The 57671-nt window shown below is 45.5% G+C and carries 42 protein-coding genes, 8 rRNA genes, 2 pseudogenes and 1 riboswitch (1 of these 53 cut by a window edge); of the genes and pseudogenes, 7 read left to right on the top strand and 45 right to left on the bottom strand.

Annotation, left to right across the window (positions count from 1 at the left end):
• Positions 1-45: 45 nt before the first annotated feature.
• The 3 genes from spoVAD to MHI53_RS02340 are packed head-to-tail and all read left to right on the top strand — an operon-like array spanning position 46 to position 2211.
• Complete coding sequence (gene spoVAD / locus MHI53_RS02350; protein ID WP_061140542.1) at positions 46-1065, top strand: stage V sporulation protein AD; 1020 nt, start codon at positions 46-48, stop codon at positions 1063-1065.
• Positions 1066-1113: 48 nt separating this feature from the next.
• The gene (locus MHI53_RS02345) at positions 1114-1320 is read left to right on the top strand and encodes a DUF1657 domain-containing protein (protein WP_061140541.1); all 207 of its coding nucleotides are present in this window, start codon (positions 1114-1116) and stop codon (positions 1318-1320) included.
• A gap of 30 nt (positions 1321-1350) precedes the next feature.
• The gene (locus tag MHI53_RS02340; RefSeq protein WP_340372663.1) at positions 1351-2211 is read left to right on the top strand and encodes a DUF421 domain-containing protein; all 861 of its coding nucleotides are present in this window, start codon (positions 1351-1353) and stop codon (positions 2209-2211) included.
• Positions 2212-2221: 10 nt separating this feature from the next.
• On the opposite strand, the gene MHI53_RS02335 is transcribed toward MHI53_RS02340, so the two are convergent.
• Complete coding sequence (locus MHI53_RS02335; protein ID WP_340373635.1) at positions 2222-2770, bottom strand: YitT family protein; 549 nt, start codon at positions 2768-2770, stop codon at positions 2222-2224.
• Between the two features lie 163 nt (positions 2771-2933).
• Positions 2934-4307, bottom strand: coding sequence for a 23S rRNA (uracil(1939)-C(5))-methyltransferase RlmD (gene rlmD / locus MHI53_RS02330; protein WP_340372662.1), 1374 nt, complete (start codon positions 4305-4307; stop codon positions 2934-2936).
• Positions 4308-4497: 190 nt separating this feature from the next.
• Between rlmD and MHI53_RS02325 the strand changes: the two genes are divergently transcribed.
• Positions 4498-4716 carry a hypothetical protein gene (locus MHI53_RS02325; protein WP_057913908.1) on the top strand — a complete coding sequence of 73 codons (219 nt, stop codon included), beginning with the start codon at positions 4498-4500 and terminating at the stop codon, positions 4714-4716.
• 150 nt (positions 4717-4866) lie between these two features.
• Here MHI53_RS02325 and MHI53_RS02320 read toward each other — a convergent pair.
• Positions 4867-5109: pseudogene (locus MHI53_RS02320) on the bottom strand (transposase); the annotation flags it as partial.
• A 2-nt stretch (positions 5110-5111) separates the two neighbouring features.
• Between MHI53_RS02320 and MHI53_RS02315 the strand changes: the two are divergent.
• Positions 5112-5509: pseudogene (locus MHI53_RS02315) on the top strand (IS5/IS1182 family transposase); the annotation flags it as partial.
• Positions 5510-5765: 256 nt separating this feature from the next.
• On the opposite strand, the gene MHI53_RS02310 reads toward MHI53_RS02315, so the two are convergent.
• The 16 genes from MHI53_RS02310 to MHI53_RS02235 form a co-directional block, all read right to left on the bottom strand.
• Entirely contained in the window at positions 5766-6341 is a 576-nt protein-coding gene (locus MHI53_RS02310; protein ID WP_061140537.1) for a GNAT family N-acetyltransferase, read from the bottom strand.
• Positions 6342-6405: 64 nt separating this feature from the next.
• Positions 6406-7320, bottom strand: coding sequence for a diacylglycerol kinase (locus MHI53_RS02305; RefSeq protein WP_061140536.1), 915 nt, complete (start codon positions 7318-7320; stop codon positions 6406-6408).
• A 186-nt stretch (positions 7321-7506) separates the two neighbouring features.
• Positions 7507-8436, bottom strand: coding sequence for a hypothetical protein (locus MHI53_RS02300; RefSeq protein WP_340372661.1), 930 nt, complete (start codon positions 8434-8436; stop codon positions 7507-7509).
• Positions 8433-9503, bottom strand: a complete 1071-nt coding sequence (locus MHI53_RS02295) for a TM2 domain-containing protein (RefSeq protein WP_340372660.1) — start codon at positions 9501-9503, stop codon at positions 8433-8435. The genes MHI53_RS02300 and MHI53_RS02295 overlap by 4 nt, the downstream gene beginning before the upstream one ends.
• On the bottom strand, positions 9496-9960 hold the full coding sequence (locus MHI53_RS02290) for a hypothetical protein (protein ID WP_061140533.1): 465 nt from the start codon (positions 9958-9960) through the stop codon (positions 9496-9498). The genes MHI53_RS02295 and MHI53_RS02290 overlap by 8 nt, the downstream gene beginning before the upstream one ends.
• Positions 9957-10499 carry a sigma-70 family RNA polymerase sigma factor gene (locus MHI53_RS02285; RefSeq protein ID WP_061140532.1) on the bottom strand — a complete coding sequence of 181 codons (543 nt, stop codon included), beginning with the start codon at positions 10497-10499 and terminating at the stop codon, positions 9957-9959. The genes MHI53_RS02290 and MHI53_RS02285 overlap by 4 nt, the downstream gene beginning before the upstream one ends.
• Before the next feature lie 173 nt (positions 10500-10672).
• Positions 10673-12100 carry an Asp-tRNA(Asn)/Glu-tRNA(Gln) amidotransferase subunit GatB gene (gene gatB, locus MHI53_RS02280; protein ID WP_061140531.1) on the bottom strand — a complete coding sequence of 476 codons (1428 nt, stop codon included), beginning with the start codon at positions 12098-12100 and terminating at the stop codon, positions 10673-10675.
• Positions 12101-12112: 12 nt separating this feature from the next.
• Positions 12113-13573, bottom strand: coding sequence for an Asp-tRNA(Asn)/Glu-tRNA(Gln) amidotransferase subunit GatA (gatA, locus tag MHI53_RS02275; RefSeq protein WP_061140530.1), 1461 nt, complete (start codon positions 13571-13573; stop codon positions 12113-12115).
• A gap of 12 nt (positions 13574-13585) precedes the next feature.
• On the bottom strand, positions 13586-13876 hold the full coding sequence (gene gatC, locus MHI53_RS02270; protein ID WP_034306082.1) for an Asp-tRNA(Asn)/Glu-tRNA(Gln) amidotransferase subunit GatC: 291 nt from the start codon (positions 13874-13876) through the stop codon (positions 13586-13588).
• 322 nt (positions 13877-14198) lie between these two features.
• A complete protein-coding gene (locus MHI53_RS02265) occupies positions 14199-15368 on the bottom strand; it encodes a CamS family sex pheromone protein (protein ID WP_061140529.1) in 1170 nt (389 codons plus the stop codon).
• Between the two features lie 11 nt (positions 15369-15379).
• The gene (ligA, locus tag MHI53_RS02260; RefSeq protein WP_340372659.1) at positions 15380-17386 is read right to left on the bottom strand and encodes an NAD-dependent DNA ligase LigA; all 2007 of its coding nucleotides are present in this window, start codon (positions 17384-17386) and stop codon (positions 15380-15382) included.
• Between the two features lie 104 nt (positions 17387-17490).
• Positions 17491-19737 (bottom strand): DNA helicase PcrA, encoded by a 2247-nt coding sequence (gene pcrA / locus MHI53_RS02255; protein WP_340372658.1) that lies wholly within the window; start codon positions 19735-19737, stop codon positions 17491-17493.
• A gap of 61 nt (positions 19738-19798) precedes the next feature.
• Positions 19799-20482, bottom strand: coding sequence for a heptaprenylglyceryl phosphate synthase (locus MHI53_RS02250; RefSeq protein WP_061140526.1), 684 nt, complete (start codon positions 20480-20482; stop codon positions 19799-19801).
• 230 nt (positions 20483-20712) lie between these two features.
• Positions 20713-21027, bottom strand: a complete 315-nt coding sequence (locus MHI53_RS02245; protein WP_057913894.1) for a YerC/YecD family TrpR-related protein — start codon at positions 21025-21027, stop codon at positions 20713-20715.
• Between the two features lie 26 nt (positions 21028-21053).
• Positions 21054-22091 (bottom strand): DUF3048 domain-containing protein, encoded by a 1038-nt coding sequence (locus MHI53_RS02240; RefSeq protein WP_061140525.1) that lies wholly within the window; start codon positions 22089-22091, stop codon positions 21054-21056.
• A 43-nt stretch (positions 22092-22134) separates the two neighbouring features.
• Positions 22135-23880, bottom strand: coding sequence for an adenine deaminase C-terminal domain-containing protein (locus tag MHI53_RS02235; protein WP_061140524.1), 1746 nt, complete (start codon positions 23878-23880; stop codon positions 22135-22137).
• Between the two features lie 148 nt (positions 23881-24028).
• Here MHI53_RS02235 and MHI53_RS02230 point away from each other — a divergent pair, with 148 nt between their 5' ends.
• Complete coding sequence (locus MHI53_RS02230) at positions 24029-24295, top strand: YgaP-like transmembrane domain (protein ID WP_061140523.1); 267 nt, start codon at positions 24029-24031, stop codon at positions 24293-24295.
• Between the two features lie 55 nt (positions 24296-24350).
• Here the strand turns inward: MHI53_RS02230 and purD are convergent, their stop codons facing one another.
• The 16 genes from purD to MHI53_RS02150 all read right to left on the bottom strand — a co-directional run bounded on the left by purD (position 24351) and on the right by MHI53_RS02150 (position 42818).
• A complete protein-coding gene (purD, locus tag MHI53_RS02225; protein WP_340372657.1) occupies positions 24351-25622 on the bottom strand; it encodes a phosphoribosylamine--glycine ligase in 1272 nt (423 codons plus the stop codon).
• 20 nt (positions 25623-25642) lie between these two features.
• The gene (gene purH, locus MHI53_RS02220; RefSeq protein ID WP_061140521.1) at positions 25643-27178 is read right to left on the bottom strand and encodes a bifunctional phosphoribosylaminoimidazolecarboxamide formyltransferase/IMP cyclohydrolase; all 1536 of its coding nucleotides are present in this window, start codon (positions 27176-27178) and stop codon (positions 25643-25645) included.
• Between the two features lie 18 nt (positions 27179-27196).
• Positions 27197-27772, bottom strand: a complete 576-nt coding sequence (purN, locus tag MHI53_RS02215) for a phosphoribosylglycinamide formyltransferase (RefSeq protein ID WP_061140520.1) — start codon at positions 27770-27772, stop codon at positions 27197-27199.
• Complete coding sequence (purM, locus tag MHI53_RS02210; protein WP_061140519.1) at positions 27772-28797, bottom strand: phosphoribosylformylglycinamidine cyclo-ligase; 1026 nt, start codon at positions 28795-28797, stop codon at positions 27772-27774. The genes purN and purM overlap by 1 nt, the downstream gene beginning before the upstream one ends.
• Positions 28798-28840: 43 nt before the next feature.
• Positions 28841-30256 carry an amidophosphoribosyltransferase gene (purF, locus tag MHI53_RS02205; RefSeq protein ID WP_061140619.1) on the bottom strand — a complete coding sequence of 472 codons (1416 nt, stop codon included), beginning with the start codon at positions 30254-30256 and terminating at the stop codon, positions 28841-28843.
• Complete coding sequence (gene purL, locus MHI53_RS02200) at positions 30241-32463, bottom strand: phosphoribosylformylglycinamidine synthase subunit PurL (protein WP_340372656.1); 2223 nt, start codon at positions 32461-32463, stop codon at positions 30241-30243. Before purL ends, purF begins: the two co-directional genes overlap by 16 nt.
• Positions 32447-33133 carry a phosphoribosylformylglycinamidine synthase subunit PurQ gene (gene purQ, locus MHI53_RS02195; RefSeq protein WP_061140517.1) on the bottom strand — a complete coding sequence of 229 codons (687 nt, stop codon included), beginning with the start codon at positions 33131-33133 and terminating at the stop codon, positions 32447-32449. Before purQ ends, purL begins: the two co-directional genes overlap by 17 nt.
• Positions 33130-33384 (bottom strand): phosphoribosylformylglycinamidine synthase subunit PurS, encoded by a 255-nt coding sequence (gene purS, locus MHI53_RS02190; RefSeq protein WP_061140516.1) that lies wholly within the window; start codon positions 33382-33384, stop codon positions 33130-33132. The genes purQ and purS overlap by 4 nt, the downstream gene beginning before the upstream one ends.
• Positions 33377-34096, bottom strand: a complete 720-nt coding sequence (gene purC / locus MHI53_RS02185; RefSeq protein WP_061140515.1) for a phosphoribosylaminoimidazolesuccinocarboxamide synthase — start codon at positions 34094-34096, stop codon at positions 33377-33379. Before purC ends, purS begins: the two co-directional genes overlap by 8 nt.
• Positions 34097-34198: 102 nt before the next feature.
• A complete protein-coding gene (gene purB, locus MHI53_RS02180; protein ID WP_061140514.1) occupies positions 34199-35491 on the bottom strand; it encodes an adenylosuccinate lyase in 1293 nt (430 codons plus the stop codon).
• The gene (gene purK / locus MHI53_RS02175) at positions 35488-36648 is read right to left on the bottom strand and encodes a 5-(carboxyamino)imidazole ribonucleotide synthase (RefSeq protein ID WP_340372655.1); all 1161 of its coding nucleotides are present in this window, start codon (positions 36646-36648) and stop codon (positions 35488-35490) included. Before purK ends, purB begins: the two co-directional genes overlap by 4 nt.
• A complete protein-coding gene (gene purE, locus MHI53_RS02170; RefSeq protein WP_340372654.1) occupies positions 36632-37120 on the bottom strand; it encodes a 5-(carboxyamino)imidazole ribonucleotide mutase in 489 nt (162 codons plus the stop codon). Before purE ends, purK begins: the two co-directional genes overlap by 17 nt.
• Positions 37121-37299: 179 nt before the next feature.
• Positions 37300-37401, bottom strand: a riboswitch (purine riboswitch).
• Positions 37402-37475: 74 nt separating this feature from the next.
• A complete protein-coding gene (locus tag MHI53_RS02165; protein WP_061140511.1) occupies positions 37476-37676 on the bottom strand; it encodes an NETI motif-containing protein in 201 nt (66 codons plus the stop codon).
• Between the two features lie 309 nt (positions 37677-37985).
• Positions 37986-38101, bottom strand: a 5S ribosomal RNA gene (rrf, locus tag MHI53_RS02160).
• A 62-nt stretch (positions 38102-38163) separates the two neighbouring features.
• Positions 38164-41096, bottom strand: a 23S ribosomal RNA gene (locus MHI53_RS02155).
• A gap of 171 nt (positions 41097-41267) precedes the next feature.
• Positions 41268-42818, bottom strand: a 16S ribosomal RNA gene (locus MHI53_RS02150).
• Together the 16S, 23S and 5S rRNA genes form the textbook arrangement of a ribosomal RNA operon.
• Before the next feature lie 588 nt (positions 42819-43406).
• Here MHI53_RS02150 and MHI53_RS02145 point away from each other — a divergent pair.
• The gene (locus MHI53_RS02145; RefSeq protein ID WP_061143751.1) at positions 43407-43964 is read left to right on the top strand and encodes a shikimate kinase; all 558 of its coding nucleotides are present in this window, start codon (positions 43407-43409) and stop codon (positions 43962-43964) included.
• Positions 43965-44062: 98 nt separating this feature from the next.
• On the opposite strand, the gene MHI53_RS02140 is transcribed toward MHI53_RS02145, so the two are convergent.
• From MHI53_RS02140 to MHI53_RS02095, 10 genes are all read right to left on the bottom strand, one after another.
• Positions 44063-45076 (bottom strand): LacI family DNA-binding transcriptional regulator, encoded by a 1014-nt coding sequence (locus MHI53_RS02140; RefSeq protein ID WP_340372653.1) that lies wholly within the window; start codon positions 45074-45076, stop codon positions 44063-44065.
• Positions 45077-45210: 134 nt separating this feature from the next.
• Entirely contained in the window at positions 45211-46413 is a 1203-nt protein-coding gene (locus MHI53_RS02135; protein ID WP_340372652.1) for an MFS transporter, read from the bottom strand.
• A gap of 227 nt (positions 46414-46640) precedes the next feature.
• Positions 46641-47525: a shikimate dehydrogenase gene (aroE, locus tag MHI53_RS02130; protein WP_340372651.1), complete on the bottom strand. Its 885-nt coding sequence runs from the start codon at positions 47523-47525 to the stop codon at positions 46641-46643.
• A 65-nt stretch (positions 47526-47590) separates the two neighbouring features.
• Positions 47591-48352 (bottom strand): type I 3-dehydroquinate dehydratase, encoded by a 762-nt coding sequence (aroD, locus tag MHI53_RS02125; RefSeq protein ID WP_340372650.1) that lies wholly within the window; start codon positions 48350-48352, stop codon positions 47591-47593.
• A 56-nt stretch (positions 48353-48408) separates the two neighbouring features.
• Positions 48409-49614, bottom strand: a complete 1206-nt coding sequence (locus MHI53_RS02120; RefSeq protein ID WP_061143756.1) for an MFS transporter — start codon at positions 49612-49614, stop codon at positions 48409-48411.
• A 747-nt stretch (positions 49615-50361) separates the two neighbouring features.
• Positions 50362-50477: ribosomal RNA gene (rrf, locus tag MHI53_RS02115) — 5S ribosomal RNA — on the bottom strand.
• A 62-nt stretch (positions 50478-50539) separates the two neighbouring features.
• A 23S ribosomal RNA gene (locus tag MHI53_RS02110) occupies positions 50540-53472 on the bottom strand.
• A 171-nt stretch (positions 53473-53643) separates the two neighbouring features.
• A 16S ribosomal RNA gene (locus tag MHI53_RS02105) occupies positions 53644-55194 on the bottom strand.
• A gap of 534 nt (positions 55195-55728) precedes the next feature.
• Positions 55729-55844, bottom strand: a 5S ribosomal RNA gene (gene rrf / locus MHI53_RS02100).
• A gap of 62 nt (positions 55845-55906) precedes the next feature.
• Positions 55907-57671: ribosomal RNA gene (locus tag MHI53_RS02095) — 23S ribosomal RNA — on the bottom strand; it runs 1168 nt beyond the window's last position.

The following is a 57671-nucleotide window of genomic DNA, read 5'->3' as shown; positions in this document are numbered from 1 at the left end:
TCCATTTGTACATACGAGTAAAAAAACAAAAAGAGGTGGTTTTCCATGCATACAGGGCATCGCACTTGGGTGTTTGACCAGAAGCCCGTCATTGTCTCAACCGGTACCGTCGGCGGCCCTTTCGAGGCGAACGGATTGCTTGCCGATGATTTCGATCTCCTTCATTCCGATTTGTGGATTAATCAAGATACCTATGAAAAAGCTCATAAGGTGTTATTGGAAGACGCGTGTACGAAGGCAATCGAAAAGGCTGGCCTCCAGAAGGAACAAATTCAATTTTTCCTTGGAGGCGACCTTATCAACCAAATGACACCCACCAGCTTTGCTTGCCGGACTCTGGGCACTCCTTACCTCGGCTTGTTTGGAGCCTGCTCCACGTCCATGGAGGGTCTAGCTCTCGGCGCGTACCTCGTCAATACGAACGGGGCAGATTACTTATTGACAGGGGCATCGAGCCATAACGCTGCCGTGGAGAAACAATTCCGCTACCCTACTGAATATGGCGGGCAAAAACCACCAACCGCACAATGGACCGTTACTGGTGCAGGAGTGGCTTTATTAAGCAAGGCTGGAACAGGACCGAGGGTCACTTCAGCTACGATCGGACGTGTGATCGACATGGGGTTGACCGACCCTTTCAATATGGGTGGGGCCATGGCACCTGCTGCGGTCGATACCATTGAAGCCCATTTAAGAGAACGGAATTTGGATCCATCCTATTATGATTTAATTGTGACCGGCGATTTAGGCCAGATTGGGCATGATGTTTCATTGGAGTTATTGAATAACCATGGAATCAAAATGAAGAAAGAGCAATATATGGATTGCGGTACAATGATATATCGGGACGGACAGCCTGTCCTCTCAGGGGCAAGCGGACCGGGTTGTTCGGCGGCCGTCGTTTATGGGCATTTATTGAACCGGATGAAAAAAGGCGAAATCAATAAGATGCTCGTCGTGGCCACGGGTGCGTTGTTATCTCCCCTTTCCTTTCAACAAAATGAAACGATTCCAGCAATTGCCCATGCTGTATCAATTGAATTTGACGGTGAGCCGCAACCATGACTTTTTAGGAAATGATGCTTGATTTTCGAATTTAGAGGAGGATGCACCATGACGATAGCATCAGAAGTGAAGCAATGTGTCTCCAGCCTAAAAGGAATCGAAGCCGGGTTATCCAGCTTGGCACTTCGGACCCAAGATGAAGAATCGAAGCGAGCTTTGCATGAAACGATGCTGGTGGTGAATGAGGTCATGAGGGAGGTACAGGAACGCGTCGGAAAACTGGAGCTGGAAGAACCGCAATATAAAGGCTTTTAGAACATGGATTATTGCAGGAGGTGTTAGGTAATGCCGAATTGGTTAGAAATCGTAATGCGGTCACTATTCTTTTTAATCGTTCTTTTCTTGATCACGAAAGTGTTAGGGAAAAAACAATTATCCCAGCTTTCCTTTTTTGAATATGTTACAGGCATAACCATTGGTAATGTCGGGGCGGAATTGGCTACCAAAGTGGAGGGAAACATTATACACGGGGTACTGTCCATCCTCGTTTTTGCCTTGGCTCCCTTCCTTGCAGGGTCGATATCATTAAAAAGCAAAACCTTCCGTGATCTTGTAGAAGGAAAAGCGTCCGTTTTCATCAAGGATGGCAAGGTCATGGAAGATAATCTGAAGAAAGAAAAATATACAATCGATGAGTTGTTAGCCTTGCTTCGGAAAAAGGATGTCTTCGATGTTTCCGAAGTCGAGTTTGCCTTACTGGAAGCGAACGGGGATTTTTCGGTCATGTTAAAGAAGCAGAATCAGCCTTTGACACCTAAAGATCTTAACATTCCAGTCGCAGCAGTCAAGGAGCCGCAAACAGTCGTCATGGACGGCCTTATACTTGATGAACCACTTTCAACGATAGGACTGAATCGTAATTGGCTTCATACTGAAATAGATAAGCTGGGGGTGACCCTTGATAATGTTTTTCTTGCCCAAGCGAATTCCAATGGGGAATTAACGGTCGACCTTTTTGATGATAAACTCAAGATTCCTTCTCCACAAGAAAAACCTTTACTGCTGGCAACCTTGAAAAAATGCCAGGCCGATTTGGAATTGTTTGCCCTCGGGACGGAGTCAAAGGAAGCTAAAGAAATGTATAGCAAGAACAGCGTAAAGCTGCAAAAAGCAATTGACGATGTAGCATATATCTTAAAAAACTGATGGCCGCAAGTTAATGTCTCACTTTCAAAAGCGAGGTGGTCAGACCGATAATGACGATCGTCACGCATGAAAACAAGAATATTTCCACACCCAGAGTGAAGACAGCCGCTGAAATGATGAGGGTATCTATAAGGATAATCGCTAAAGCAATATCCAATGAGGAGGATTTGGATATGATTTTGGCTAGCATATCCGTTCCGCCGCTGCTTGTCTCATATCGAAGCATGAGCCCGATGCCCATTCCTATGATAACTCCGCCTATTAAGGAGCTGGTCAGTATCGATAAGGAAAAAACCTTTTTCAGCGGGTTTAGCCAATCCATGAACAGGGAGGTCAAAAGCAGACCGTGGACACTGCTATAGAAAAAGGGCCGTTCATAGCACCATGCATAAAAAAATATAGGCACACTAAGGACTAGCATCGAAAGTCCCGTTTGAAAACCAAAAAAATAATGTAGGATGAGGGCAATTCCAATAACGCCGCCGTCTATCAGGTGATGAGGGACTAAAAAACCATTGATTCCGAAACCCAACAAAAAGCTACCAACAATGACAGCCACCACTTTTTGAAAATTGATAAAATCACCTTGCCTCCCATTTCATATTTCTTAATATATGTCCAAGTTAGGGAGTCGAGAATATACAAGTGAAAAAAACCCTCCTTATCAACAGCAGAACTTAAGGAAAAAGAGCCCTGTCACGAGGACTGGACTCTTTGTTAGGTTATGATTTAAGCTCTAATAACACAACGTTTTCCACATGTGTCGTCATCGGGAACATATCCACTGGCTGGATATCGACTGCTTTATATCCACCAGCTTCCAAGATATGAAGATCACGAGCTAAAGTGCCTGGGTTGCATGATACATAGACCACTTTGTTCGGTTTCATCTCGATGATTGTGTTAAGAAGAGATTCCTCACAGCCTTTGCGAGGTGGATCGACGACGATGACATCGGCCGTGTTTCCTTTTTGGTACCATTCAGCAATAACATTGCCAGCATCACCAACGATGAATTCGGCATTCGTGATTTCATTCAACTCAGCATTGCGGCGAGCATCTTCGATCGCTTCTTCCACCACTTCAACACCGATGACTTTTTTCGCTTGTTTAGCCAGGAATAACGAGATCGTGCCAATGCCGCAATATGCATCAATCACCGTCTCTTCTCCCGTTAGCCCCGCGTAATCAAGTGCTTTATCATAAAGAACCTTGGTTTGATCGGGGTTGATTTGATAAAAGGATTTAGCGGAAATGGCAAATTTCACATCGCCGATCATATCATGAATCACTTCGTCGCCCCATAATAAGGTCATGTGATCGCCTAGGATGACGTTCGTTTTCTTGGAATTCACATTTTGTACGATTGATTTCACTTTAGGCAGGCGGTCCACGATTTCCTTGACGATGGTTTCTATGAAAGGAATGCTTTTCGTTCTTGTAACGAGAACGATCATCAATTCGCCTGTTTGCTTGCCGTAACGGGCCATGATGTGCCGCAATACACCTTTGTGTGACTCCTCATCGTAAGCAGGAATGCCAAGCTTACTGAAAATCTCCTTCACAACTTGAACAACCTCACTGATCACTTCATGTTGGATGATGCTTTCTTTTGTTTCGACAATCTCATGTGTCCGTGGTTTAAAGAATCCCGCGATTAACTCTCCATCCTTATCGCCGACAGGCACTTGCGCCTTATTTCGATAATGAGTCGGGTTCTCCATGCCGATGATCGGATGGACAACCGCGCCTTCCAATTTCCCGATCCGCGCCATCACTTCACGGACTTGCTTTTCCTTGAATTCCAGCTGTCCTTCGTAGCTCATATGCTGCAGCTGACATCCGCCATATTTATGGAAGTCTTCCGCTTTAACCTCGACACGATATGGACTGTTTTCTATAATCTCCATCAATCGGCCGAAGCCATATCCTTTATTGGCCTTCATCACTTTAATTTTCGCTTTTTCACCAGGAAGGGCATTCTGAACAAAGATTGGGTAGCCATCGACTTTAGCGACTCCTGCTCCTTCATGTGTTAAGTCCTCGAATAAAACCTCTATTATATCGTTTTTAGCAACAGGTGCTGTTTTTTTCATATCATCTTCTCTTTTCTTTTTTATGCTAGCCTGTATTTTACCACAATCGGAGCCTTGCCACAAAACGACTCACCAAATTACCCTTTTTTTCATAAAAATATAGGGGAAGGAATTATGGGTTTTTCATAGTTCCATGCATAAAAGTACGATAAAAAAAGAAAAATAAGGAAAATTAGTTGAGGTGAGAAAAATGGGTTTGTTTAACTCTATATCAGCCTGGAATGCAACACGGTTAGAAAAACATCGAGCAAGTATGGAGGAAAAAGGCCTTTGTCCGGATTGTTACGGGCGTGGATACAGCTCCTTCGTGCCAACTGAATATCATTTTTCCGATATCCACGATTGCCCTGGTTGTAACGGCAGCGGAACCTATGCCGATTGGGCAGCCATGAACGGACAGCAAATGTAATCGCTGGCATATAAGAAGACCCCCCTGTCAAGAAGGGGGGCCAGTTTGTAGACAAAAGGGGGGCGGAATTATATATTCCGCCCCCCTTTTGAAATTCTTTTCGAATGTTCTCCTGATTTTTAGAGATCGTAGCTCTACGACCACCCTTTATTAGGCCAGTCTTGGACCTTGCCATGTCCAATTGGCCATCTTTTCTACATTCATGGCAGCGAAAGTAAGCATCGCCTGCAACGACAATTTTTTAAGTCCCCTTAAAGTAGTCCAAGGCATACCATTTCTTTTGCATCTGCGAATACACGCTCTATCGTTTCTTACGTATCGCATAGACAGGGTTTACATCTTGATGATGACGCAGATGATCTGACCTTCCACATGTGTTTGCCAGATATTCCGGCAAAGAAATACAAGAAAGTACAACAGATTCTGAGAGTGGCTACTAGGTAAAAGATGAACGAACAAAACAGTTTGCCTATTCATTCCACGCGCTGCAGACCGCAACGGGTTTGCCAAAAGCCATTGCCGCAGATGCCGCTTATAAAACACCAGCAATCACTAGCTATTTAATAAAGAAAACATACGGGCTTTACCCTATACACACCCTCGAACAAATAAGGGTACTTTCGCAAACATGACTAGGTATACGATGAACATTTTAATTGTTAGCTTTTAACGTACTCGACAACCAACGAATAAAGAGGGCTATCGTGAGTACAAATCTCCCCAATACACCTGTGCAACCTGCTCATCTTTATCACGATGTACAGACAACAAAAATCATCAAAAAGTGGTGAGATTTCTTATCAAATTTATCCAGTGGAAAAGGCTTCTACCTATGAATTTAAACAAAGTTGATTGGAACGTAAGGTACGAGACTCCTGCGGGGAAAGCACGTCTAGTGGAGACACCGTAGGCGCAAAGCGCCAAGGAGGCTCCCCGACCGCCTCTGGATAAGCGAGTGCCTGGAGTGGAAATTCACGGCTACATAGTACAACTCATAAAAATAGACAAACTTGATTATCATCGAGTTTGTCTACAGTGGGAACCTCCTGTCAAGCAGGGGGTTCTTCTATTCGTTTAACCAAATAGCCAAATTCATAACCGCTGATGGTAACCGTCTTAAGTTCTTTATAGCCTAATTTGTTATAAAGGCGGCTTGCCCCTTCATTTACATGTTCAACAACTAAAGAAACCCTTGGATATCCTTTTTGTTTGGCATATTCCTCAACATATCGAATCAATGCGCTCCCAATCCCTTTTCCTTGGAAATTTGGGTCGACGCATATTGTATCCAAATAAAAATCATCCGTATCCGCTTCTTTGTCAATCGTGATGCTGGGATCTTTCCGCTTCCGCCTTAAGTGTCCGACGATCGGCGCATCCAATTCCTGCGCGTCCTTCCCATGATAGGCAATGATCAATCCCGATATTTCCCCCTCATGAACACTTACGAAGGTGTTTTCATAACTGATCCGATTTCCGCTTTTTTTGAAAAAATCGGCAAGAACGGAAAGAATCCTTTCTTCTTCCATTTCTCCGGTCAATGCTTCTGCAATTTCCTTAATCGCTAACCGGATCAATGAAGCTGCCTTGTCCGCATCTTCCGGTTTCGCTTGCCTAATATACATATTCACGCATTCTCCTTGCAACGTTTTACTGAAAAAGGCCACTGGATTTCCGTGACCTTTTTTCCTATTTATTTGTCGGATCGTCCGGCAATATTCCTTGTGGGATGAATACATCAAAATGGCGGTACTGATTTACGAATTCAGCCGGGGCCATCCCGCCAAATTCGCCATCCAAGTTAAGCATCATATCCTTTTTAGCCTGTACTTTTATCCGATTCGCTTTTTCATAAATGACGTTCTTATCATGAATATGCTCTCCGCGCATTGCCAATGTGGCGACACGGACAATATCCGCGAGATTGGCTTTTTTCAAGATGAGCAGTGTAAACATGCCATCATTCAGGGATGCATCAGGAGCCAATTTTTCAAAGCCGCCGACGGAATTCGTGTTGGCGACCAAGAAAAGCATGATCTCTCCTTCAAACAGCTTTCCATCATATTCAATGGAAACCTCCGTCGGTTTAATCGATGGAAGCATTTCGATACCTTTTATATAATATGCCAGCTGCCCCAGCATCGTTTTCAGCTTGATCGGCACGTCATAAGTCAATTCAGTCAATCGGCCTCCGCCAGCAATATTGATGAAATATTTATCATTCATTTTCCCGATATCGATCGGCATCGTATGCCCGCGGGCAATGATTTCGGCTGCCCCTTCAATTGACTTCGGTAAATGCAGCGCCCGGGCGAAGTCATTCGTCGTTCCCGTCGGAATGATCCCTAGTTTCGGGCGTTTTTCTGCCGTGGCCAGTCCATTAACAACCTCATAAATCGTACCGTCGCCCCCTGCCGCAATGACAATATCATAGCCTCGTTCAATGGCGATCTTAGCTGCATTCGTCGCATCACCCGCACCAGTCGTGGCATGTGCAGAAGCTTCATAACCAGCTTCCTCAAGCTTCGCTAGCACACCTGGCAGACTCTTCTTAATGGCTTCCCGGCCAGAAGTCGGATTGTAAATCAACCTTGCTCTTTTCATTTCCCATCATCCTTATACATATTGATTCCATAATTTACATCTTAATCCTTCGTTACATGAAAAGCAATATTCGAAAAAAAAAAGAGGACCGAACTTTCGGTCCATACCTTTATATGCATTTTTCCAGAATTGTTATCAGGGAAATTATAATGCTTTTTATCATTTTATTCTAGTAAATGATTTCGATCACGGATTATGAACCGTAACATGGATCGTATCTGTGACCGTTAAACTATGATTCCCTTTTCCATACTTGAATATTCCGTTCTTTTTTGCAGGGTCATTTTCACTTATTTGTTCCGGTTTTCCTTCATTCACCTTCCAGCCGTCTTTGGGGCCTTCCAGTTCGTCGGCCCCTCTTGCCTCTATCTTGATATCGCTATTGTCTTGAAGGAACACACTAAGGTTCCCGCTGCCCTTCACATTCCAGTCATTCAGGAGCTGACGAGGTTTCAAGACAAGGTCGGCACTTTGGCCTTCTATCTCCAAGGCCAGCTCGGCAGGGATGACGAGAGTTGCCTCAAGATCCATGCTGCCAGTGTCCAAAAGCCGGTTTTGGATCGGTAAATCCTTGAAGCTGATATAAAGCGTATCCCCATTTCTTTGAACCAGTAAATAATCTTCCACCCGTTTCAGCAGTGGCCCTGAAGTCTCCATTCCCAGCTCATCATATGTTCCGAAAATGGAAACCGACTCCTCTGTACCGCTTTCGACCGTCAAGGGGTATGAACCGGAATCCAAGACGACTCTTTGTATTCCTTTTCCGGCTTTTTCATTGAAGCCAGGTAAATTGACGGTCTTTTCTTCGCTTTTCACCGCTGCCCTGACCTGATCCATCAGGCCGCTAGACGTTAGCAAAATGCATACTATTCCCAGCATCCCAAGCAAGCCCACGAACAGAATGCTAAGAATATCATACTTAACGAAGGAACTTTCTTTTCTGGAGAAAAAGACAAAGAAAAGAATCTCAGCTCCCAAGATGATGAACACTAGCGGCCACCATGATAGGAAAATCGTCGTCAAATCCAGATGCAGGAATTGGGATACCAGTAAAACCACACCTAAACCTGCAAGGGCAGCACCCATTGAAATCGTTCCGACTCTCCATGTCCTCATTTTGTCTCCTCCTCCACCCTAGCTTTTTTACTGCCCGCCATCAATTTGATTCCGCCGCCTATAAGAAGGATACACACCAATCCTTTTTGGAAGTAATCTCTGAACCAATATTCCAGGTTACTTCCAATCCATTCATCCAAATGGGGGGCAATCGCAGGTACGATGATATTACTGGTCAAGAAATAGATTCCAAGTCCCATCAAACCGAACCCTATCCATTTTTGTTGGTTGTCGATTCCTGAAATGATCGGCGTATCTTCAACAGGTCCTTCTTCCATTTTCGAGGCTTTTTGCAATCCATCGAAAAAGCTATAAAACCAGATGATCGGAATAAGGAAAAAGAAGAAGCCCAACCGGAGCAAATCCAATATGTAAATGGCAAACAAAAAACCTGCCATCAATTGAATTCCGCGTTTTTGCAGGCCCAAATATAAGTGGCCGGCCCCAGGGAAGATGGAGAATAAAGTTGCAATTGATTTACTCTTCTTGCCTGTTTCCCGCCTTTGCTCGAAATCCTCCAGCACGGTCCGATCGATGAGTTCCTCGCCTCGCTGCTTTTTATTCAGCTGTTGAACGGAATCAAAAAAGCTGTAAATCCAGATGACCGGCAATAGCGCCATGAATATTAACAGACCCTCCATCTGTGTCAGCATGCTCAGGAATACCACCATAATCCCCAATCCCAAAAAACCGATGAGAAAAATGAGGCCCCGATTCATGAGGCCAAGCTGAAAATGCCCGACGCCCGGAACGAATGAAAGAATGATCACATAAAATCTTTCCGCTTCCGGCTGGGCAGCCACTTTCTCCATATCTGCTTCACCATGCGGATTTCTTAAAGAGGTGACCACCAAGTCAAATATACTAATGAAGTAAAACACCATGCCAATTACGGAAAAGGCCAGGAATGCATCCGTATGACTGATCAATGCAAGCATGAGCCCTCCAAACCCAAATCCGAACGCAGCAAGAAAATAAAATAATCCTTTATATGTCCTGCCCAGATAAAAATGCCCGAATCCTGGAAGGAACGATAATAAAAAAGCGATGACAGGACTTTTATTCATTAATAAACCCCTCCTTATTTTTCTTTTCGATCGAGTCCATCCAATTGAATGTTTTATCGATAATCCCATCTGTCAGGGATTTTGTTTCCTTCACACTGGTCGTCTCCACGGAATCCACGTATTCAGTCAATGATTGAAATACTCCGCCGGCCATTAATAAAACCGTGAATCCGGCCGCTATCAGATAATGTCTGGCAATCGTCCGAAGTGATTGCTCTTTCCGGATTTGCGTGGCCTCTTCCTCACCTCCGCCTTTTTCCCGTTTGATCGACTTCATGACAGAATCTGCAATGTCACCGACGATGAGCAGGCTGGCCTCTTCCATTTCCATCGCTTCCATATAAACGGACAAACATTCGTCACAGGAGTATAGATGATTTTCATATTCTATTTTTATATCCTCGGGCATTTCATCTGCCAAATAAGCAACCCATCCAGCCTTGGAAACATGATTCATGAAAAATCCTCCTCTTTCCAATGTTTTCTCATCCAATTTCTTGCACGATATAACTTAACCTCGACAGACTTCACTTGGATCTGCTGTTCCTCTGCAATTTGCTTGAATGTCTTCTCCTTTATGTAGTAATCATATACCACGTCACGATAGCCCTCCGGGAGGTCATTCAGCTTGCGCAATACCTGCTTTCGTCTTTCATTTTGAAAAAAAACAGCCTCGACATCATCAGATGCGCCCAAATCCGCTTCCGATGATCTTTCCTCATGCGGCTCTTCCTTTTGGCGTTGCCTTTTTCGCTTAAGATCGATTGCATGATTGACGGCTATACGGGTGATCCAAGTTTTGAAGCCCTGATTCTTATATTGAGGAAGAGAAGTATAGATTTTGATAAAGACTTCCTGGGTTACATCTTCTGCATCTTTTTGATTGCGCAAAACGGAATAGACGGTTCGATATATCGTCTGTTTGTACGTTTCAATCAATATCCGGAATGCATGATCATTCCCAGCCCTGACCTTCTCCACTAGCTCATCCGTCACTTCTCTTCCTCCTTTCTGTTAAACATTCATGTAATAGACGACACAAAAAGGAGTTACCCCTACAGATAACTCCAAATTTTTTTTCGCTTGCCGGCTGCCTTTTATTATTCTCGTTAAACCCTATTCCAAATCAAGTAAAAACCGTACCACTTTAACAGTGGTACGGCCAAAAATTAACGTTTATTGATTTGCTCGACCAAGATTTTATTAACAAGCTGTGGATTGGCTTGTCCTTTCGTCGCCTTCATAATCTGCCCGACAAGGAAGCCGATCGCTTTTTGCTTTCCGGCTTTAAAGTCTTCGATTGATTGCGGATTATTATTGAGCGCTTCTTCAACCGCAGTCAACAATGCTCCTTCATCGGAGATTTGGACGAGTCCCTTCTCCTTGACGATCGTTTCTGCATCCCCGCCATTTTCAATCAATTCCTTGAAAACTTTTTTAGCGATTTTTGAAGAAATCGTCCCGTCTTCAATCAGCTTGATCATGCCTGCCAATGATTCGGCCGTCAGTTGGACCTCATGCAGTTCTTTTCCTTCGGCATTCAAGAATGCGGAAACCTCGCCCATGATCCAGTTGGATGCCAGTTTTGCATCTGCACCGGCCGCTGCTGTCGCTTCAAAGAAATCGGCTGTTTCTTTCGTTACCGTTAAGACGGCAGCATCGTATTCCGGTAAGCCGAATTCCTCGACATACCGTTTTTTCCGGGCATCCGGAAGCTCTGGAATTTCAGCTGCAATGCGCGCTTTCCATTCATCATCGATATGGATCGTCAATAAGTCTGGCTCCGGGAAGTAGCGGTAATCATCGGAACCTTCTTTGATCCTCATCAGGACCGTTCTGCCTGTCGCTTCGTCGAACCTGCGTGTTTCCTGCTCGATTATGCCGCCTTCATTCAAGATTTCCGCTTGGCGGATTTCTTCATGCTCCAAGCCTTTGCGAACGAAGTTGAAGGAATTCAGGTTTTTCAATTCGGTCTTCGTACCGAATTCCTTTTGCCCGACAGGTTTCAAGGAAATATTGGCATCGCAGCGAAGTGAGCCTTCTTCCATTTTGCAATCGGAAACGCCTGTATATTGAATGATCGATTTCAATTTTTCCAGATAGGCATATGCCTCTTCAGGAGAAGTGATATCCGGTTCGGAAACGATTTCAACGAGTGGAGTTCCCTGACGGTTATAATCACATAGTGAGTAGTTTCCTTTATGGGTCAGCTTTCCTGCATCCTCTTCCATATGGATGCGGGTGATGCCGATTTTCTTTTTCTTGCCGCCTACTTCTATCTCAATCCAGCCATGTTCACCGATTGGTTGATCGAACTGCGAAATTTGGTACGCTTTAGGATTGTCCGGGTAAAAATAGTTTTTCCGGTCGAATTTCGTAATTTCCGCCACTTCACAATTCAGTGCGATGGCTGCCTTCATTGCAAAATCAACAGCCTTTTTATTGACGACAGGCAATACGCCTGGGTAGCCTAGGTCAATTACGGTCGTGTTACTATTCGGAGCGGCACCGAAATGATTCGGGCTCGCCGAGAATATTTTTGAATCCGTTTTTAATTCTACGTGCACTTCTAAACCAATTACCGTTTCAAAGTCCATTTCTTTCACCCCTTACAGCTTAGGAAATTGTTTATGAAAATCTGTTGCTTGCTCGAATGCGTGAGCTGCGCGATAAATCGTGCTTTCATCAAAATGCTTTCCAATCATTTGAAGTCCAAGCGGAAGCCCATTCGCCCCGAATCCGCACGGCACGGATATCCCTGGTACACCAGCAAGGTTCACTGGGATCGTTAAAATATCATTCGCGTACATCGTTAATGGGTCGTCCATTTTTTCACCGATTTTAAATGCTGGCGTTGGTGTAGTCGGGCCAACGATAAGATCATATTTTTCAAAGACATCCTCAAAGTCCCGCTTGATTAAAGTACGTACTTTTTGAGCCTTTTTATAATACGCATCATAATAGCCTGAGCTTAAGGAGAACGTCCCTAGCATGATACGGCGTTTCACTTCGTCACCGAATCCTTCGGCACGGGTTTGTTTATACATTTCAATAAGCGTTTCCGCATTATCCGTACGGTGTCCGAACCGAACTCCATCGAAGCGGGAAAGGTTCGCCGAGGCTTCGGATGAAGAAAGCAGATAGTAAGCAGCTAAGGCATATTTGGAATGAGGCAAGGATACTTCTTCCCATTCAGCTCCAAGGCCTTCCAATACTTTCAACGCTTCAAGAACGGAGTTACGCGCTTCTTCACCAACGCCTTCGCCCAAGTATTCTTTAGGAACGGCAATTTTCAAACCTCGTACATCGCCTGTTAATGAATTCACAAAATTCGGCACGTCCAAATTGGCTGAGGTGGAATCCATTGGATCTACACCTGAAATCGCCTCAAGCAAATAGGCATTATCTTCCACTGTTCTTGTAACCGGTCCGATTTGGTCCAATGAGGATGCGAATGCCACTAGTCCGTAACGGGAAACCCGTCCATAAGTAGGCTTCAGGCCGACTACGCCGCAGTATGCCGCTGGTTGGCGAATCGATCCACCTGTATCTGAGCCTAAAGAGAATAAGACTTCACCTGAAGCGACTGACGCAGCAGAGCCACCTGAAGAGCCGCCTGGTACATAGTCCGTGTTCCAAGGATTGCGTGTGGCCTGATAGGCAGAATTCTCATTTGAAGACCCCATCGCAAATTCATCCATGTTCAATTTACCGATGGTCACCGTTTCAGCCTTTTGTAACTTTTGAACGACGGTTGCGTCATAAATCGGATCAAAGTTCTCCAAGATTTTGCTCGCACAAGTCGTCCGTAAATTTTTTGTGACAATATTATCTTTAACTCCGATTGGCATGCCAAATAAAGCGCCTTCGTTCCCGCCTTTTACGAGTTGGTCATCCAATTGTTTTGCCTGAGTGCGGGCGTTTTCCTCATCAAGAGTCAAAAATGCCTTCACCTTGCCCTCTACCTCGCCAATTCGCTTATACGATTCGTTAACAAGATCAGTAACACTGATCTCTTTCTTATGTAAGCGTTCATGCAGTTCAGAAACCTTTTGTTCGAACAACGACATCATTGTCCCTCCTTATTCAATTATGGATGGTACACGGATATATCCTTCTTTGCTATCCGGTGCATTTTTCACTACTTCTTCCACAGGCAATCCAGGCTTTGCAACATCTTCCCGCATTACATTCTTCATATCCAAAACGTGAGAAGTCGGGTTCACTTGATCTGTATCAAGCTCATTCAACTGCTCCGCAAATGAAATCATTTGGTCAAGCTGATGCTGAAACTGCTTTGCTTCTTCTTCCGTAATGGCCAAACGTGCCAAATGGGCAACGTGTTTAACTTGTTCCATTGAAATACGTGACATTCTCTTCACCTCCGAAAAAATATCCAAATCGACTGAATTTCGCCGCTTTTCTCCATAAAATCATCGTTTAAATCATATCAAACTATTACACAGTAAAGCAACAGGAGATACCATGTCGAAATTCAAATATTTGATAAGCAAAATCAGATATTTTCCGGGAAATATGAGAAAGTTGGCGGAATTTCCGGGGAAATGGCACAACATCCGTGTAATTCGACAAGCCTCCCCCTTTTTAGAGGAAATCACTTTCTGATATGGAAGCTTTTATAATCGTTTATTTTACTTTCAAAAAAAAGACGAAGCTGTTAAGCTTCATCTTTTATCATTCATATATATGCACGGTTGGTTCGGCTTGATTTGCTTCACGGACAATGAGAGCTTCAGGTCCATTTACCGAGGTAATCGATACCTGTACGGAAATATATTTAGGGAAGCGTTCCATTACGAGACCGGCTACATATTGGGTAAAGCCAATCGCCTCCGAGTTCCCATAAAATTGAATGGGAATATCAATGTTCAAGCTTTGTAATTGGTCATCCATATAAAACGCCCTGCCGATGACTCCGTTAAAGTTAGGGAAATATTCTTCAACATCTTCTTTGAAGTTCGTGAAGGTATTGACGTCATCGCGGTATTTTTTTTCAGCACCTGCAGAAGGGAATAGGAAATACTCCTCGTTCAGGTCATTCCATTTTCCGATGCTATTGGAATTCTGACCGATATTGGTATAAGAAATGAAATTCCCTGGAACCACTGAGGATTTTTCATTTTGTTCGAACAAGGCAATCGTAATCGGGACGTTTTTCAGCTTGTCCATCGAACGGAGACGTTTCAAGACCTGCGCCGCGATTTTTTCGCCTTCTTGCTTAAGCTTCTTACTATCGATTTTCTGTTCATACGTGGCGCCATAGGCTTCCTTTTGATAATAATGCACGGAATTCAGCGCAAGGCCTATTACTACTCCGCCCAGTTTCACTGAATTGTCTTTTGATTTGACTAAATAATTATGTTCTAAAATGTGAGCAAGATAGATCGGGTTTTCTTCATTCCGCTTATCGATGTCACCTTTACCGGGATCAAGCGGGTTCAAACCCAGATTTTCTGATGCTTTCAAATCCTTTTCTTGCAGCTGACTTTTGGTGAATTTCCTGTTAAGCCAGGAGGAAATCGTGGAGCTGCTAAGCATTTGTCCCTCTTGGAATAGATATTCCTCCGGGTCGAATTGAGTTTGGGCCAGCCTCATCAGTCCATTTTCGAATTCTTCAATATCATAGCGGGTATTCAAATTCGATACGACCAAACCGCGGGCTTTTGATGGCTCAAACGGAAGGATTGTTTGATAATATTCTTCCGAAATCTTATACTTCGGAATGATTGCCGTTTCTTTTTTGTCTTTGGAGTCTTTAACTACCTCTTGCTTATCCTCAAAACTAGGCGCACACCCAGCAAGAAGCAGTATCAGGACCATCCCCAAAACAGAGTGTTTCCTCATAGCTACACCTCTTATTTTTTTAGTTCCTCAATCAGTCTCTCTTCATCCCAAACCAGGACGCCTAAACTTTCGGCTTTATCCAGTTTTGATCCGGCATCTTCCCCAGCCACGACCAAATCGGTTTTCTTACTGACACTTCCGGCAACATTAGCGCCAAGCGCCTCTAATTTTTCTTTTGCTTCATTACGTGTTAGCTGATGCAATTTACCAGTTAACACAACCGTTTTCCCGGCAAAAAACGAATCGATTTCCTCAACAGGAACAGCTCTTGCCCCTTTATAAGCTAGATTCACACCGGCCGCTTCCAGCTCATTCAATAATGCATGGACTTCTTCCAACTCAAAATATGCGACGATGGAGTCTGCCATCTTATCGCCTATTTCATTAATGGACGTTAATTCCTCACGGCTTGCCTTGCTTAAGGCTTCCATCGTGCCAAATTCCCGGGCCAGTGTTTTTGCCGCTTTCGACCCAACATGCCGAATCCCTAACCCGAATAGTAATTTTTCCAAGGAATTGGATTTCGAAGCCTCGATCGCTTGAAGGAGTTTATTGACCGATTTATCGCCCATCCGTTCCAATGCGATCAATTGATCATATGTAAGCTTATAAATATCAGCCACATCTTGTATCAGTTCTTCTTTAAACAGCAAGCTGATCACTTTCTCACCTAGACTATCAATATTCATAGCCGTCCGGGATACAAAGTGAATCAGGCCTTCCCGTATTTGCGCCGGACACTTCGGATTGATGCAGCGTAAGGCAACCTCCCCATCCAGACGGACGAGTTCACTGCTGCATTCCGGGCATTCAGTCGGCATCTGGAACTCCAATTCATCGCCAGTCCGGCGCTCCGCCAGTACATTGACCACCTCTGGAATGATATCACCGGCTTTTTTCACGACCACTTGGTCTCCGATTCTGATATCCTTTTCTCGAATCAAATCTTCGTTATGCAGTGATGCCCGCTGTACGGTCGTGCCTGCAACCCGAACGGGATCCAAAACAGCAGTCGGCGTCAAGACACCCGTACGGCCCACATTCAGCTCGATCTCCCTTAGCGTCGTTATGACTTCTTCAGCCGGGAATTTATAAGCGATGGCCCAACGCGGGCTTTTGGCAGTGTAACCTAATTCATCCTGTTGTTCAAGGGAATTCACCTTTACGACAATCCCATCGATATCATAGGCTAAGTTTGGCCGCTGCTCCGTCCATTCTACTATATAGGCTAGCACTTCCTCTATATTGAAGCATGTTTTTCTTTCCCGATTGGTCTTGAACCCTAAGCGATCCAATAGATCCAAGCCCTCACTTTGGCTGATAACTCCCGTTTCACCCAAATCAGCAATCGCATAAAGGAAAATATCGAGGTTCCGTTTTGCTGCAAGCTTTGGATCAAGCTGCCTTAACGAGCCTGCAGCCGCATTCCGTGGGTTTGCAAACGGTTCTTCACCACGTTCCTCCTTAACCATATTCAGAGATTCGAATGATTTTTTCGGCATGAATGCCTCGCCGCGCACCTCTAAAGAAATCGGCTCCCGTAGCTTCAAAGGAATCGACTTGATCGTTTTTAGATTTGCCGTAATATCCTCACCAATCGTTCCGTCTCCCCGGGTTGCCCCTCTTACGAAATATCCATTCTCATATTGCAGCGTGACGGCAAGTCCATCTATTTTCAATTCACAAACATAGGAAAAATCATCACCTACAGCTTGGCGGACCTTCCTATCGAAATCGCGTAAGTCACTTTCATTGAAAGCATTTCCCAAGCTAAGCATCGGTGTGGAGTGCTCCACTTTTTCGAACATGTCCAAAATCGCTCCGCCGACCCGCTGTGTCGGTGAGTCTTGCGTTTGCAGCTCAGGAAATTTCTCTTCATACTCAATGAGGTCACGGAGCAATCGGTCATATTCGGCATCAGGCACTGACGGCTGGTCCATCACATAATATTCATAACTATATTGGTTCAATAACGTTTGCAGTTCTAGCACTTTCTTCTCTGCAGCTTTTAAGTCCATACGTTCAATCCTTTCTAAAGAAGACTCCACCGCACTTCAATATGGAAGAGCGGTGTCTAAAGTCAGATATCCCTATTCTTTACCAGTATTCGCATAATAATAGCTTAAGCTTTTTCAACTGGTGCAAATTTTGCCAATAGGCGCTTGATGCCAATTGGACTTGGAAATGCAATATCCAATTCCTTTCCTTCGCCTTCCCCTTTGACGCTCACTACGGTTCCTACACCCCACTTCTTATGAGAGGCGCGGTCACCGACAGCCCAGCCAATCTCTTCACCGCCCGTGGCAGATGGTGCAGAAACAGCCCTGCCGAATGCAGGTGCTTTTCTTGTCGCAGCTGAAGAAGTGCTGGCCCTTGCTGAAGAACTGAAAGGGGTTTGCCTTGCCCTTGGAGCCGGCTTCGGTTTCAGGTCTTCAAGCAGCTCCGCCGGTATTTCACCGATGAAACGTGAAACGGGATTCATGCTCGTACGCCCATACAATGTCCGCATTTGGGCATTGCTCATGAATAGCTCATTCTCAGCCCTTGTAATTCCTACATAAGCAAGACGGCGTTCTTCCTCCATTTCCTCTTCATCCATTAGCGAACGGCTATGAGGGAAAACACCTTCCTCAAGTCCCAGTAAAAAGACTACAGGATATTCCAACCCCTTCGCTGAATGTAGCGTCATCAACGTTACCGTATTTGTAGACTCTTCTGCATTCTCATCAAGTTGGTCAATATCGGCCACTAACGCCAGATCTGTTAGAAAGCCAACCAAAGACTTGTCGTCACTGTTGCTTTCGAATGCTTTCGTAACGGATAAAAACTCGTCTATATTTTCAAGCCGGCTTTGTGATTCGATCGTTTTTTCTGCCTGCAGCATCTCTCGGTAACCGGTTTTCTTAATCACTTCTTCCACCAGTTCCGTCACAGATAAGTACTCTTGCTGATTTGTATAGTTCGTGATCAACGTATGGAATTCCCTTGCTGCCTTGGTGGCCTTCCCGCTTATCCCGACCATTTCCACGGATTCAAGAGCTTTATAAATGGAAACATCATATTGGTTTGCATAATCCGCGACTTTATCCATGGAGGTTGCGCCAATTCCGCGTTTTGGTACATTGATCACACGGCGAAGGCTGATATCATCATCAGGATTGGCAATAAGGCGGAGGTAGGCAAGTAAGTCCTTGATCTCTTTACGGTCATAGAACTTGGTGCCTCCGACGATGGCATAATTTATGTTGGATTTGAGCAGAACTTCCTCCATTACACGTGATTGTGCGTTTGTCCTGTAAAGAATCGCTATATCGGAATATTTCCTGCTGCCGTCCTGAACCAGCTCATTGATCTTCCCGGCTACGAACTGCGCTTCACCCTGTTCATTATCCGCACGGTAATAGAATAGCTTATTGCCATCGGCATTCTCGGTCCAGAGATTTTTCGGCTTGCGGTTTTGATTGTTATCGATGACCTTATTCGCCGCTTCCAAAATCTTTTTCGTCGAGCGGTAATTCTGTTCAAGAAAAATCATGTTGGCATTCGGATAATCCTTTTCAAATGAAAGGATATTTGCAATATCCGCACCGCGCCAGCGATAGATCGATTGATCTGAGTCCCCGACGACACAGAGGTTACGGAAGCGTGAAGCCAGTAGTTTAACAAGCATATATTGTGCCCTGTTCGTATCTTGATACTCATCCACATGGATATATTGGAACTTGCGCTGATAGTATTCAAGCACTTCCGGGACAAGTTGGAACAATTGGATCGTCATCATGATCAAGTCATCGAAATCGAGTGCTGAATTTTTCCGCAGCCGTTTTTGATACTCCGTATATACCTCGGCCGTTATTTTAGTGAAGAACTCCGATGCAGTCTTCATATATTCTTCCGGACCGACCAATTCATTTTTCGCTGAACTGATGCTGCCTAATATGGCACGGTAATCATATTTCTTCGTATCCATGTTCCGTTCCTTCATGATCTGCTTGATGACCGATTGCTGATCGGTCGTATCCAATATCGAGAAATTCCTATTATATCCGATTCGATCAATATCCCTGCGCAAAATGCGGACACACATCGAGTGGAACGTCGAAATCCAGATATCCTCCGAGGCACCGCCCAGAATGGCGCGAATCCTCTCTTTCATCTCACGTGCCGCTTTATTGGTGAACGTAATGGCAAGGATATTCCAAGGTGCTATTTCCTTCTCGACCATCAAGTAAGCTATCCGGTGAGTCAGCACACGCGTCTTTCCACTGCCAGCTCCAGCCATGATCAAAAGTGGACCATCTGTGGATTTCACTGCTTTTTGTTGCTGTTGGTTCAAACCTGTTAGTAATTTTTCCGCTAAATATTGCATTATCACACCGCCTATACGAACATTCGTTTTCGTTTTAGTATACTACATTTATTCCGTTTTTTCATTTAACTGCTGAAACTGTGGCAAGTGCCACCTTCAAATCCTCATAAATCACATTACCGACAACGATGACATCCGCAAACTGCGCCATCTCTTTTGCCTGTGCAACCGACTTTATTCCGCCGCCATAAAATAAGACGGTATTGTCCAAGTTCTCTTTGGCAGCTTCCACCATCTGGACATTTCCATAAGCCCCGCTATATTCCAGGTAAAAAATCGGCAAGTTGAACATCTTTTCGGCCATCATTGCGTAAGCCCCCACATCATCCAGATCCAGATCAGTATCGGCTTTCGTCAATTGCGCCGCTTTACAATCAGGATTCAGGATGCAATAGCCTTCAACGAAAATCTCATCCCAATTCAACAAATATCCGTATTCTTTAACTGCTTGCTGATGCAGCTTCATCATCCAATCGGGGTTGGAGCTATTGAGGACACTCGGAATGAAATATAAATCGAAGCCAGGCGTCACCGTTTCAACAGAAGAAATCTCCATTACGCATGGGACGGTATACCGTCTGATCCGTGCCATTAGATGAAGAACATTCTCAAGCGTGACGCCATCCGTTCCTCCGACCATGATTGCATCAGTACCGGATTCACAGACTTTTTCCAACGCCTCATCACTTATTTCTTTATTTGGATCGAGCTTGAAAACATGTTTCCACTCGCGAAAATCGTACATTTTTATCCTCCATTCACACTTCCCATTACACCATTATAGCATTAAGATTTTTCATTAAAAACGAGAAGTATCGATAAAATCTTTACCAAAAATAAATTGTAATTTTAAAACCTAAAACTGGAGCGGTACGGTCGAAAGGCGGGGAAACGGGAATGCGTTGATCCCAAAAGAAAAAGCCGGGAATGGATTCCTCGGCTTTTTCTAATTCACCCTATAAAAAATCGATAGCATTAAGATTCAGTTGTTTCCTCAACGTTTTCCTTAATGCGGTTAAGAGCCATTGTATACGCGTCATTCCCGTAATTCAAACAGCGTTTGACCCTGGAAATCGTAGCTGTGCTTGCACCCGTTTCCGTTTCAATCTTGTGATAGGTTTTACCCTCTTCAAGCATCCGTGCTACTTCTAGACGCTGTGCTAAAGATGAGATTTCATTAACTGTACATAAATCATCAAAAAATCGATAGCATTCGTCCAAATCACGCAAGGAAAGGATCGACTTGAACAGCTGATCCGTCTCTTTTCCTCTTAACTTATCAATTTGCATGTTACTCCCCCTCAATTTCATGGGTATCAAAATGAGACATCTTGTTCTAAACCAGGTTGATCCGGAATGATATTGATCCAAGTTTTCCCTGGGATCAACCCTGCTTCCTCATCGTTTTTCACTGGTATGATTCGCCCACTCTCATTAACCCATTCTACCTCATTCACTTTTCCTCGTTGAAGTAAATAACCTTTTCCGCCACTTTTCAAATCGATTTTGCGACGACCCTTTTCGTCAATCACTTGATGATCGGCTTCAATGATCAATATATTATCCAGTAAAATCGGATTATGCGATTTATATTCGACTGTTAGTTCACCATTCGAATAACGTTTATATTTCTTATCCGTGGCATCGTATTCATACTCAACATCATACTCTTTTAAACCATAGGATATCTCGGCTTTGAGTGCCGATTCCCCTTGAATTCCAGCAGCCTCTTCCTTTGAAAGGAAAGTGAGTGGATCTGGTGCGCCTTTCATTTCATATCCCTTTTCCTTCGCGCCTTTTAGGATGTCAGCAAAAGAGATGTAGGAATTATGCGGCGCTTTACGATCGTCCGAGCGTTGAAACAAAGTTCCATCATAATATAATCCGTTCAAGTTATCAATATACCCTTTGTCGAGCATGGTTTTCGCCTCGGGGCTATTCCCATGACATACGTAGAGGCAATCGAGGCCTTTAGCCATTTCGATATAGTAGTCCCTTGCACTACGGATCGGACCGATCTGGCTCGGCTCTTCACTTTGGAAGATAGCTAAAAATCTGGTTATATCACCTTCTGCGAGCATTTCGTATACCAAATCGGCTTCAGAGAGCCCGGATTGCGGCCTTGCCTGTGGATGGTTATTAACCATCACGGCTACAGCCCTTTGCTCAGTGCTTTCATCGGTGAATTCACCAGTAAGTGGAAACTGATTGCGAGATTCATCTTTCACATCCGTGTTTTTTTTATCAGCCTGGTCTTTCGTCTTACTGTCATCCAATGCAGATTCTTCTTTCGCCGAACAGCCTGCGAGCAGTAAAATAGCCAAAACGATGAAAAGAACTCTCTTAAGATTCATCTTTCCACTCCTCTGATTTATTAGCAATTTCTCCTCTTATATTTTAACGCATTATAGTAGGAAAGAGTATAGTTTTATTCATAACATCATACACTCCGCGTTGGGTCAGCCTTATATAAGGAAGATGTGTCGTCGAAAAGAATGAAAGTGTATACACTGGATCGTCGAAGCGGTAGCCCCTCTCGCACAGCAATCTTTTCAGCACATTCTCTTCTTCGATCAGTTCAGGTACCTCCTTGGTCGACATGATCCCCTGTAGTTTTAGAGGCAGTTCATGGATCACTTTGCCATGTTCCGTTAAGATGATGCCACCGCCAATTTCCTTCAGACGCCTAAATGCCAAATGCATATCCTGTTTCCGCTTGCCGATCAGTATGATGTCACCCGTATTCGTATAAGATCCGGCAAAGCCGCAAAGTTTATTGGCAAAGCCTTTCAAGATCGTATTGATGCGCCATTTCCCTTCCCGATCAATAAGCATGAAAAAACATTCATCATCCTCAAAGTTCAGCTCTTCATGCCCAACATCATTGGAAAGGGAGTACGGCTTCGTTATTACGTTATTGACCAGTTCGATCCCAAACGGCATCGAAAATTCAAAATCTTCCTTTAAGCTAAGATTCCAATCAAGGTCGAGTGGCTTAAAATCGAAATCACCCCATTCGATTTCCTGTTCATCGGGAATGATCTCCCCATCCCTCTTCACCCACTTCCCCTTTGCCATTACCGAAACCGGTGCAGGCTCCTTTATATCGGTAAGGAAGTTGATGTTCGCCACCCTTCCAGTAGCAATATTCCCATGAAGGTACTCAATATTATAGTATCGGGCGATATTGATGGTTGCCATATTATAAGCATCGATGACGGGTACGCCATGCTCTATCGCTATTTTGATCAAGCAATCAATGAAACCACCCTCATAAAAAGATGGCGGCGATCCATCTGTCGTATAAAAGAATTTGTCGTATTGATCGATGCCGAGTTCATGGATTTCGGAAATCAGCTTAGGCAGATCCGGACGTATCGAAGAATGCCTTAGCGATACATAATAGCCTTGCAGCAGGCGGGACATGACTTCTTCACCCGACATTGCTTCATGGTCACAGTCAGCCCCGAATAGGGTCATTTTTGCCAACGTTTTCTCGGATGCCCCCGGAAAATGGCCTTCTATTTTCTTTCTCATTCTCTTCGCTTCCTGGATCCAATGCAGCATCATGTCATCCCCGTCAAGAAGCTTCGGCCATCCCGTCAGTTCCCCGCCCTGTAATACGGCATCATGCTCCAGCCAGGATTTGACCGCACCATGGGAGAACACCGTATCTTCATCGATCAATTCGGTCTGTCCGTCAAAACGGCTCCACCAATACATTGTAACAGGAATGTTACGTAATTCTTTCAAAAGAGAAAACGCTTTCTTTTTATCTAACTGCAAAAGGAAAGGCAAGTTATCATTGATTAATGTCGTTGTGCCAAAATGAGATGCATAACGTGAAAAGGTAAGGGGATTATATAATTGAGAAGGATGTGAGTGCGGCTCAATATATCCCGGGACCAAATACTGGTTTGTGCAATCAACCATTTCACAATGGTCTATATTATCAGGAAGCTTTTCTCCAACATAGATGATGCGATCATCATATATCCATATATTCGCCTTCACCCATTTTCGTAAAGCTTGATTTAAGTAAGTCGCATTTTTAAGCAGAATGTGTGGTGCCCTATTGCCATCCAGCACATCTATATGTTCTCTAAGATGTTTATTTTTCCATCTATAGCGCTGTTCAAGCATAAAACATTCCCCCATAAGTTTTTAGAAAAAAATGTATAATAAAAACCATTTTCAATCCAATTTTATTTCATAGTAACATACTTGCCTCATTAGAACAGTAATGTTATCCGGAATATTGTTAAATTTTTGTGAAGGGATGGACATAATTATGAAGTTTAAACAAAATATCAGTATAATAAATGCGTTAATGCGAATTACCTGCGGCTTGACCTTCCTTACATGGGCAGCGGCAAAGATGGTGAAAAAACCGTGGAAAAAGCAATCCTATCTAGTCGTGGTCATGCTTTCTGCCATGAAAATAGGAGAAGGTATCCTCCGCTATTGTCCTATTGTCGATGTTATGGAAAATGGGCAAACACTAATGAAGAAAGAACACACTCAGGAAGAAGCCCCTCACCCATCAGATTCCAATTAAAGTCTTGATCCTATAGAAGAAGCTGACTCCGATTAGAGTCAGCTTCTTTCATTTTTCATGAAAAATGGTATTGGATTGCACGATAACCGATATCCGTACGCCAAAACAATCCTTCTTTCTCCACATGACCTAACTCTTTATATACGTGAGCTTTGGCGGAGGCTAAATCTTTCCCTTTTGCAGCAACGAGAAGAACACGTCCTCCATTCGAGATGAAGTTCCCTTCAGTATCAAGTGCCGTCCCGGCATGATAAATATGGGTTTCCTGATCAATCTTTTCCAACCCTTTAATGATGGAATGCTTTTTATAATCGCCAGGGTACCCATCGGCTGCCACGACCACGCCGATAACCGCTTCTTCATGCCACTCAAGCTGCAAATCAGCACCTGAAAGGACCGCTTCGACGGTTTCAAGGAAATCCGTCTTCAGTCGCGGTAATACCACCTGCGTCTCCGGATCGCCAAAACGGGCATTGAACTCTATGACTTTCGTTCCTTTTTCAGTTGCGATCAACCCGGCATATAATATGCCGGTAAAACGTCGATCTTCAGAAATCATCGCATTGACAGTTGGCTGAAGGATCGTTTCCACTGCAGACTGTACCATTTCATCGGTGATTTGCGGCACCGGTGAGTAAGCCCCCATTCCGCCTGTATTCGGCCCCTGATCTCCATCGAAAACCCGCTTGTGATCTTGCGCTATGACCATAGGATACACTTTATCCCCATTAACGAATGCCATCAACGAGAATTCCTCTCCATCAAGGAATTCTTCAATAACCACCTTGGCGGAAGCTTCGCCAAACTTAGCACCGATCAGCATATCACGGATGGCGTCCAACGCCTCATCCATCGTCATTGCGACAACGACGCCCTTGCCTGCAGCCAGCCCATCCGCCTTGATTACGATCGGAACCCCGATTTTTTCGATATATGCCTTTGCAGAATCGTAGTCAGTAAATGTTTCATATTCTGCTGTCGGAATGCTGTAGTCCTTCATTAAATCTTTAGCAAAGGATTTGCTTCCTTCTATGACTGCAGCGCGGCCGTTAGGACCGAATGCCTGTAAGCCCGCTTCCGTAAAATCATCAACAATCCCGTTAAGCAATGGCGTTTCTGGTCCAACAATCGTCAATGAAATGTCATTTGCCTTGGCAAAAGCAATTAATTCCCCATGATCGCTTTCACAAATCGGTACAAGTGTCGCTACATCCAACATGCCTGGATTTCCAGGTGCTGCAAAAACCGTCCCGACCCGATCGCTTTCAAATAGTTTACGGGCAATAGCGTGCTCCCTGCCGCCCCTGCCAATCACTAGTACATTCATTATCGCACCTCATCCTTTGATTAATGTTTAAAGTGACGAATCCCTGTGAATACCATTGCGATTCCGTATTCATCAGCTTTGTTGATTGAATCTTGGTCTTTTACAGAGCCACCAGGCTGAATGATTGCCGTAACTCCCGCTTTCGCTGCTGCTTCGACGGTATCGTCCATCGGGAAGAAGGCATCCGAGGCCAATGCGCTTCCTGCCGCTCTTTCACCAGCTTGCTCAAGTGCGATTTTCGCCGCTCCGACACGATTCATTTGCCCTGCGCCAACGCCTAAAGTCATTTGGTCATCGCAGACGACGATTGCATTCGACTTCACATGTTTGACGATTTTCCAGCCAAGCTCCAAAGCCTTCCACTCTGCAGGTGTTGGCTCACGCTTCGTTGCGACCTTCACTTCTGCATCCTTTAAGCTATGTGCATCGCGGTCTTGAATGAGTAAGCCGCCTTCTATGGAAGTCAATTTACGTTCAGTTTTATTGGCCATATCGAATTCGATCGTTAATAAACGAAGGTTTTTCTTGCTCGTCAGGATTTCCGCTGCCTCGTCCGTAAACCCAGGAGCGATGATGATTTCAAGGAAAATTTCATGAAGCCTTGCAGCAGTCGCCTTATCAACTTCGCGGTTCAGGGCGATGATACCGCCGAAAATGGAAGTGGCATCCGCTTCATAAGCTTTTTCATAAGCCTCTAAAATCGTAGTCCCGACCCCGACGCCGCAAGGATTCATATGCTTGACGGCAACGGCAGCCGGCTCATTGAATTCCCTAACGATTTGTAGCGCTGCGTCGGCATCATTAATGTTGTTGTATGAGAGTTCTTTTCCGTGTAATTGCTTCGCGTTTGCAATCGAAAAAACGGAACCAAGCGGTTTTTTATAGAATGCAGCTTTTTGATGTGGATTTTCCCCGTAACGAAGTGACTGCTTCAATTCATAGGTAACAGTCAATGATTCAGGATTTTCTTCGCCGGCAAGCTCTGTCATATACTCCGAAATGACAGCATCATATGCTGCAGTATGGCGGAAGACTTTTGCTGCCAGACGGCGATTCGTGGTTTTTGATACAGCACCGTTTTGCTTCAGCTCTCCCAATACGGCAGGGTAGTCACTGGAATCGACGATAACGGTCACATATTCGTGGTTTTTGGCAGAAGAACGTAGCATCGTCGGTCCGCCGATATCGATGTTTTCAATCGCATCTTCCACAGTGACTTCCGGCTTGGAGATTGTCGCCTGGAAAGGATAAAGGTTTACACAGACTAATTGAATCGGTTCAATATTATGCTCTGCAAGCTGCGCCGCATGATCCTTGTCATCATGTTTCGCCAACACCGCCCCATGGACATTCGGGTGAAGTGTTTTGACACGCCCATCCAGGATTTCGGGAAAACCAGTGACTTCACTGATTCCAATTACGTCAACACCATGATCCTGCAACGTTTTTTTCGTACCACCCGTTGAGATGATTTCAAATCCTGCCTCAATTAATCCTTGAGCAAATTCGATGATGCCTGTTTTATCCGATACACTAATTAAAGCACGTTTTTTCATGTTAAGTTGGTCCCTCCATTAAGTAAGTTGCTGTTGGCAAAGCTGCTGTAAGACGGACGGATACAGATCATGCTCCGTTTCCTGAATCCTCTTTTGAAGAATGCCAATCGTATCTCCATCAAGAATCGGCACCGTTTTTTGGACAATGATCGGTCCTGTGTCCATTCCTTCATCGACATAATGTATCGTGACCCCGGTTTCCTTCACTCCGGCTTCATAAGCCTGGCCAACCGCATCCTTGCCGGGAAAATCAGGCAGGAGTGAAGGATGGATGTTCACGATGCTTTGTGGATACTCATGTAATAATGTCGGACCTATCAAACGCATATAGCCAGCCAGAATGATCAATTCCACATCACGTTGGCGAAGTTCCTTCAGGATTTCCGATTCAAACTCAGCCTTGCTAGAGTAATCTTTCGCTGAAAAAGAGAAAGAATCTACATTTTCAAGCCTCGCCCTCTCTAGCACATATGCATCTTCGCGATCGCAAACGACCAGGCAGATTTCCGCCTCCACCTTTCCGCTTTTTATCGCATTTGCAATTGATTGAAAATTACTACCGTTACCTGATGCAAAGACAGCAAGACGCCTCATTATTTGAACGACACTCCATTTCCCGATACAATCGTCCCAATGATCGATGCTTCTTCACCACAGGCTTGCAGATAGGCCAGCACATCGGCCGCTTCTTCTTTCTTCACGATGGCCGTCATCCCGATTCCCATATTGAATATATTGAACATTTCCTCTTTCACAAGGTTTCCTTTTTCTTCAAGGAAAGAAAATATAGTTGGTATTTTCCAACTTCCCAACTCAATCTCCACACCGCATCCTTCTGGTAGAATACGTGGGATGTTTTCAATGAACCCGCCGCCCGTGATATGGGCAAGGCCCTTGATTTCAAATTTTTCCAATGTCGCTAATATGGATTTTACATAAATCTTGGTCGGTTTCAACAGCTCCTCGCCTAACTTGCAATCAAGCTGTGGGACGAAATCATGAAGGACCATCCCTGCATCTTCAAGGAGAATTTTACGAACCAGCGAATAACCGTTGCTATGGATGCCGCTTGAAGCCAGCCCAATCACGACATCGCCCGCCTGAATCGACCCACCCGTAATCAGACGTGGTTTTTCGACTGCGCCGACAGTGAAACCTGCGACATCATATTCTTCAGCTTCGTACATCCCCGGCATTTCCGCCGTTTCACCGCCGATCAAGGCACATCCAGCCTGTTCACAGCCATCCGCAATTCCTTTGACGATCATTTCAATCCGTTCCGGATCGGCTTTACCGCAGGCTATATAATCTAAAAAGTATAAAGGTGCAGCACCTTGAACGACAACATCGTTGACGCACATCGCTACACAATCCACTCCAATCGTATCGTGCTTATCCATCATGAACGCCAACAAAAGTTTCGTACCGACTCCATCTGTACCCGAAATGAGCACAGGTTCTTTTAGATTCAAGGAAGACAAATCGAACATGCCCCCGAAACCGCCCAGTCCATTCATTACTTCCGGACGAAATGTACGCTTCACATGTTTTTTCATCCGATTTACCGCTTCATAACCAGCCTCAATATCCACACCAGCCTGTTTATAGGCATTAGCCATTTGGAATCCCCCTCCGAAAATCATTCTTTTAATTCCGACATGATTAACATTTTGTCTTTTCTCGTTCGTATTCAAAAATTTCAGTCGGATAATTTCCGGTGAAACAAGCTAGACATGACCCGCGCGTTTCTCCAGCAAAAGGACGGCCAATCGCTTCGACCATACCTTCGACACTTAAGAACGTTAAAGAATCAGCACCAATGATTTCCCTTATTTCCTCCACCGATTTAGAGCTTGCGATCAGTTCTTCTTTTTTAGACGTATCTATTCCGTAAAAACAAGGATTCTTGATCGGAGGTGAGCTAATGACAACATGCACTTCTTTAGCTCCTGCATCTTTTAACATGCGGACAATCCTTCTGCTCGTTGTTCCACGGACGATTGAATCATCCACCATTATCACCCGCTTGCCTTCCACGACCCCTCTTACAGGTGAAAGTTTCATCTTCACGCCCTGTTCACGCAGGCTCTGCGATGGCTGAATGAATGTCCGTCCGACATAACGGTTTTTAATTAAGCCCATTTCATAAGGAATGCCTGCCGCTTCAGCATAGCCAATCGCTGCTGAAATGCTCGAGTCAGGTACCCCTGTTACGACATCCGCTTCAATTTTGGCTTCCAGTGCCATTTGTTTGCCAAGGTTTTTGCGGGCCGTATGGACATTGATTCCATCGATATTGCTATCCGGACGGGAAAAATACACATATTCCATCGTGCACATTGCCTGTTGACTGGAAAGCGAAAAGTATTCGGACGAGATTCCCTCATCATTAATGACAACAAGTTCACCAGGCTCAATATCGCGGATAAATTCTGCACCTACAATATCAAGAGCACATGTTTCGGATGCGGCAAAATAAGCATCGCCTATTTTACCTAAGGAAAGCGGGCGGAAGCCATGCGGATCTCTTGCCATGATCATTTGGTTTTCTGTCATGATGACGAAAGCATAGGCCCCCTTCAGCATGCTCAAACTGTTTTTCACTGAATCCCTTACATCTGAGTAGCCGGACCGTTTAATCAAATGGGCTAGGACTTCCGTATCCGATGTCGTTTGAAAGATGCTTCCCTGTCCCTCAAGCTGTGCTTTTAACTGATTGGCATTGACGATATTCCCATTATGGGCAAGGGCCAGGCCGCCCGTATGTGAATTGAACAAGAAGGGCTGGACGTTTTGATACCCGCCGCCGCCTGCCGTTGTATAGCGGACATGGCCGATGGCCGCTTTTCCGCTGCCGGAAAGTGCTTGCATTTTTTCAGCCGTGAAGATCTCCGTGACGAGACCTTCACCTTTAGAGATCGACATCTGCTCGCCATCCGTGACGACGATGCCTGCTCCCTCTTGTCCGCGATGCTGCAAGCTATGCAACCCGTAATAAGCAAGCTGCGCTGCATCAGGGTGCCCCCAGACTCCGACTACGCCGCATTCTTCGTTAAGGCTCCTTATTTCAGCAAGCATGGTATAGCTCCCTTCCAAGCTGTTTGCAATTCATTAACGTCCGCTTCCAATACAGTTCCATCATTGCCTGCAATCACGACCAGCTTACGATCCTCCGTTACAGAGCCTATGCATATCGCATCTTCCACAAGCGCTTCGAAAGCCTCCTTGTTTTCAGGTTTGATGGAAAGCAAGAAGCGTGATTGCGTTTCACTGAATAGTTCGGATACCGCTTCGCCGGAAATAGTCACTTTCGCCCCAAGCTTGCCTGAACCGAATAAAGATTCAGCTAATGCGACTGCCAGACCGCCTTCCGAAAGATCATGTGCTGATGCAACAAGACCGGTTTGGATCGCCGCGAGGATTTGCTGCTGACGTTTTTGTTCAACAGTCAAATCAAGTTCCGGTGCGCGTCCAAAAATTTTCCCTTCAAGCATTTTTTGCAATTCACTGCCGCCAAACTCCACTTTTGCTTCACCGACAACGTAAATCAGGTCGGATTCAGTCTTAAACGTTTGTGTAGTGATATGCTCAAGTTCATTAACAAGGCCGACCATTCCTACCACAGGTGTCGGATAAACCGCTTCGCCATTCGTTTCATTGTAAAGCGAAACATTTCCGCCAATGACTGGCGTGCTTAAACTCCTGCAAGCCTCACTCATGCCATCAGCCGCTTTTTCCAGCTGCCAAAAGATTTCAGGTTTTTCCGGGTTGCCAAAATTCAAGCAATCCGTTATTGCCAATGGCTCCGCACCTGAACAAATGATATTGCGGGCTGCTTCAGCGACCGCGATTTTTCCGCCTGTTTCAGGATCAAGATAAATATAGCGGGAGTTGCAATCCGTCGTCATCGCAAGGGCCTTATTCGTTCCCCTGACACGTACTACAGCTGCATCGGAACCAGGTGAAACCACCGTATTCGTACGGACCATGTAATCATATTGATCGTAAACCCATTCCTTACTTGAAATGGTCGGTTGCTTCAATAGTGCCAATAGTGTTTCTTTATAATTTTCAATGACCGGCACTTCAGCCTTCATGCTTTGGAAGTCACGGAAATATTGCGGTTCCGCGGATGGCTTATGGTAGATCGGAGCTTCTTCCGCCAAGGCGTCAACAGGAACCTCCGCAACGATTTCACCTTGATGCGTTAAGATCAGTTTTTTATCGTCCGTCACTTCACCAACTGCAACTGCTTCTAAATCATACTTCGTGAACAAATCGACGATTTCCTGTTCTCGGCCTTTCGTGACTACGATGAGCATCCGCTCTTGTGATTCGGAAAGCATCATTTCATAAGCCGTCATGCCCGTTTCACGCTGCGGGACCAGGTCCAGGTTCATTTTAATGCCAGAGCCCGCTTTACTTGCCATCTCGGCAGATGAGCTGGTAAGTCCTGCCGCTCCCATATCCTGAATGCCAACAAGGGCATCGTTTTGAATCAATTCAAGGCAGGCCTCCAGAAGGAGCTTCTCCATGAATGGATCTCCCACTTGAACGGCAGGGCGTTTCTCTTCGGAAGACTCCGACAGCTCTTCAGATGCAAATGTGGCTCCATGAATGCCATCGCGTCCAGTTTTTGCCCCCACATACATGACGGTGTTGCCCACTCCGTGCGCCTGGCCTTTTTTTATATCCTTATGATCGATCAAGCCGACACACATGGCATTGACTAACGGATTTCCTTCATAAGAAGGATCGAATTGAATTTCACCGCCGACAGTCGGTATCCCGATACAATTCCCGTAACCGGCAATCCCGGCAACGACTTCTTTGAATAAGTATTTCACGCGATCATTATCAAGTTCGCCAAAGCGAAGTGAATTCAGCATCGCAATCGGACGTGCCCCCATGGAGAATACGTCACGGATGATTCCGCCGACACCAGTAGCGGCACCTTGGTAAGGTTCAATCGCTGATGGGTGGTTATGACTTTCAATTTTAAAAACGACGGCCTGGTCGTCACCGATATCGACGATGCCCGCTCCTTCACCAGGACCTTGCAGCACTTTCTCCCCCGTAATCGGGAATTTCCTTAAGATGGGTTTTGAGTTTTTGTAGGAACAATGCTCTGACCACATAACGGAAAACAATCCTGTTTCCGTATAATTCGGCAGTCTGCCTAAGATTTTCTCCACCATGGCAAATTCTTCATCGGATAGCCCCATACTTGCGTACAATCGCTCCGATTTAATTTTTTCCGGACTTGGTTCAAGCTGTAATAACATGTGATTCCCTCCAGTTTTTTACGATGGATTGAAAAATCTTTAAGCCGTCTTTACTGCCAAGCAGTGAGTCAACAGCACGTTCGGGATGAGGCATCATTCCGAGGACATTTCCTTGTTCGTTTGCAATTCCCGCTATTTGTTCCAAGCTTCCGTTTGGATTTTCACCATCATAAGTGAACAAGATGCGGTTATCTCGTTTCAATTCAGCCAATGTTTCAGCATCACAGTAATAATTCCCTTCACCATGGGCAACCGGGATCGTAATCGTTTCATGCAATTCGTAGCCTGATGTAAACATCGATTGATTGTTTTCAACCTTCAAACCTACATTACGGCAAATGAATTTCAAACCTTCATTTCGGCGCATCGCTCCTGGTAAAAGGCCTGCTTCAAGTAAAATCTGAAAACCATTGCAGACACCAAGAACAGGCTTTCCTGCTTTAGCCGCTTTTACGACTTCGGCCATCACATTCGAAAAACGGGCAATCGCTCCGGAGCGTAAATAGTCTCCATAAGAAAAACCTCCAGGAAGAAGGATCCCATCATACTGATCTAGGTTGTTTGTGGAATGCCATACATACTCCACTTCTTCCCCCAGGGCATCCTTTATCGCATGATACATATCGACATCACAATTGGAGCCTGGGAAAACTATGACAGCAAATTTCATTGGGTGATAACCTCCTCAACATCATAACGGTACGCTTCAATTACCGTGTTGGCCAAAAGTTTTTCACACATTTCCTTTACAAGCTGATCTAAATCACGATCCGTATCCTCAATGGTCAGTTCAATGTATTTCCCCACTCGAACGTCACTCACTTCGTTATAGGTCATGCTATGAAGTGATTGTTGGACAGCTGCTCCCTGTGGATCCAATACACTTTCCCTTAGTGTGATATATACCTTAACCTTATGCATGTTGAATGCCCTCCAATTTTGCTAGAATTTTTTCGTAAGCATCTGTTAAACTGCCTAAATCACGGCGGAATACATCTTTGTCCAATTTTTCGTTCGTTGCTGCATCCCATAACCGGCAGGTATCGGGTGATATTTCGTCAGCCAGTAGAATATCTCCATTCGGTGTTTTTCCGAACTCTAATTTAAAATCTATCAGTCTAATATCCAGCTCTTTAAAGAACGAGGTCAGGACGGTATTTATTTCCTGTGCTTTTTCTTTTAAAATCGCTACATCTTCCTTGCTAGCAAGTTCCAATTCTTCAATATGGTCTTCTGTTAACAGAGGATCGCCGAGCTCGTCATCTTTATAGTAAAACTCAGTCAATGCTTTCTTGAGGGGCTGCCCTTCCTTTATCCCCGTTCTTTTGGAAAAACTGCCTGCAGCCGTATTCCTGACGACGACTTCAAGGGGAATGATGGAGACTTTTTTGACTAACTGTTCCCTGTCGGAAAGCATTTCAATAAAATGGGACGGAATATTCTCTTGGGCAAGCTTTGAAAATAGTAAACTGGTAATCTGATTGTTCAACTTGCCTTTGCCGGCGATTTCCGACTTTTTTTCACCATTGAACGCCGTTGCCGAATCCTTATATTCCACCCATACTATTTCACTGTTGTCCGTTGCATAAATCTGCTTCGCTTTTCCTTCATACAACAATTCTCGTTTTTCCATCCGTCAAGACCCCCACATTGTGAATATTATGAATTTTCCTATCATTAGCCAGGCTTGGCAAACATCGGACAGGGTATGTCCCGTGTTTGCCGCCTGCTTTTTTTATAAACCTAAACGATCAAAGATCACATCAACATTTTTCAAGTGATGCGTAGGATCGAAGCAATCATCAAGCTCTTCTTTCGTAAGCAAGCTCGTGATCTTATCATCCTTTTCGATCAGGCTTCTGAATGGAACCTGCTGCTCCCATGCTTCCATCGCTTTCGGCTGAACCGTATCATAAGCTTCTTCACGGACAAGCCCTTTATCGATAAGCGAAAGCAATACACGTTGCGAGAAGATCAATCCTAGGGTACGGTCCATGTTGCGTTTCATGTTTTCCGGATAGACGGTTAAGTTCTTAACGATGTTGCTGAAACGGTTCAGCATATAGTTCAGAGCGATCGTTGCATCCGGTAAAATGATGCGCTCAGCTGAAGAATGCGAAATATCACGCTCATGCCATAATGCCACATTTTCATAAGCTGTCATCATATAACCGCGGATGACACGGGCCATCCCCGTCATATTTTCAGAACCGATCGGATTCCGTTTATGAGGCATTGCCGACGATCCTTTTTGCCCTTTTGCAAAGAACTCTTCCACTTCACGTGTTTCGCTTTTTTGCAAGCCGCGGATTTCGACTGCGAACTTTTCAATCGATGTCGCAATCAGCGCCAACGTGCTCATATAATGTGCATGGCGATCGCGCTGTAATGTTTGCGTCGAAATGGGCGCTGCTTCAAGTCCAAGCTTTTCACAAACGAATTTTTCTACAAACGGATCGATGTTTGCATAAGTTCCGACAGCACCGGAAATTTTCCCAACCTCGATGTTCTTTCTCGCTTCATCGAAGCGTTCGACATTGCGTTTCATTTCTTGATACCACAATGCCAGCTTCAAACCGAAAGTAGTCGGTTCGGCATGAACTCCATGCGTACGCCCCATCTGAACCGTGTATTTATGTTCTTTTGCTTTATTTTTCAGGATCTCGACGAAGTTGTTCAAATCCTTCGCAAGAATCTCATTCGCTTGCTTAATCACATATGAAAGAGCTGTATCGACTACATCAGTGGAAGTCAATCCGTAATGTACCCACTTCCGTTCTTCACCTAACGTTTCAGAAACAGCACGTGTAAAGGCTACAACATCATGGCGGGTATCCTTTTCAATTTCATTGATGCGTTCCACATCGAATGTAGCATTTTCACGAAGCAGCTTCACATCTTCTTTCGGAATGACACCAAGTTCAGACCACGCTTCACAAGCCAAAATCTCGACTTCCAGCCACGCGTTAAATCGGTTCGTCTCTGTCCAAATGTTGCCCATCTCTGGGCGGGTATAACGTTCAATCATTTTACTTCCTCCGTTTCAACCTGTTGTTTCCAAATTTTGCTTCGATCACTTTCCAAAAGAGCTTCCTCAATCGTCGGACGTAAAATATTCACATGCCCCATTTTTCGCTTAAGCTTGGCTTCCTTCTTTCCATAAAGGTGAACCTTCCAATCCGAAAGCGTCGGGATTTCATCCAGTAAAGGCCCGATATGCTCGCCTAGGATGTTGACCATTACAACCGGCTTCAATAATGCCGTATTTCCAAGCTCCCAATTGCAGACAGCCCTTATATGCTGTTCGAACTGTGAAGTCTCACAAGCTTCCATTGTATAATGTCCCGAGTTATGAGGTCTTGGCGCCAATTCATTAATGATGATTTCATCCTGATCGGTCAAAAACATTTCGACTGCCAATGTCCCGATCAATTCAAGGTTCTCTGCAAGTTGCAAAGCCTCATTGATCGCTTTCCTTTCAGCTTGTTGACTAATACGGGCCGGAACTATGCTTTTATGAAGAATGTTATCAATATGAATGTTTTCCGCTATCGGGAAATGAGTTGCCTCACCATTTCCTTTACGTGTCACGATAATGGAGATTTCTTTTACGAAAGGAATCCAGGCTTCCAGCACACATACACCTGTTTTGAGCAGGGATTCAGCCTTTTTGATATCGGCTTCTTCCTTAATGACCAACTGCCCTTTTCCATCATAACCGCCCCGGGTCGTTTTTAACACACTAGGGTACCCTATTTTTTCTATATGAAGGTGAATTTCCGAAATATCGTGTATTTCCTGATAGGGAGCAACCGATGCCCCTGCATCAGAAATGGCCTTTTTTTCAGTAAGGCGATCCTGTGTCAGCTTCAATAATTCGGAGCCCTGCGGAAGATATGCATGCTGCTTTAACCAATCCAACGCCTCTGAACTGATATTCTCAAACTCATAAGTTATGACGTCACTGACCTCCGCCAATCTTTTCAATGCATCTATATCGTCATAAGCACCAATTATTTCAATATCCGCGACTTGCGCGCATGGACCTTCTGCAGTCGGCTCAAGGACCGCTATCCTAAATCCCGATGCCTTGGCCGACAGGGCCATCATCCTGCCTAATTGCCCACCGCCGATGATCCCAATGGTCTGTCCCGGTAAAATGGTTGTATTATTTAAGTTGTTCACTGCTTCTTAACACCTTTTCCTTCGTTTCGTCTCTTAAAGCTTCCAATCTTCCTGCAATTTCAGGATTGAAGGCCGCGAGCATTTGGCCTGCGAACAAACCGGCATTGATTGCGCCGGCTTTTCCGATTGCTACCGTCGCAACCGGTACACCGCCAGGCATTTGCACGATGGATAATAATGAATCCATCCCGTTTAATGCCTTCGATTGTATCGGGACGCCTATCACAGGGACGATCGTTTTGGCGGCTGTCATACCGGGAAGATGCGCTGCCCCGCCTGCCCCGGCAATGATCACTTTAATGCCTCTCTCATTTGCACTCTCTGCATATTCAAATAGTAAATCCGGTGTCCTGTGGGCGGAAACGACTCTTTTTTCATAGGGAATGTCAAGCTGTTCCAATGATTCACAAGCGTATTTCATCGTTTCCCAATCCGAGACACTTCCCATAATAACCCCAACCTGCGGTTTCATATCATCTTTCCCTCCAACACTCAAGTTGTCGCGTCCGAATATGCAGATGGACGCTTCTCATTATCTATCACATATAAATTAAAAAACCGGACGGATTGCTTCCTCATTGTTGAGGAAGCAATCCGTCCGGAAAAGAAAGCCTTTTAAGAAAACACAAAAAGACTTGGCTAGATTCCGAATTAGTCAGATGCTTCTCTCATAGTCCGATGATTTACGGTCATCAGGTAGAAACTTTTGGGCCATATCCCCATGATTATATGAGATGTATTAATGTACCTTCATCTTACCGTCCGGCTATTTTAATGTCAAGTTAAATTCGAATATTTTATGAAAACGCTAATTGATTGTTCGGGTTTTACTCAATTAATTTTGCTTCAAATACAATTTTCCTATCAATTGGTTCATAATGGACCTTTCCGTTCTCCATTCTCTCGGCAAATATCGGTTCTTCGGTCCTTCTTACAGGAAAGTAACCTAACGCTTTCATTCGGTCCAGGCAAGCATCGATCGTCTCGCCCTCATTAACTTCAAATTTCAGCTTACCCTTTTTACTCACACTATCGTTCCCTTTCTTTTTCTATTTATTGTTTGCCTTTCCGTTCATTGAAATTCTTCCTAGTATAAAGAAAAGAGCAAGGAAAGGCAAGAAATTAATACTAAAACCGACTAATAATAGCATGATTAGGTTAAGGGTCGAATTATTAGCTGTCTGGGACGGATTATCTCATCGAAGGCCGAATTATTGGCTGTCCGGGTCGATTTATTTCAATTGAAGGACGAATTATCAGTTGTTTTCCCTTTTTCCCCAAAAAACGAACAAATAATGGCGCAAAAAAAGACCAGCCGGATGGCTGATCTTGAAATGGCTTGGCGGCGTCCTACTCTCACAGGGGGAGACCCCCAACTACCATCGGCGCTGAAGAGCTTAACTGCCGTGTTCGGAATGGGAACGGGTGTGACCTCTTCGCTATCGCCACCAAACATATGAGGAACGTTGTTCCTTCAAAACTAGATAATAAGAAGGCCTTTCATTTTTTAAAGCGTTGGTTAAGTCCTCGATCTATTAGTATCAGTCAGCTCCACATGTCGCCACGCTTCCACCTCTGACCTATCAACCTGATCATCTTTCAGGGATCTTACTAGCTTGCGCCATGGGAAATCTCATCTTGAGGGGGGCTTCATGCTTAGATGCTTTCAGCACTTATCCCGTCCGCACGTAGCTACCCAGCTATGCCTTTGGCAAGACAACTGGTACACCAGCGGTGCGTCCATCCCGGTCCTCTCGTACTAAGGACAGCTCCTCTCAAATTTCCTGCGCCCGCGACGGATAGGGACCGAACTGTCTCACGACGTTCTGAACCCAGCTCGCGTACCGCTTTAATGGGCGAACAGCCCAACCCTTGGGACCGACTACAGCCCCAGGATGCGATGAGCCGACATCGAGGTGCCAAACCTCCCCGTCGATGTGGACTCTTGGGGGAGATAAGCCTGTTATCCCCGGGGTAGCTTTTATCCGTTGAGCGATGGCCCTTCCATGCGGAACCACCGGATCACTAAGCCCGACTTTCGTCCCTGCTCGACTTGTAGGTCTCGCAGTCAAGCTCCCTTGTGCCTTTACACTCTACGAATGATTTCCAACCATTCTGAGGGAACCTTTGGGCGCCTCCGTTACTCTTTAGGAGGCGACCGCCCCAGTCAAACTGCCCACCTGACACTGTCTCCCACCCCGATAAGGGGCGCGGGTTAGAATTTCAATACAGCCAGGGTAGTATCCCACCAACGCCTCCACCGAAGCTAGCGCTCCGGCTTCTCAGGCTCCTACCTATCCTGTACAAGCTGTACCAAAATTCAATATCAGGCTGCAGTAAAGCTCCACGGGGTCTTTCCGTCCTGTCGCGGGTAACCTGCATCTTCACAGGTACTATAATTTCACCGAGTCTCTCGTTGAGACAGTGCCCAGATCGTTACACCTTTCGTGCGGGTCGGAACTTACCCGACAAGGAATTTCGCTACCTTAGGACCGTTATAGTTACGGCCGCCGTTTACTGGGGCTTCGGTTCAAAGCTTCGCTTGCGCTAACCTCTCCCCTTAACCTTCCAGCACCGGGCAGGTGTCAGCCCCTATACTTCGCCTTGCGGCTTCGCAGAGACCTGTGTTTTTGCTAAACAGTCGCCTGGGCCTATTCACTGCGGCTTTTCCGGGCTATTCACCCTAAAAAGCACCCCTTCTCCCGAAGTTACGGGGTCATTTTGCCGAGTTCCTTAACGAGAGTTCTCTCGCACACCTTAGGATTCTCTCCTCGCCTACCTGTGTCGGTTTGCGGTACGGGCACCTTACATCTCACTAGAGGCTTTTCTTGGCAGCGTGGAATCAGGAACTTCGGTACTATATTTCCCTCGCCATCACAGCTCCGCCTTAATGGAAACGGGATTTGCCTCGTTTCCGGCCTAACTGCTTGGACGCGCATATCCAACAGCGCGCTTACCCTATCCTTCTGCGTCCCCCCATCGTTCAAACGATGTATAGGTGGTACAGGAATATCAACCTGTTGTCCATCGCCTACGCCTTTCGGCCTCGGCTTAGGTCCCGACTAACCCTGAGCGGACGAGCCTTCCTCAGGAAACCTTAGGCATTCGGTGGAAGGGATTCTCACCCTTCTTTCGCTACTCATACCGGCATTCTCACTTCTAAGCGCTCCACCAGTCCTTCCGGTCTGACTTCAACGCCCTTAGAACGCTCTCCTACCATCGACACCCTACGGTGTCAATCCACAGCTTCGGTGATACGTTTAGCCCCGGTACATTTTCGGCGCGGAGTCACTCGACCAGTGAGCTATTACGCACTCTTTAAATGGTGGCTGCTTCTAAGCCAACATCCTGGTTGTCTAAGCAACTCCACATCCTTTTCCACTTAACGTATACTTTGGGACCTTAGCTGGTGGTCTGGGCTGTTTCCCTTTCGACTACGGATCTTATCACTCGCAGTCTGACTCCCAAGAATAAGTATTTGGCATTCGGAGTTTGACTGAATTCGGTAACCCGTTGGGGGCCCCTAGTCCAATCAGTGCTCTACCTCCAATACTCTCATCTTGAGGCTAGCCCTAAAGCTATTTCGGAGAGAACCAGCTATCTCCAGGTTCGATTGGAATTTCTCCGCTACCCACACCTCATCCCCGCACTTTTCAACGTGCGTGGGTTCGGGCCTCCATTCAGTGTTACCTGAACTTCACCCTGGACATGGGTAGATCACCTGGTTTCGGGTCTACGACCTCATACTCATTCGCCCTATTCAGACTCGCTTTCGCTGCGGCTCCGTCTCATCAACTTAACCTCGCATGAAATCGTAACTCGCCGGTTCATTCTACAAAAGGCACGCCATTACCCATTAACGGGCTTTGACTACTTGTAGGCACACGGTTTCAGGATCTATTTCACTCCCCTTCCGGGGTGCTTTTCACCTTTCCCTCACGGTACTGGTTCACTATCGGTCACTAGGGAGTATTTAGCCTTGGGAGATGGTCCTCCCTGCTTCCGACGGGATTTCTCGTGTCCCGCCGTACTCAGGATCCACTCAGGAGGGAACGAAGTTTCAACTACAGGGTTTTTACCTTCTTTGACGGACCTTTCCAGATCGCTTCATTTACCCCGTTCCTTTGTAACTCCATGTTGAGTGTCCTACAACCCCAAGAGGCAAGCCTCTTGGTTTGGGCTAATTCCGTTTCGCTCGCCGCTACTCAGGAAATCGCGTTTGCTTTCTCTTCCTCCGGGTACTTAGATGTTTCAGTTCCCCGGGTCTGCCTTCAGTACCCTATGTATTCAGGTAAAGATACTGTTCCATTACGAACAGTGGGTTTCCCCATTCGGAAATCTCCGGATCAAAGCTTACTTACAGCTCCCCGAAGCATATCGGTGTTAGTCCCGTCCTTCATCGGCTCCTAGTGCCAAGGCATCCACCGTGCGCCCTTTCTAACTTAACCGTTAAAAAAGTCTTACAGATGCTTTGAAAAAATTAATTGCCTTCTATCTATTATCTAGTTTTCAAGGAACAAAGTGGAGAGAATCCATCACATCGTGATGCCTCTTCCTTCATTGAATGAATTACTCATTCAAAACTGAACAAAACAAAAGCGCACTCGTATTATCCTTAGAAAGGAGGTGATCCAGCCGCACCTTCCGATACGGCTACCTTGTTACGACTTCACCCCAATCATCTGTCCCACCTTAGGCGGCTGGCTCCATGAAGGTTACCTCACCGACTTCGGGTGTTACAAACTCTCGTGGTGTGACGGGCGGTGTGTACAAGGCCCGGGAACGTATTCACCGCGGCATGCTGATCCGCGATTACTAGCGATTCCGGCTTCATGCAGGCGAGTTGCAGCCTGCAATCCGAACTGAGAATGGCTTTATGGGATTCGCTTACCTTCGCAGGTTTGCAGCCCTTTGTACCATCCATTGTAGCACGTGTGTAGCCCAGGTCATAAGGGGCATGATGATTTGACGTCATCCCCACCTTCCTCCGGTTTGTCACCGGCAGTCACCTTAGAGTGCCCAACTGAATGCTGGCAACTAAGATCAAGGGTTGCGCTCGTTGCGGGACTTAACCCAACATCTCACGACACGAGCTGACGACAACCATGCACCACCTGTCACTCTGTCCCCCGAAGGGGAACGCCCTATCTCTAGGGTTGTCAGAGGATGTCAAGACCTGGTAAGGTTCTTCGCGTTGCTTCGAATTAAACCACATGCTCCACCGCTTGTGCGGGCCCCCGTCAATTCCTTTGAGTTTCAGCCTTGCGGCCGTACTCCCCAGGCGGAGTGCTTAATGCGTTAGCTGCAGCACTAAAGGGCGGAAACCCTCTAACACTTAGCACTCATCGTTTACGGCGTGGACTACCAGGGTATCTAATCCTGTTTGCTCCCCACGCTTTCGCGCCTCAGTGTCAGTTACAGACCAGAAAGTCGCCTTCGCCACTGGTGTTCCTCCAAATCTCTACGCATTTCACCGCTACACTTGGAATTCCACTTTCCTCTTCTGCACTCAAGTTCCCCAGTTTCCAATGACCCTCCACGGTTGAGCCGTGGGCTTTCACATCAGACTTAAGGAACCACCTGCGCGCGCTTTACGCCCAATAATTCCGGACAACGCTTGCCACCTACGTATTACCGCGGCTGCTGGCACGTAGTTAGCCGTGGCTTTCTGGTTAGGTACCGTCAAGGTACCAGCAGTTACTCTGGTACTTGTTCTTCCCTAACAACAGAACTTTACGACCCGAAGGCCTTCTTCGTTCACGCGGCGTTGCTCCGTCAGACTTTCGTCCATTGCGGAAGATTCCCTACTGCTGCCTCCCGTAGGAGTCTGGGCCGTGTCTCAGTCCCAGTGTGGCCGATCACCCTCTCAGGTCGGCTACGCATCGTCGCCTTGGTGAGCCATTACCTCACCAACTAGCTAATGCGCCGCGGGCCCATCTATAAGTGACAGCGTAAACCGTCTTTCCATCTTCCTTCATGCGAAGGAAGAACGTATCCGGTATTAGCTCCGGTTTCCCGAAGTTATCCCAGTCTTATAGGCAGGTTGCCCACGTGTTACTCACCCGTCCGCCGCTAATCTCAGGGAGCAAGCTCCCGTCGATTCGCTCGACTTGCATGTATTAGGCACGCCGCCAGCGTTCGTCCTGAGCCAGGATCAAACTCTCCGAAGAAATGTTTGACTTGCTCATTTGCTTTTTTGATAGTGTGTGCTCACTTAAAATTTAACGTTGGCGCTTTGTTTTGTTCAGTTTTCAAAGAGCAACTTCACAAATCGTCCGTTTCGACGGCTTGTTTATTCATCATAACACGCTATTGATTAGTTGTCAACTTCTGCGAAGTTTTTAACTTATTTTAAATCGCTGTGTTTCTCAGCGACCATTTCATCTTATCATTTTCATACTAAGAAGTCAATAGTTATTATTCCTTTTAGTGCTTTACCAAAAGCTGATGAAGTTGTTGATGTGTTGCTTATTTATATTATCCCTTTTGTTCCTTAAAGTCAACAAGTTTTCATATAATTTCTTTGTCATTCATTTATTCTAATATATTCACCCCAAAGCCAAAAGCAACTTCCTTCTTTTATATGATTTCCAAGCATCAATTCCAGGATTAACAACGATATAGCCCAGCCTTTTCTTTGTCCAAATATTAAAAAATATTTTTTACAATTTTACTTTCTTGTACTATAATAAATTTATTTTAAAAATTTCAGGATAGGCTTTTAATCATTATAAAATAGTTGGGAGAGGGATTTATAAATGATTAATAAAAACACACCTTTGAGGATGCAGAGTATCGTTTTTATCGGCTTTATGGGAGTTGGAAAAACAACGATCGGCCAAAAGGTTGCACAGAAGTTATATAGGGACTTTGTGGATATAGATCGGGAGATTGAAAAGGAATTCAATATGCCCACTACAGAAATTTTCAAGGAGTTTGGGGAAAAAGTTTTTCGCGAAAAAGAAAAAAGCATGATAGAAAGCTTTAGTAAACAACAACTGAAAATAATTTCCGTCGGCGGAGGGGCCTTTTTACAAGAGGATATAAGGAATATTTGTTTATCCAATTGCATTGTCTTTTACCTCGATTTATCTTGGGACTATTGGAAAGAGAGAATTGGATTGCTGATTGATAGCAGACCGGTTCTACAAAGCCGCACCCTCGAAGAAATCGAAGAACTTTTTTACACCAGGCAGGAAATATACTCCTATCATCACTCAAAAGTGAATACGAATGACCTTGATGTAGACGAAGTGGCTGATTTTATAGTCGATTCGCTAAAAGTGGCCTGGGATATTTATGAACCGCTAAAGTAAATCCCATCCAAATTAAATAAGAATGATAGATCAGATGAAAAGGATACAGCGGCAGTTTACCATCCCCTGTAAGCTAATCATCTTTTCATTATTCTTTATTAGGAAGACTCCCTGATAATCAATTCGGGAGTTAATATGATCCGCTGCTGCTCACGTTTAATTTGTTCCATTTGCTGGTACAAAAGGTTCGCTGCCTCTTTTCCCGTACGTCTAGGAAATGAGGAAATGGTCGTTAAAGGAGGATGATAGATCTCTGCTACTGGAACATTATCGAACCCTATGATATCCATATCTTTTCCAGGAGTATATCCTTTCATCCTTAATCCTTGCATGACACCGAAGGCGATTAAATCGCTAAAGCAAAAAATGGCAGTTGGAGGTTCGGGATTTTCAAGCACTTTCAAAACAGCCTCCAGTCCACCCTCGCGTGTAGGTGCACTATCTATCATTAGCGATTCATCCACTTCCAGACCCGCACTTGAAAGGGCTTCACTATACCCCTCCATTCTCTCGATCCAAGTAGAAGATTCCCTGATCCCTCCAAGCAGTGCAATTCTTTTATGTCCCTTCTTAATAAGGTGATCAACGGCAATTCGGGCACCTTCTGGATAATTGATCCCGACATAATCGCTATTCACTCCAGGCAATTCTCTAACGGCAAGGACCATTGGCGTGTCAATGTCATTTAATCGCTCAACTGTTTCTTGTGTGCTTTCCGAGACGGGACAAAGAATCAATCCTCCGACCCTATGTTCCAGCATGGTTGATAGGAGATGGTCTTGCTTTGTGACCGAATCGAATGTGGTCCCCAGTAACACCGTATAACCGACTTCATCCAATGCGTCGTGAACACCGATCAAGAATTCTGAAAAAAAGGTGTTAGAAATGTCAGTAATAATAATCCCTACAGTATCAGAACTTTGAGACCGTAGATTTGCGGCAACTCTGTCATATACATAGCCCAATTCCTGCATTGATTTTAAAACCTTTTTCCGTGTCGCATCGGATATCCTTGGATTATTACGAACGATAAGGGATGCGGTGGAAGTGGACACGCCTGCATGCTTCGCAACCTGTTGCAATGTGACTCGGGCTTTTTTGGATTGCTTCATAGTTCCATCACCATCTTGAATGTATTTTTATTGTATATATGATTATCATGTTCTTACTATAATAATATAGTTGCTGCCATTAGCATACCCTTCCTTTTGGGACATAGGGTTTTCAACGATCGATTCACCAAACATTACCCATGGCTGCTGATCATCTCATGCTTTGTCAATTTTTTATAACGATAATTAACGAAGGCGGCAGCAAGGATTCCTAGTGTCGCAATAAAACAATCGAAGAAAAAAATATGTGATATATCCCCGCCCTTGGCAATTAACCCTGTTGCAATCGGCAGAATGACGCTTGCCAAACTGGAAGCTGTTGCGACGATACCTGTGACGGTTCCTTTTTTCCTCCAGAATAGTTCAGTCATTATGGCAATGGTTAATTGAAAAATCCCCGCTGTTGAGGCGCCAAGAAAAAATGAGGTGATGCTTAGGACGGTAGGTGAATGAACCGTTAAGATGGTGATGACTGTAAGTAACGTTATCATTGGGTAAAGTAAGATCACTGTCACAGGCTTGATCCATTTGTTTAATAATATGGACAATAGCAAGACGGAAACGAGAGATCCTACACTATAATAACTCAATAATTTTATCGACCCTGCATGGGACATTCCTGCGACTTCGTGACCGAAACTCGGTAGCCAGATTTGTGAAACGGTAAATAAAGCAGTCGATGTAAAGCCGATAATGATCAAGGCCAAGCCCTCCCTCCAGAATTCAGGCTCGGTTATAAATCGGCTCCTTTCGAAATCATCTTCATCACTGGCAGCATCCGATTTACTTTTCGTAAAGGAAGCTGAAAGTATAAGAAGCAAGTTAACGAAATAGATCGCAGCAGGAATTAAAAAGGCAAAGCCATAAAATAAATGATTGTTGGATAGAAACAAGATGATGAATGGCAATATCGTAGCACCAAGTGAGCCAAAAGCCTTTACCATGACACTCGCTGACCCAGCCGATTCAGGAAACATTTCCGTTAACGCCGGATAGGTACCAGCATCCATGGCTGAGTTGGAAACCCCTGCAAGCAACGCAAACACAAACGCGATTTCGTATGTGGGGGAAAACGGAATCCCAAGCAAAAAAACTCCCATCAGGAACGAAGAGGTTATGATTAATGGCTTCCTGCCGAATTTATCTGACAGCACTCCCGAGAGCCCATAAGTAAGTAATCTCCCAACCCCTATCGCGGCAATGAGATAACTGATGCCTGTGGAATCCGTATTCCATTGTTCGGTTAGCGAGGACATGTTTGAGGCAAGGATTATATTTACCATTCCTAGTAGAAAATAGTTAATGTACATGCCTGATGCCGCTTTATACTTTTTCATGATTACACCCCTATAATAAATCACAATGTTCTTACTCCCCTAAAATTCTAAAAAATTGAAAGTATTTAATTCTCCCCTATATGTTATCCATTTAACTGAGAAACCACTTTCAAAAAAAAATGCTAAGAAATACAAGGATCACTCCCTGTATTTCTTAGCTCCGAGGTTTACCTCAAGTATCAAACCCTATTACGATAAATGGAGGTCAATCCCAAAGTGAAAGCTCCTTATTCTGCAAACAATTGCTCTTTGATATATTCGACTGGCATCTGTTGTCCTGTCCATAGTTCAAAGGCCAATGCACCCTGCCAAAGCATCATTCCGAGGCCATTAATGGCAGTAGCGCCAGCAGCTTCAGCTTGTTCCATCAATTTCGATTTACGCGGGATGTATACAACGTCGGTTACGATTAGATCAGGACGTAACATGGATTCATCTTGAATCACGCTTAACCCTTCAAGTGGTTTCATACCAACGCCCGTACCATTTGCCAAAATATCACTACTTAATATTTCAGCCCTTAATTGTTCAACATTTTCAAGAGGATATACGTTAGCTTTCACGTTTAAATACTTCATATCCTCATTGATGATACGTACATTCTCCTCTGCTTGCGGGAAGAATGCATCATCACGAGCAAAAATGCTGATTTCAGCTATGCCTTCCAATGCAGATTGAATCGCAATAGGAGTGGCAGCCCCGCCCGAACCGATAAGCGTCATTTTCTTTCCTTTAATGTCTATACCATGTTCTTTCAGGTTACGGGTATAACCCATTCCATCAGTGCTGTGACCGACGAATTTCCCATCAACATTGACAACCGTATTAACAGCTCCTGAGAATTTGGCGCTGTCTGCCAATTCATCAAGATATGGAAGGATTTTCATTTTGTTCGGCATGGAAACGTTAAACCCTTTTACGTTTAACGCGCGCATTCCTTTCACAGCATCTTCAAGCTTTTCATTTCCTACCTCAAAAGCTAAATAAGCGCAATTCAATCCCAATTGATCAAAAGCCATATTATGCATGGCAGGTGATAAAGAATGTCCGATAGGCGTTGCAAGTAAACCGACTAATTCCGTTTTCCCGTTAATTCGTGCTAGATTTTCCATGTTGATTCCCCCTGGTTTAAATTGATAAGTTTATATAAATTCCTTCTTGGAAGAAATTCGACGGATTAAATATTTTGATCAATGATTTCCAGTACACTTCTTAATTGGCTCACCGGTATTTGTCCCGGAGCAGATGCTTCTTTTCCAGCCCCAAAGGTACAAGCAGATCCAAACACCGCACCCGCTAATCGACTGACCAAACCAGTACCCGACATAGACATCGTTATGAACGGCCGGTCGGCATATTTTGTTTTCATCGTATGGGTGGCATCCAATAAAACAAGTAAATCACCAACACTTTGGGGCATTACGGCGATTTTCGGAATATGGGCCCCAAATTCCTGCATCTTACGCAGTCGGTAAATGATTTCTTCTTTTTCCGGTGTCTTATCGAAATCATGATTACACATTATTACGTAGACCCCATTATCTTCTGCTATCTTCACTGTCTCTTTTACTTTCGATTCTTCAAAAAACAACTCTACATCAACAAGGTCAATAGCCTTTGTTCTGATGGCTGTATGAAGCAGTCGAAAATAAAGCTCATCAGTGATTTCCTTGTTGCCGCCTTCTTTATGGCTTCTGAAAGTGAACAGAAGCAGGGTTCTAGGTAGTGCACGCTTAAGCTTAGCAATCATTTCTGCAACAGCCGCCAAATTTTCAACCTCTTCATAAACGTCTGCTCGCCATTCAATGATATCCGGCGCTAGCGCATGTACCGTTTCAACTTCTTTAAGCAGCTCTTTTTCTGTTGTCGCCATTAATGGAACGATGATCTTTGGAACTCCTTCTCCAATCGTTACGTCTTTGATGGTGATGGTTTGCATGGACATTTCCCCCTTAAACATTAACAGTTAGTATGCGATCGATGGTACTCGCCTTCTTAATTGCCTGGAACCTTAATTACTTTTTTATATCTGTAAGAAACGAATACTGCCAAGATAATGCTAATGATCGCAATGGCAACGTCAAATAAGAATACTGCAGTCAAACCGGCGCTTTTAGAAATGATCCCTGTAATGAAAGGAATGATGATAAAAGCAGAACTTGCCGCAATGTTTACATATGATGTAATCGTCCCTTTTTTGGCTGGGAAGAATTCAGTAATTATTGTCATGGCCAGTTGGAACACTCCTGCAGTTGAAAGTCCAATGAGGAAAGTACTCAAAATAGTCATGAATGGCTGCTGGATGTAAATGAGAGCTAATAAAGATAATGCAGCTATAATAGGATAAATGATCATGACGGTAATTGGTCTTATTACCTTATTCAACAGTACTGCCAATAAAATGACGGAAACGAGGGACCCGATGCTATAGTAACTAAGCAGTTGAACAGCCTTGGCTTGGGTTAACCCCAATACTTCTTGTCCGAAATTCGGCAGCCATACTTGTACAAGCATGAATAAAGCCGTTGATGTAAATCCTAAAAGGATGACCGCCAATCCTTCCTGGGCAAACTTAGGTTTTGAAAGGAACTGGCCTTGCACCGTTGCAGCTTGTTCTTCACCTTGGTTTTCCATAGGCGCTTTATGGTTTGGGAATGAAACCTTAAGCAAGAAAAATCCATTCACGAGATATACAGCAGCCATCAAGAAGAATGTATAGCCATAAAACATATCCCTGGCGATGAAGAATGCCATGATGAATGGAAGCAGGGCCGCCCCAACGGAGACGAAAGCTTTTATCAATACAGTAGCCGAGCCCGCTTTCTTTTGAAACGCTTCAATAAGTGCAGGGTACGTACCAGCGTCTAAAAATGAGTTGGCAATACCGGCACATATCGCGAATATGAATGCCAATGTATAGTTTGGAGCCAAAGGAATGCCTACGAGGAAGATTAAATAAATAAAAGATGCAGCAACTACAAATGGCTTCCTTCCTAATTTATCCGACAACCTGCCGGCAAAAAACAATGAAACCAACTTACCGATTCCTATTGCGGAGACCAAGTAACTAATACCTGAAGCACTCGTATTCAATTGCTCCGATAAATTTTTCATATTCGACCCGATAATGATATTGATCATACCTAAAATAAAATAGCTAATATATAAACCTGTTGCCATTTTAATAAATGGATTCTTCATGAAACACACCCCTATGATAGTTATTCAAATGTAATTTGATTCTTAAATCGTTCAGAAGTTTTCCCCTTGCCTCATATAATGAATTCAGGAACCCAATTACGGCGATTAAAACAATACATTCAGCTAACCTTGGTATATCGTTCTACTAAGAAATATGGGTAGTATATTGGGTAGTATATCGTTCTACTAAATGTTGATGCTTGGTTGGTATATCGTTCTACTACTAGAGCTTTAGAGCTTCTTTTAGTATATCGTTCTACTAAATATACCTTTCATTACCCATATTCTGAATGGCGAACTCACCAAGTACTGTTGTTAACTTAATTAAGTATATCGTTCTACCTGAGTTATTATACTGCTCTAATTTAATTGTGTCAAACCTATGAAATAGGCCCGAATAAATACTGGCACTATCATTTATGTATTTGAAGGTCTCCCCAAAATTTGCTTTGACTTTATTATTATACTATACCTTGCTTACAAACAATTGGGGCTCAAGCATATTCCCCTATAATAGACGCTCGGTCATTGAAACATCATTTGCATTTCCTGTTACCAAATTACGGATTAATTTCTGTTTAACTTAAATACAGGAAATCCATCTATTTTATATCCAATTAAGTAACCATTTACTTGAAGGCCGAATTATATGATGTCCGGGACGATTTATTTCAATTTCCCTTTTCCCCCAAAAAACGAACATATAATGACGAAAAAAGACCAGCCGGATGGCTGATCTTTGAAATGGCTTGGCGGCGTCCTACTCTCACAGGGGGAGACCCCCAACTACCATCGGCGCTGAAGAGCTTAACTGCCGTGTTCGGAATGGGAACGGGTGTGACCTCTTCGCTATCGCCACCAAACATATGAGGAACGTTGTTCCTTCAAAACTAGATAATAAGAAGGCCTTTCATTTTTTAAAGCGTTGGTTAAGTCCTCGATCTATTAGTATCAGTCAGCTCCACATGTCGCCACGCTTCCACCTCTGACCTATCAACCTGATCATCTTTCAGGGATCTTACTAGCTTGCGCCATGGGAAATCTCATCTTGAGGGGGGCTTCATGCTTAGATGCTTTCAGCACTTATCCCGTCCGCACGTAGCTACCCAGCTATGCCTTTGGCAAGACAACTGGTACACCAGCGGTGCGTCCATCCCGGTCCTCTCGTACTAAGGACAGCTCCTCTCAAATTTCCTGCGCCCGCGACGGATAGGGACCGAACTGTCTCACGACGTTCTGAACCCAGCTCGCGTACCGCTTTAATGGGCGAACAGCCCAACCCTTGGGACCGACTACAGCCCCAGGATGCGATGAGCCGACATCGAGGTGCCAAACCTCCCCGTCGATGTGGACTCTTGGGGGAGATAAGCCTGTTATCCCCGGGGTAGCTTTTATCCGTTGAGCGATGGCCCTTCCATGCGGAACCACCGGATCACTAAGCCCGACTTTCGTCCCTGCTCGACTTGTAGGTCTCGCAGTCAAGCTCCCTTGTGCCTTTACACTCTACGAATGATTTCCAACCATTCTGAGGGAACCTTTGGGCGCCTCCGTTACTCTTTAGGAGGCGACCGCCCCAGTCAAACTGCCCACCTGACACTGTCTCCCACCCCGATAAGGGGCGCGGGTTAGAATTTCAATACAGCCAGGGTAGTATCCCACCAACGCCTCCACCGAAGCTAGCGCTCCGGCTTCTCAGGCTCCTACCTATCCTGTACAAGCTGTACCAAAATTCAATATCAGGCTGCAGTAAAGCTCCACGGGGTCTTTCCGTCCTGTCGCGGGTAACCTGCATCTTCACAGGTACTATAATTTCACCGAGTCTCTCGTTGAGACAGTGCCCAGATCGTTACACCTTTCGTGCGGGTCGGAACTTACCCGACAAGGAATTTCGCTACCTTAGGACCGTTATAGTTACGGCCGCCGTTTACTGGGGCTTCGGTTCAAAGCTTCGCTTGCGCTAACCTCTCCCCTTAACCTTCCAGCACCGGGCAGGTGTCAGCCCCTATACTTCGCCTTGCGGCTTCGCAGAGACCTGTGTTTTTGCTAAACAGTCGCCTGGGCCTATTCACTGCGGCTTTTCCGGGCTATTCACCCTAAAAAGCACCCCTTCTCCCGAAGTTACGGGGTCATTTTGCCGAGTTCCTTAACGAGAGTTCTCTCGCACACCTTAGGATTCTCTCCTCGCCTACCTGTGTCGGTTTGCGGTACGGGCACCTTACATCTCACTAGAGGCTTTTCTTGGCAGCGTGGAATCAGGAACTTCGGTACTATATTTCCCTCGCCATCACAGCTCCGCCTTAATGGAAACGGGATTTGCCTCGTTTCCGGCCTAACTGCTTGGACGCGCATATCCAACAGCGCGCTTACCCTATCCTTCTGCGTCCCCCCATCGTTCAAACGATGTATAGGTGGTACAGGAATATCAACCTGTTGTCCATCGCCTACGCCTTTCGGCCTCGGCTTAGGTCCCGACTAACCCTGAGCGGACGAGCCTTCCTCAGGAAACCTTAGGCATTCGGTGGAAGGGATTCTCACCCTTCTTTCGCTACTCATACCGGCATTCTCACTTCTAAGCGCTCCACCAGTCCTTCCGGTCTGACTTCAACGCCCTTAGAACGCTCTCCTACCATCGACACCCTACGGTGTCAATCCACAGCTTCGGTGATACGTTTAGCCCCGGTACATTTTCGGCGCGGAGTCACTCGACCAGTGAGCTATTACGCACTCTTTAAATGGTGGCTGCTTCTAAGCCAACATCCTGGTTGTCTAAGCAACTCCACATCCTTTTCCACTTAACGTATACTTTGGGACCTTAGCTGGTGGTCTGGGCTGTTTCCCTTTCGACTACGGATCTTATCACTCGCAGTCTGACTCCCAAGAATAAGTATTTGGCATTCGGAGTTTGACTGAATTCGGTAACCCGTTGGGGGCCCCTAGTCCAATCAGTGCTCTACCTCCAATACTCTCATCTTGAGGCTAGCCCTAAAGCTATTTCGGAGAGAACCAGCTATCTCCAGGTTCGATTGGAATTTCTCCGCTACCCACACCTCATCCCCGCACTTTTCAACGTGCGTGGGTTCGGGCCTCCATTCAGTGTTACCTGAACTTCACCCTGGACATGGGTAGATCACCTGGTTTCGGGTCTACGACCTCATACTCATTCGCCCTATTCAGACTCGCTTTCGCTGCGGCTCCGTCTCATCAACTTAACCTCGCATGAAATCGTAACTCGCCGGTTCATTCTACAAAAGGCACGCCATTACCCATTAACGGGCTTTGACTACTTGTAGGCACACGGTTTCAGGATCTATTTCACTCCCCTTCCGGGGTGCTTTTCACCTTTCCCTCACGGTACTGGTTCACTATCGGTCACTAGGGAGTATTTAGCCTTGGGAGATGGTCCTCCCTGCTTCCGACGGGATTTCTCGTGTCCCGCCGTACTCAGGATCCACTCAGGAGGGAACGAAGTTTCAACTACAGGGTTTTTACCTTCTTTGACGGACCTTTCCAGATCGCTTCATTTACCCCGTTCCTTTGTAACTCCATGTTGAGTGTCCTACAACCCCAAGAGGCAAGCCTCTTGGTTTGGGCTAATTCCGTTTCGCTCGCCGCTACTCAGGAAATCGCGTTTGCTTTCTCTTCCTCCGGGTACTTAGATGTTTCAGTTCCCCGGGTCTGCCTTCAGTACCCTATGTATTCAGGTAAAGATACTGTTCCATTACGAACAGTGGGTTTCCCCATTCGGAAATCTCCGGATCAAAGCTTACTTACAGCTCCCCGAAGCATATCGGTGTTAGTCCCGTCCTTCATCGGCTCCTAGTGCCAAGGCATCCACCGTGCGCCCTTTCTAACTTAACCGTTAAAAAAGTCTTACAGATGCTTTGAAAAAATTAATTGCCTTCTATCTATTATCTAGTTTTCAAGGAACAAAGTGGAGAGAATCCATCACATCGTGATGCCTCTTCCTTCATTGAATGAATTACTCATTCAAAACTGAACAAAACAAAAGCGCACTCGTATTATCCTTAGAAAGGAGGTGATCCAGCCGCACCTTCCGATACGGCTACCTTGTTACGACTTCACCCCAATCATCTGTCCCACCTTAGGCGGCTGGCTCCATGAAGGTTACCTCACCGACTTCGGGTGTTACAAACTCTCGTGGTGTGACGGGCGGTGTGTACAAGGCCCGGGAACGTATTCACCGCGGCATGCTGATCCGCGATTACTAGCGATTCCGGCTTCATGCAGGCGAGTTGCAGCCTGCAATCCGAACTGAGAATGGCTTTATGGGATTCGCTTACCTTCGCAGGTTTGCAGCCCTTTGTACCATCCATTGTAGCACGTGTGTAGCCCAGGTCATAAGGGGCATGATGATTTGACGTCATCCCCACCTTCCTCCGGTTTGTCACCGGCAGTCACCTTAGAGTGCCCAACTGAATGCTGGCAACTAAGATCAAGGGTTGCGCTCGTTGCGGGACTTAACCCAACATCTCACGACACGAGCTGACGACAACCATGCACCACCTGTCACTCTGTCCCCCGAAGGGGAACGCCCTATCTCTAGGGTTGTCAGAGGATGTCAAGACCTGGTAAGGTTCTTCGCGTTGCTTCGAATTAAACCACATGCTCCACCGCTTGTGCGGGCCCCCGTCAATTCCTTTGAGTTTCAGCCTTGCGGCCGTACTCCCCAGGCGGAGTGCTTAATGCGTTAGCTGCAGCACTAAAGGGCGGAAACCCTCTAACACTTAGCACTCATCGTTTACGGCGTGGACTACCAGGGTATCTAATCCTGTTTGCTCCCCACGCTTTCGCGCCTCAGTGTCAGTTACAGACCAGAAAGTCGCCTTCGCCACTGGTGTTCCTCCAAATCTCTACGCATTTCACCGCTACACTTGGAATTCCACTTTCCTCTTCTGCACTCAAGTTCCCCAGTTTCCAATGACCCTCCACGGTTGAGCCGTGGGCTTTCACATCAGACTTAAGGAACCACCTGCGCGCGCTTTACGCCCAATAATTCCGGACAACGCTTGCCACCTACGTATTACCGCGGCTGCTGGCACGTAGTTAGCCGTGGCTTTCTGGTTAGGTACCGTCAAGGTACCAGCAGTTACTCTGGTACTTGTTCTTCCCTAACAACAGAACTTTACGACCCGAAGGCCTTCTTCGTTCACGCGGCGTTGCTCCGTCAGACTTTCGTCCATTGCGGAAGATTCCCTACTGCTGCCTCCCGTAGGAGTCTGGGCCGTGTCTCAGTCCCAGTGTGGCCGATCACCCTCTCAGGTCGGCTACGCATCGTCGCCTTGGTGAGCCATTACCTCACCAACTAGCTAATGCGCCGCGGGCCCATCTATAAGTGACAGCGTAAACCGTCTTTCCATCTTCCTTCATGCGAAGGAAGAACGTATCCGGTATTAGCTCCGGTTTCCCGAAGTTATCCCAGTCTTATAGGCAGGTTGCCCACGTGTTACTCACCCGTCCGCCGCTAATCTCAGGGAGCAAGCTCCCGTCGATTCGCTCGACTTGCATGTATTAGGCACGCCGCCAGCGTTCGTCCTGAGCCAGGATCAAACTCTCCGAAGAAATGTTTGACTTGCTCATTTGCTTTTTTAATAGTGTGTGCTCACTTAAAATTTAACGTTGGCGCTTTGTTTTGTTCAGTTTTCAAAGAGCAATTTCACAAATCGTCCGTTTCGACGGCTTGTTTATTTAGCATAACACACTATTGATTAGTTGTCAACTTCTGCGAAGTTTTTAACTTGTTTTTAATCGCCTTGTTTCTCAGCGACCATTTCATCTTATCATTTTCATAGTAAGAAGTCAATAGTTATTATTCCTTTTAGTAATCTACCAAAAGCGAATGAAACTTTCGTTTGTCTTACGTGGTGCTTATTTATATTAATCCTATTTCACCTTAAAGTCAATACATTTCGTAATTAATAATTCACACGCTAAATGTCCTCGAAATAGCATGATTAGGTTAGGGGTCGAATTATTGGCTGTCCGGGACGATTTATTCCAATTGAAGGACGAATTATCAGTTGGTTTCCCTTTTCCCCCAAAAAACGAACATATAATGACGAAAAAAGACCAGCTGGATGGCTGATCTTTGAAATGGCTTGGCGGCGTCCTACTCTCACAGGGGGAGACCCCCAACTACCATCGGCGCTGAAGAGCTTAACTGCCGTGTTCGGAATGGGAACGGGTGTGACCTCTTCGCTATCGCCACCAAACATATGAGGAACGTTGTTCCTTCAAAACTAGATAATAAGAAGGCCTTTCATTTTTTAAAGCGTTGGTTAAGTCCTCGATCTATTAGTATCAGTCAGCTCCACATGTCGCCACGCTTCCACCTCTGACCTATCAACCTGATCATCTTTCAGGGATCTTACTAGCTTGCGCCATGGGAAATCTCATCTTGAGGGGGGCTTCATGCTTAGATGCTTTCAGCACTTATCCCGTCCGCACGTAGCTACCCAGCTATGCCTTTGGCAAGACAACTGGTACACCAGCGGTGCGTCCATCCCGGTCCTCTCGTACTAAGGACAGCTCCTCTCAAATTTCCTGCGCCCGCGACGGATAGGGACCGAACTGTCTCACGACGTTCTGAACCCAGCTCGCGTACCGCTTTAATGGGCGAACAGCCCAACCCTTGGGACCGACTACAGCCCCAGGATGCGATGAGCCGACATCGAGGTGCCAAACCTCCCCGTCGATGTGGACTCTTGGGGGAGATAAGCCTGTTATCCCCGGGGTAGCTTTTATCCGTTGAGCGATGGCCCTTCCATGCGGAACCACCGGATCACTAAGCCCGACTTTCGTCCCTGCTCGACTTGTAGGTCTCGCAGTCAAGCTCCCTTGTGCCTTTACACTCTACGAATGATTTCCAACCATTCTGAGGGAACCTTTGGGCGCCTCCGTTACTCTTTAGGAGGCGACCGCCCCAGTCAAACTGCCCACCTGACACTGTCTCCCACCCCGATAAGGGGCGCGGGTTAGAATTTCAATACAGCCAGGGTAGTATCCCACCAACGCCTCCACCGAAGCTAGCGCTCCGGCTTCTCAGGCTCCTACCTATCCTGTACAAGCTGTACCAAAATTCAATATCAGGCTGCAGTAAAGCTCCACGGGGTCTTTCCGTCCTGTCGCGGGTAACCTGCATCTTCACAGGTACTATAATTTCACCGAGTCTCTCGTTGAGACAGTGCCCAGATCGTTACACCTTTCGTGCGGGTCGGAACTTACCCGACAAGGAATTTCGCTACCTTAGGACCGTTATAGTTACGGCCGCCGTTTACTGGGGCTTCGGTTCAAAGCTTCGCTTGCGCTAACCTCTCCCCTTAACCTTCCAGCACCGGGCAGGTGTCAGCCCCTATACTTCGCCTTGCGGCTTCGCAGAGACCTGTGTTTTTGCTAAACAGTCGCCTGGGCCTATTCACTGCGGCTTTTCCGGGCTATTCACCCTAAAAAGCACCCCTTCTCCCGAAGTTACGGGGTCATTTTGCCGAGTTCCTTAACGAGAGTTCTCTCGCACACCTTAGGATTCTCTCCTCGCCTACCTGTGTCGGTTTGCGGTACGGGCACCTTACATCTCACTAGAGGCTTTTCTTGGCAGCGTGGAATCAGGAACTTCGGTACTATATTTCCCTCGCCATCACAGCTCCGCCTTAATGGAAACGGGATTTGCCTCGTTTCCGGCCTAACTGCTTGGACGCGCATATCCAACAGCGCGCTTACCCTATCCTTCTGCGTCCCCCCATCGTTCAAACGATGTATAGGTGGTACAGGAATATCAACCTGTTGTCCATCGCCTACGCCTTTCGGCCTCGGCTTAGGTCCCGACTAACCCTGAGCGGACGAGCCTTCCTCAGGAAACCTTAGGCATTCGGTGGAAGGGATTCTCACCCTTCTTTCGCTACTCATACCGGCATTCTCACTTCTAAGCGCTCCACCAGTCCTTCCGGTCTGACTTCAACGCCCTTAGAACGCTCTCCTACCATCGACACCCTACGGTGTCAATCCACAGCTTCGGTGATACGTTTAGCCCCGGTACATTTTCG

Source organism: Peribacillus sp. FSL E2-0218 (assembly GCF_037992945.1).
Lineage (GTDB): Bacteria > Bacillota > Bacilli > Bacillales > DSM-1321 > Peribacillus > Peribacillus simplex_B.
The sequence above is the reverse complement of the archived record's forward strand: the minus strand, read 5'-3'. Positions and strand labels throughout refer to the sequence as shown.

What these genes read in the sequence shown, in the direction of transcription:
- purB (WP_061140514.1), bottom strand. Translation starts at nt 35,491, where the DNA reads ATGATTGAACGTTATACCCGCCCAGAGATGGGCAACATTTGGACAGAG.
- MHI53_RS02340 (WP_340372663.1), top strand. Translation starts at nt 1,351, where the DNA reads ATGCCGAATTGGTTAGAAATCGTAATGCGGTCACTATTCTTTTTAATC.
- MHI53_RS02235 (WP_061140524.1), bottom strand. Translation starts at nt 23,880, where the DNA reads ATGCTTGAACAGCGCTATAGATGGAAAAATAAACATCTTAGAGAACAT.
- MHI53_RS02120 (WP_061143756.1), bottom strand. Translation starts at nt 49,614, where the DNA reads ATGAAGAATCCATTTATTAAAATGGCAACAGGTTTATATATTAGCTAT.
- purD (WP_340372657.1), bottom strand. Translation starts at nt 25,622, where the DNA reads ATGAATGTACTAGTGATTGGCAGGGGCGGCAGGGAGCACGCTATTGCC.
- MHI53_RS02305 (WP_061140536.1), bottom strand. Translation starts at nt 7,320, where the DNA reads ATGAAAAGAGCAAGGTTGATTTACAATCCGACTTCTGGCCGGGAAGCC.
- MHI53_RS02250 (WP_061140526.1), bottom strand. Translation starts at nt 20,482, where the DNA reads ATGTACGATTTTCGCGAGTGGAAACATGTTTTCAAGCTCGATCCAAAT.
- MHI53_RS02230 (WP_061140523.1), top strand. Translation starts at nt 24,029, where the DNA reads ATGAAGTTTAAACAAAATATCAGTATAATAAATGCGTTAATGCGAATT.
- MHI53_RS02290 (WP_061140533.1), bottom strand. Translation starts at nt 9,960, where the DNA reads ATGAATCATGTTTCCAAGGCTGGATGGGTTGCTTATTTGGCAGATGAA.
- MHI53_RS02135 (WP_340372652.1), bottom strand. Translation starts at nt 46,413, where the DNA reads ATGAAAAAGTATAAAGCGGCATCAGGCATGTACATTAACTATTTTCTA.
- MHI53_RS02310 (WP_061140537.1), bottom strand. Translation starts at nt 6,341, where the DNA reads ATGTATATTAGGCAAGCGAAACCGGAAGATGCGGACAAGGCAGCTTCA.
- purQ (WP_061140517.1), bottom strand. Translation starts at nt 33,133, where the DNA reads ATGAAATTTGCTGTCATAGTTTTCCCAGGCTCCAATTGTGATGTCGAT.
- spoVAD (WP_061140542.1), top strand. Translation starts at nt 46, where the DNA reads ATGCATACAGGGCATCGCACTTGGGTGTTTGACCAGAAGCCCGTCATT.
- purH (WP_061140521.1), bottom strand. Translation starts at nt 27,178, where the DNA reads ATGAAAAAACGTGCTTTAATTAGTGTATCGGATAAAACAGGCATCATC.
- ligA (WP_340372659.1), bottom strand. Translation starts at nt 17,386, where the DNA reads ATGGACTTAAAAGCTGCAGAGAAGAAAGTGCTAGAACTGCAAACGTTA.
- MHI53_RS02295 (WP_340372660.1), bottom strand. Translation starts at nt 9,503, where the DNA reads ATGAATAAAAGTCCTGTCATCGCTTTTTTATTATCGTTCCTTCCAGGA.
- purL (WP_340372656.1), bottom strand. Translation starts at nt 32,463, where the DNA reads ATGTTATTACAGCTTGAACCAAGTCCGGAAAAAATTAAATCGGAGCGA.
- MHI53_RS02240 (WP_061140525.1), bottom strand. Translation starts at nt 22,091, where the DNA reads ATGAATCTTAAGAGAGTTCTTTTCATCGTTTTGGCTATTTTACTGCTC.
- purC (WP_061140515.1), bottom strand. Translation starts at nt 34,096, where the DNA reads ATGGAAAAACGAGAATTGTTGTATGAAGGAAAAGCGAAGCAGATTTAT.
- purF (WP_061140619.1), bottom strand. Translation starts at nt 30,256, where the DNA reads ATGCTTGCTGAAATAAGGAGCCTTAACGAAGAATGCGGCGTAGTCGGA.
- rlmD (WP_340372662.1), bottom strand. Translation starts at nt 4,307, where the DNA reads ATGAAAAAAACAGCACCTGTTGCTAAAAACGATATAATAGAGGTTTTA.
- aroD (WP_340372650.1), bottom strand. Translation starts at nt 48,352, where the DNA reads ATGCAAACCATCACCATCAAAGACGTAACGATTGGAGAAGGAGTTCCA.
- purE (WP_340372654.1), bottom strand. Translation starts at nt 37,120, where the DNA reads ATGAAACCGCAGGTTGGGGTTATTATGGGAAGTGTCTCGGATTGGGAA.
- aroE (WP_340372651.1), bottom strand. Translation starts at nt 47,525, where the DNA reads ATGGAAAATCTAGCACGAATTAACGGGAAAACGGAATTAGTCGGTTTA.
- MHI53_RS02345 (WP_061140541.1), top strand. Translation starts at nt 1,114, where the DNA reads ATGACGATAGCATCAGAAGTGAAGCAATGTGTCTCCAGCCTAAAAGGA.
- purN (WP_061140520.1), bottom strand. Translation starts at nt 27,772, where the DNA reads ATGAGGCGTCTTGCTGTCTTTGCATCAGGTAACGGTAGTAATTTTCAA.
- gatB (WP_061140531.1), bottom strand. Translation starts at nt 12,100, where the DNA reads ATGGACTTTGAAACGGTAATTGGTTTAGAAGTGCACGTAGAATTAAAA.
- MHI53_RS02300 (WP_340372661.1), bottom strand. Translation starts at nt 8,436, where the DNA reads ATGAGGACATGGAGAGTCGGAACGATTTCAATGGGTGCTGCCCTTGCA.
- MHI53_RS02265 (WP_061140529.1), bottom strand. Translation starts at nt 15,368, where the DNA reads ATGAGGAAACACTCTGTTTTGGGGATGGTCCTGATACTGCTTCTTGCT.
- gatC (WP_034306082.1), bottom strand. Translation starts at nt 13,876, where the DNA reads ATGTCACGTATTTCAATGGAACAAGTTAAACACGTTGCCCATTTGGCA.
- pcrA (WP_340372658.1), bottom strand. Translation starts at nt 19,737, where the DNA reads ATGCAATATTTAGCGGAAAAATTACTAACAGGTTTGAACCAACAGCAA.
- MHI53_RS02140 (WP_340372653.1), bottom strand. Translation starts at nt 45,076, where the DNA reads ATGAAGCAATCCAAAAAAGCCCGAGTCACATTGCAACAGGTTGCGAAG.
- gatA (WP_061140530.1), bottom strand. Translation starts at nt 13,573, where the DNA reads ATGTCGTTGTTCGAACAAAAGGTTTCTGAACTGCATGAACGCTTACAT.
- MHI53_RS02325 (WP_057913908.1), top strand. Translation starts at nt 4,498, where the DNA reads ATGGGTTTGTTTAACTCTATATCAGCCTGGAATGCAACACGGTTAGAA.
- MHI53_RS02145 (WP_061143751.1), top strand. Translation starts at nt 43,407, where the DNA reads ATGATTAATAAAAACACACCTTTGAGGATGCAGAGTATCGTTTTTATC.
- purM (WP_061140519.1), bottom strand. Translation starts at nt 28,797, where the DNA reads ATGGCTAATGCCTATAAACAGGCTGGTGTGGATATTGAGGCTGGTTAT.
- purS (WP_061140516.1), bottom strand. Translation starts at nt 33,384, where the DNA reads ATGCATAAGGTTAAGGTATATATCACACTAAGGGAAAGTGTATTGGAT.
- MHI53_RS02245 (WP_057913894.1), bottom strand. Translation starts at nt 21,027, where the DNA reads ATGCAAATTGATAAGTTAAGAGGAAAAGAGACGGATCAGCTGTTCAAG.